The sequence below is a fragment of the Paenibacillus sp. SRL342 genome, assembly GCF_984798905.1.
In genome coordinates this window covers 4,900,390-4,958,060 of record NZ_OZ481790.1, presented here as the reverse complement: position 1 = coordinate 4,958,060, position 57,671 = coordinate 4,900,390, and the positions used below count along the sequence as shown (strand labels likewise).

Here is a 57,671-nt window from a genome sequence, read left to right as displayed (position 1 = left end):
AAAGTGGCTCTGATTCCCGAGGGACTTGACCCGGATGATTTTATCCGGAAGCATGGTGGTGAACGGTTCCGAAACCAGATTGTGGACGGTGCCGTGACAACTACAAAATTTAAACTTATAAACTTAAAAAAAAGCCATATACTGCTAGAGGGTGGCGGACAAATCGCCTATTCGAAAGAAGCAGTAAAATTGATTGCACCCTTACCTTCTCCAACAGAGAGGGAAGTGTATCTCCGTGAACTGGCTGCAGAAGTGGACGTATCCTTCGAAACATTGAAGCAGGAGTGTAATGAAGAACGGGAGGCAATGAAAAATAACCTCCAGTACGGGGATAATAACCCGAAAAGGTGGAATAATGGTAGGCAACAAAATAGGCAGGTGCCTACACCGAATCTGTTGCCGGCTTATCACGCTGCCGAACGCAAACTGATTGCCTGGATGTTGCAGGATGATGAGGCTGCCCAGTACGTGAATGAGCATCTTGGTGAAGCTTTTAACTTGGAGGATCATGCAGCTATTGCTGCTTATCTATATGCCTACTATGCGCAAGGCAAACCGTCGGATACAAGCCGTTTTATGTCTTCACTGCATGACGATCGCCTGGAAAAAACGGTCAGTTCAATCTCGATGATGGATGGTCCAGGTGAATGGAGTATTCAAATGCTCGATGATTGCATCAGGGAAGTGCTGAAGCATCCGCGTAAGAAAGAGTACGATTTGAAAAAAGAAGAAATGATTGCTGCAGAGCGGGCAGGTGATTCTGTACGCGCGGCACAGATTGCAATTGAAATGATTGCCCTAGAGAGACAGTGAACGTCTGATGATTAGATGTTTCTAGGGAGGAGGGAGTCGAGTTATGGCGAATGATCAGCATACTGAACTAGAAACAGAATTGACACTGGATCAGGTTAAAGATCAATTGATTGAATCAGGTAAAAAAAGAGCTTCGCTGAATTACAAGGAAATTATAGAGAAACTCTCTCCTTTTGAGCAGGATGCAGAGCAAATGGATGAGTTCTATGAGCAACTGAGCGATCTGGGTATCGATGTAGTGAATGAAAATAATGAAGAGGTTACACTTCGTCCTAGTGAAGATTCCGAGAACAACACCAGAGAGGGAGAGGACGAATTCCACTTTGATGATGATCTGAGCTTGCCGCCAGGTATCAAAATCAATGACCCTGTCCGTATGTACCTCAAGGAAATTGGTCGTGTGCCACTGTTGTCGGCAGATGATGAAGTGCAACTGGCTAAACGGATTGAGAACGGGGATGAAGAAGCCAAGCGTCGTTTGGCTGAAGCGAACCTTCGACTTGTAGTCAGTATCGCCAAGCGTTACGTTGGACGTGGAATGTTGTTCCTTGATTTGATTCAGGAAGGTAATATGGGTCTGATCAAAGCGGTTGAGAAGTTCGACCACAAAAAAGGATACAAGTTCAGTACGTATGCTACATGGTGGATTCGCCAAGCGATCACTCGTGCTATTGCTGACCAGGCGCGTACCATTCGTATCCCTGTGCACATGGTGGAGACGATTAATAAGCTGATCCGGGTATCCCGTCAGCTGTTGCAGGAACTTGGGCGTGAACCGACACCAGAAGAAATCGCTGCTGAGATGGATCTGAGTGTAGAGAAAGTTCGTGAAATTACGAAGATTGCACAGGAACCGGTTTCTCTGGAAACCCCGATTGGTGAGGAAGATGATTCCCATCTGGGTGACTTCATTGAGGATCAGGAAGCACTTGCTCCGGCGGATGCTGCTGCGTATGAGTTGCTGAAAGAACAGCTCGAAGATGTATTGGATACACTGACTGAACGTGAAGAGAACGTGCTTCGTCTACGTTTTGGTCTGGACGATGGACGGACGAGAACACTGGAGGAAGTCGGCAAGGTATTTGGTGTTACGCGTGAGCGTATTCGTCAGATCGAAGCCAAGGCTCTTCGTAAATTGCGTCACCCGAGTCGTAGTAAACGACTCAAGGATTTCCTCGAATAATCGAACTATGGGAGACTTTCCGCAAGACGCTTTAGCGGCGGCGGGGTCTCCTTTATTTTTAATTTAAACGTCTTGATTTCTTGGTTTTGGAAATTCATCCTTGAAATGTTTTATTGGATTTTATTTTATCGCTTTTCCTTGTTCAATGCAAATCAATAAATTAAATGAATGGTGTAGGTGCTTCATGAAACTTTCGAATCGATTACAGCGAATACATGATCAAATTCCCGATGGCAGCCGCATGGCTGATATCGGTTCAGACCACGCGTTGCTGCCAGTAGCCGCAATCCGCAGTGGGAAAGCTGCAAGTGCAGTAGCCGGGGAGGTCAATCCTGGACCTTATGATGCTGCATGCAAACAAGTCAGTGATGCTGGCCTAAAAGAAAAAATAACGGTACGCCGTGGAGACGGATTGGATGTAATCTCTGCAGGAGAAGTGGATGTCATCACCATTGCAGGCATGGGTGGTGCCCTGATTGCCTCTATTCTGGACCGAGGTTTATCCAAACTGGAAGGAGTCCAGTTACTTATTTTGCAACCAAATGTGGGAGAGGATATCCTCAGACGCTGGTTGTTGGAGCATCACTGGGTGGTTGTAGCAGAACAGTTGCTCGAAGAAGATGGCAAGATCTATGAGATTATAACGGCGATGCCACAATCCGTAAGCCCGATTGCCAATGTAGAGGTGTATCGTGCACGTCCGCTTCAAGGCGGGGCAGAATTAACGGAAGATTTGCTGCTGCGGATGGGGCCATATTTGGTGGATCGTCCAACGGATGTATTTTTTGCCAAATGGGAAAGTGAGATCATCAAACTGCAAGGGGTTGTAAACTCGATCTCCAAATCCGATCAGGATTCTTCCCGGGACAAGGCGGCTGAGGTAGAGCGTCTTATCGCAAACTTGAAGGAGGTTTTGGCATGTTTGCCAAAGGTCAAACTGTAATTCAACTGATGGAGCAACTCGCTCCCAAACATCTGGCTGTACCGGATGACCGCATTGGTCTGCAGCTCGGCAGTTTGCAAAAAGAAATCAGTCACGTGTTAGTAGCTTTGGATGTGACGGATGAAGTGGTGGACGAAGCGATTCGTATTGGTGCCAACCTGATTATCGCTCATCACGCGATCATTTTCCGCCCGGTTAAGTCACTGAGTACAGATACACCTATGGGTAAATTGTATGAAAAGCTGATTAAGCATGATATTGCTGTCTATATTAGTCATACAAACCTGGATGTGGCCGAGGGTGGTATGAATGACTGGATGGCCGAGGCACTTGGCATCGAGAGTAAAGAATCGTTGGAAGATGTACACACAGATCATCTGTACAAGCTGGCTGTCTTTGTGCCTCGTACCCATCATGAACAGGTTCTTCAGGCCATTCTGGAAGCCGGAGCGGGGAGTATCGGTCAATACAACAAGTGCAGCTTTAACACGCAAGGTACAGGAACATTTGTACCTGGTGAAGGGACTCAACCGTTTATCGGTACCCAAGGGCAGATGGAACGTGTGGAAGAAATGCGGATTGAGACCATCGTACCCCAAAGTCTGCGCAGTAAGGTCGTTCAGGCGATGCTAAAGGCTCATCCGTATGAGGAAGTCGCCTATGACCTCTATGCAATGGATTTAAAGGGCCGTACGCTTGGTTTGGGACGCTTGGGACCCCTTAGGGAACCTAAGACATTAGGTGAGCTGGTGGAGGTCGTGAAGACCCAATTCAATGTGCCTCATGTGCGTGTAGTTGGAGATCTGAACAAGCAGATCAAAAAAGCAGCGGTTCTTGGCGGCTCTGGCAGCCGTTATGCGCTCGCTGCCCGCTTCAAAGGTGCGGATGTTATTGTGACTGGAGATATCGATTACCACACGGCTCATGATGCGTTAATGGCAGGTATGTGTATCATTGACCCGGGACATAATTCCGAGAAGATTATGAAACCAAAAACAGCGGCCTGGCTTCGTTCCCGTTTGGAAGAGAAACGATATGATACGCAAGTTACGGCTTCTGAGGTAAATACGGAAGTATTCCAGTTTATCTAAAAAGACCGTTGCTATGTGGTTTCCAGTAATATTAAGCTTGTCTGGGAACCTAAATGCCTGTATACTATGTAATGTTGTTCGGAAAGTTTGACAGACAATCGCTGGTGGCCTTTGTTGCCACGAGAGGAAAGTCCGGGCTCCACAGGGCAGGATGCTGGATAACGTCCAGTCAGCGCGAGTTGAAGGATAGTGCCACAGAAATGGACCGCCGATGGCCGGATTTTCCGGCACAGGCAAGGATGGAACCGAGGTGTAAGAGACCCCGAGGAACGCTGGTGACTTCGTTCCTGGTAAACCCCATCTGGAGCAAGACCTAATGGGACACAGCCGCCTTTTCGGAGGAGGCAACCTTAGCCCGAGGTGTGTCTAGGTTGGTCGCTTGAGCTGTGCAGCAATGTATGGCCTAGATAGATGATTGTCGCTTCTGGTGGGAGGGTAGTTCCCGTATGAACCACGAAGAGCACAGAACCCGGCTTACGGTAAGCTTTCCTAACTGCAACAACAACATTATAGCAACACAATGTAGTCCACCTATCAGTCGAGGACAACTCGTATGAATCATCCGATGGCCTGACTGATCAGAAGGACCCATGAACATCTGAACAAACATAACTCCTGTTGATAACAGGTTCTATAAAATAAGGCGGCATACCCGAGATTCTCGGGCATGCCGCCTTATTTTTGTTTCTCATATCAAGTCATTAACCTTCATACGCTAGTGGACAGCAAAACGTTTATGACAGTTCATTACAGTGTAACAACACTGTCCGATGTCAAGGAAGCATGCCAGCGTTGGATGGCGCGATCCATTCTTTCCACCGCTTCCGGAAGAAGCTCAGGGTCCGTATGAGTAAAGTTGATTCGCATGCGGTTTAACTCTGGTGTACCTGCATAGAAGGAATCACCCGGGACAATGCACACTTTCTCCTGGATACCATATGTGAACAGATTGCTTGCCAGCATGCCTTCAGGCAGTTGCAGCCACAAGAACATGCCACCTTGTGGTGAATTCCACGAGATGCCTTCCCAGGCTTTGGCTGCCATGAGAGTCGTCAGTGTTTTCATGCGTTGTTCGTAATCCTCTGAAATATGGCGGATATGCGCATCCAGATCGAAAGATTCAAGCAGTGCATGAAGCGCTCTTTGGTCAATGCTGCTGGAGTGCAAGTCGGCACCTTGTTTGGCTCGTGCTGCCATTTTGACAATATCGGGAGCAGCCAGTATCCAGCCCGTACGAAGGCCAGGTGCTACCGTTTTGGAGAATGTACTGGTGTATATAACGTTGGAAGGGCCGTCATAGGATACTGCATCCAGTTCTGCGAGAGCAGGGACATCCAATTGCTCCGGATTGAACCGAATTTCACCATAGGGATCATCTTCCAGAATGAGTACACCATACTTGCGGCACAGATCCACAGCCTGCTGTCTTCTTTCTCGTGACCACACTTTTCCCGTAGGATTGGAGAACGTGGGATTAATGTAGACAAGTTTTGGACGATGCGACTGGAGCTGTTCCTCCAGAGATTCAGGCAACATGCCGTGATCATCACAGGCTACGCCGTGAGATTCAGCCTGATAGGAATGAATGACTTGCAGAGCAGCGAGGTAGGTTGGTGATTCAACCAATACGCGGTCACCTGGGTCAAGAAGGATGCGGCAAACCAAGTCAATGGATTGCTGTGAACCCGTAGTGAGAAGCATGTGATCGGGTGAAGCGGGAATGCCCTTGGATTCAAGACGTTCCGCAATTTTGGCGCGAAGAGGACGGTAACCTTCAGTCTCCGCATATTGAAGAGCGGCTGCTCCGCTCATAAATACTTTTTCATATGCAACGCGGATGGCTTCCAGCGGGAATGAAGTCTGGGCTGGTAATCCACCGGCTAGTGAGATCATTCCAGGTGCCTGAGCGGCCTGGAGCATGTCGCGAACGACAGAGGACGGGGTGTTTTGTGCCATTTTGGACCAAGGGATACTCATGTTATTCTCATCTCCTGTTATTCACTGTTATACTGATATTATAAACTATAATAGACGGACTACACTATAACAGTAAAATGAAGATCATAACAGTTGGGGGAGCACACATGCATATTGAATTAAAGCGGGGAAGCAGTACCAAATTGTACGTGCAGATTGCGCTAACGATTGCCGATCGCATCAGATCAGGACTCATTGAACCCGGAACCCGGCTTCCTTCTGTTCGTAAAATGACCGCGGATTTGGGTGTCAGCCTGGTTACTGTATCCAAAGCGTATGCTGAACTTGAAGCGATTCAATTGATCACCTGCTCCCAGGGGAAAGGTTGTTATGTGAGAGGTACATTGAACGTGGATCAGATGGAGGATGTGGACCGAGCGCAGCGAAACCATGCCAACAGTGAATCTAGTACGTCATGGAATTGGCAGATGGCACTGGTGGATTATTTACCGCGAGCCCAGCTCTGGAGACATTTTGATACGTCACCACAAGTACGGTATGAACTACATATGTCAGCGATTCAGCCTGAACTGTTGCCTACACGCGAGATTATCGACAGCGCCTACCGACTCTCCTCTGATCATACAGAGCGTATGGCAGCTTACGGATCTTTTCAGGGGGATCGGGAACTTAGACAGATCTTTGCCGAACATTTTGCCGAGCGTGGACTACAGGCTGCACCTGAACGCATGTTAATTACAAGTGGTGCTCAGCAGGGGATCGATCTTGTGGCACGAACTTTTGTCGGACCTGGGGATGTTGTGTACATGGAGGCACCAAGCTATACCGGAGCTATTGATGTATTTACGAGTAGAGGCGCGAAGATCATTACGGTCCCGATGGATGACGAAGGCATGCGTATTGATCTGTTGACCCGATTATGTGATACCTATCCGCCCAAACTGATCTATACGATCCCGACCTATCACAATCCAACAGGGATCACGATGAGTGCAAGAAGACGGGCACAGCTTCTTAATCTCGCGCAAAGCTACCACTGCCTTATTCTGGAGGATGACCCTTTTGCCGATCTTTATTTTCGTGAGCCTCCTCCGGCGTCGATTAAATCGATGGATGGGACAGGTCATGTCGTATATATCAAAAGCTTCAGCAAGGTGTTGTCTCCCGGTTGCCGTATAGCCTGCGCCATCGCAGACGGAAGTGTATTGACCCGGCTTGTGGCCGCGAAATCTACGGCGGATCTGGGGAGTCCGCTGCTTACACAAAAGGCGCTGCAATCTTTCATTCAGAATCAGTATGGTGCCTATGTATCCCGATTGAGGGATGAATTGTATTCTCGCTTGTGCGCAGCATCCGAAGTGCTGGAACAGCATGCTACTCCGGGTATGCAATGGCGCTTGCCAGAGGGAGGACTCAATCTGTGGCTCCAACTTCCGAGTAACCTGGATATGCGTGAGTTGCATCATCAGTCACTTGCTGCAGGGGTCTCTTTCCTCCCAGGTTCCGCCTGTTATGTAGGGGAGATGGATACACCAAGTCTGCGTATCTGTTTCACTGTAACAAACGTTGAGCTTTTGTGTGAAGGACTCCGTGTACTGTGCCAAGTCATTGACAGAGTAACACCTGGGCAGGGTGGGACAGTGGCTGACAGGCTACCGCTCATATAATTTTTCGGACTATGGACATACATCCAATCCACTTTCGATCTGCTGCAATAGGTTATAGTATCACCAGAAAGGGAGTTGGTTTTGAAATGAACCATTACTGTCCACCGCTTTGCCCGATTGTCTGTGACCCGATCCAGGTTGTTGAGGATTATTACATCCCACAAATCGTGCCTGTAATCCACCCGATTGAAGTGATCAAAAAACATCACTGTGTTCCGATTCATCACCACATGTATCCTGTTGTTGTCAAAGAAGAAGACCCTTGTTATGTATCCAGCCATAATCCGAAGAAAAAATCCGTAAAAAAATCAAGTAAAGCCCGCACATCTTCTCGCAAGCGCTAAGCGCAGCGGGTGCCCCGGGGAATTGGATATAAACCAAAAGAGCAGCGTACGCCCCGGGGCGCAGCTGCTTTTGTATTTTTACTGAGTAGAGTTATTGCGATTAGGGAGTATACTTTTTCATCGTATTATCCATTTGTTGTCTGACATGTTGCGGCCAGAACTGCAAAGGAGCGCTGTTGCCTGATGCGGCTTGCAGTGCCTTATAGACATCGATTTGGCCATAGCCGAAATACTTGTCGTGACCCGGATCACCGAGGTCAATAACACTTTGGCGCATCAAATCCATCACTTCCGTGTTGGTCAAGTCCGGGTTCAACGAACGGATCAAACCTGCAAGTGCGGCTACATGAGGGCTAGCCATGGACGTTCCAGACAAGGCCGCATACTGATTATTTGGATAGGTACTGGCGATACTGGACCCTGGAGCCATCACATCTACATAATCCCCATAGTTGGAATAGGAAGCTTTGCTCATATCCGGGTCCGTAGCAGATACGGCAAATACTTCCGGATAAGCAGCAGGGTATCCTGGACGCTCGGTATTATCGTTCCCTGTGGCTGCAATCAGGACGATATCCCGGTCAAAAGCGTATTTAATGGCATCATGAAGAAATTGTGCATCAGCATAATTGCCCAGACTCATATTGATAACTTTGGCTCCATGATCGGCTGCCCAGATGATGCCTTCGGCAACGGCATACGTGGTACCAGAACCCGAGTTGTCGAGTACTTTAACCGGTAGTACCTTGTTATACCAGCTCATGCCTGCCACGCCTTCATTATTGTTGACAGTAGCGCCGATAATGCCTGCGACATGTGTTCCATGTCCCACATCATCCATCGGTTGGCTTCCCGGCTCGACCACATTATAACCCTCAAGGAGCTTGCCCTTCAGGTCAGGATGATTCATATCAACCCCCGTGTCGACCACCGCAACGATGACATCTTTGTTTCCTTTGGTAATATTCCAACCTCTGTTTGTCTCAATCGCAGGCAGGTTCCACTGATAATCGGAGAACAAAATGTCATTGGGTATCGTTACATCTGTTTGTTCAGTTACAGTATCATTGGTTAAATACATATAGTGGGGCTCCATATAGAGTGGATTCCATTTGCTATCGAAATAACTATGCAATTGTTTGTAACTCATGTGTTCTGACCGAAAAACATACGTGTATCCCAGCTTGCGCGCAGATTGCGCTCTCAGATCAGATTTAATGATACGCATGTCCCGTTCACCGGGATCCTGGCGAAAACGGATGACGATTTCATTTTCATAAAAATGACTGGCATTGGCATTATCATGTCCGGTCTTCACTGTGATTTCGTTAAGCGTATCCGGGTGAACAGATTCAATTTTGAATTTACCCTCACGGGGATAAGGGATCATGCGCAGATTTTTGCGCTGATGTTGTTCAACAGCATTTAATACGTTCTGGCTGAACAAGGCAATGACAGCTCTTTTGCCATCTTTGGAGGGTTGCCCCATAACAAAATATTTTTCTTTTCCCAAAGGAAAAGAAGAGGATTCAAAACTTTGACGTTTGTTTACCGCTTTTTTGGCAAGATTGAGCGCATGTTGAAGTTTTTGTTGTTCCAACTTGCTTCCTTGTGTGGAGGCTTGATCAAAGGGTTTGTTAAAAGAGCCATTGGTATTCATGAGATGAATGGATCTGATATGTTCATGTGAACTTTGGAGATCATTCACATATCGGCTAACCTGCGCAGCATTCATTGTGGCGGTTTTCTCCAGCATGATACTGAGATGTTGCTTGGCATCCATACGGGTCAGAAGATCGGTTGCTTTGACATCCTGCACTTTCAGACGCTGCTTACTCGTGTGCTCTTCATGAGCAGAATCTGACAGGGCACGTGGCTTGGGTTCTTGACGATTTGATGTTGGAAGCAGAAGCGTCAGGGCGAGTGCTCCTGCACCAGCTGCAAGGGCCCAGTTAATCCATTTCGGTCTGGACATGGTGGATGGAACCTCCTTCGTTCATTTTGGACAATCATTAACAGTGCTTCATCGTTGTCACTGGTTATATCTATCGTTAGAAAAAGCGGATATTTTTATGCAGGCGAGTTCGAGTCTGACTGCGTATAATAGGCATGTTTAACGGCAGAAGCGGAAAGCATGATTAAGGGATACCGCTCGTCATCTTTTTATGGTAGGATTATAGCTGAGAATTCAAAGGTCAGGGGAAAACCACCGTTGGCCGACCTATATGTAAGGACTTATTTAAGGGGGAGCTACCTTTATGTCAGCAGCCAATGTACAGAAAACATGTGAGTCAACTAGGGAAAAGTTAAAACCGGCTATCGATCGGATTGAAAATTTTTTGAATGAGAATGCTTTGCCTGAACTGGATCAGAATCAGACGGAAGAATCAACAGCCTTCTACAAAGGATTTCTTTCAGATCTCCGTCATTTGCTCGTTTTTTCTGAAGTTTCTTACGAAAAACTTGGCGTTGTGCTGCGTCGTGCCAACTTTGATGTCGATTTTGCCGAAAAGGCTCTTTATAATACGTATCACCAATGCGTAAACAGCTTTTTCTATCCCAAAAATGAATGTTATTCTGAAGACGGAAGATACGCTTACACAGGACAAGATGCCATTCGTTTCCGTGACAAGCCAATCCGTGCAGTACGGGATGTCATTCTTGAGGTTTCCAAAACGTACGAAGAATTGCGCGATGATCTGGCATATTACGAAAGTGATTACCTGACTCAGCGCCGTATGCAAAATCAACGGAATCACGCCTAATGAACGTTTAAACCTGAATATGAAATTGGACGAAACCGCCCTTGTGGCGGTTTTTTTGTGTTTTCAGTAAGGATCAGACGAGGTTGATCATGTCATCATCTGGCATTTTGACGGGGGAATATCAGGTTTGTGGCGGGGAGACAATAGTAGTCGAGGTGATAAAAAAATGAGCCAAGACAAACCTATAGTCAAATGCAGCGTCTCCAACTGCAACTTTTGGGGAGAAAACAACTTCTGCCAAGCTGATGCCATCATGATTGACATTGACCAACATGCCACCCGTCGTCTGCATGAGGAATTTGCTGGTGAGACATTTGACTCCGATCACCATGATCATGCACGCACATCCTCTGCAACATGCTGTCACACGTTCAAACCCAAGTGAGCAGTCATCCCTATTTCATAACGGAGGTGCTTCCAAATGGAAAATGACGATAATAAGTTTAATTTTAAAGATCGCCCTGAAACCAATGTTGACGGTGAAAAACAGCGTATGCGCGTCGATTATCCCAGAAAAACACATCGGGAAGAATACGGGGCAGAGGTTGCTCCTCCGACTGTCGTAAGAACTGGAGGTACCGAACGCTCAGAACCTGTACCTGAGAAACATGAGGCAGACCGTGTCATGGAGTCAACAGGCAAGGTCGCAGGTTATATGGGGCTGGCCTTCGGCATCGCGTCCTTGTTCATGTGGTCAATCGTACTTGGACCAGCGGCAGCCGTTCTGGGTTACTATGCTTATGTGAATGGTCGTAAGACAGCGGGAGCTTGGTCCATCGGACTCGGTATTGTAGCCACGCTGAGTTATTTTTTCATGATTCCATTTGCTCGCTAGATTGTAAAATGTTCATTCAACAGCCTTCTGTTTTCACCCAAATGCGGTGAATTACAGAAGGTTTTTTTCGTATATGTGCAGGTTAGGTGGGAAGATTCATATATTTTTTTGAAAACAATGGAACCTTGCTGTAAAACCATGTAGAATAAGGTCATAATACGCTTAATTATACGGGAGTGGGTATAACTCATGCAGATTGATCCAAGCGGATCGCGGCAGTTATTGGAACTGCAATTGTCCAATGTGAATAACCAAACTAGTGGATCACAACCAAATGCTGGTTCAACTGTGGATTTCGCCAATGTTATGGACGGGCTGATAGGTACGGGTACCAATTCGATGAGTAATACGGATTCCACCGCTACGGTCTCCAAAAGATCCAGTGATGGTTTGTTGTGGCTGCAACTCGGAAGCACGTACAATCCGGATATAAATACGGCAGGATCGTCCTCTGTCTCCAATAACATCGTTGGGTCTTTATTATCTTCATCCAATACAGGAATCGTGGATTCCGGTGCATCTGTACCTACGGATTATGAATCTTTGATTGCCGAGGCAAGTGCCAAATACGGTGTTCCTGAATCATTGATCAAGGCCGTCATTGACACAGAGTCCAATTTTAACCCAAATGTCGTGTCCTCCGCGGGTGCCAAAGGGCTTATGCAATTAATGGATGGTACGGCTGCAGGGCTGGGTGTGAGTAATTCATTTGATCCTGCCCAGAACATTGATGCGGGTACGAAGTATCTTTCCCTTCAGCTCCAGCGTTTCGGTGGAGAAGTGAAGATGGCACTTGCTGCATATAATGCAGGACCGGGCCGTGTTTCACGTCTGGGCGTGTCTAGTGATAGCGAACTGATGAGTGTACTTAACCGTTTGCCTTCCGAAACACAGAATTATATCTCCAAGGTGGAGAAGGCACAGTCGAAATATGTGATCTAAACTCACAGATAGACATTTGTGAAAACACATGATAGGCAGGATGAGATCAAATGTGGGAGCAGTAGCGCTTGAAACGCCTGTTCCCGGTTGGTCTCTTTGTGTTGTATGGGTATCATGTTACAATGCTCACTGTAGGTTATGAACGAAGAGATAAAGGGAGGTCTAACCTCATTTGAAATATTTTGATTATGCTGCAACCACACCTCCCCATCCCGATGTGATTCGTACGATGGCCGAAATTATGGAGACACAATTTGGTAACCCGTCCTCCATCCATGGGTATGGAGAGCGTGCTCATCAGTTGCTGCGTCGTGCACGATCTGGCTGTGCTGCGGCAATCGGCGTTAAGCCTGAGGAGATTGTATTTACTTCCGGTGCGACCGAGAGTAATAATCTTGCGATAAAAGGTGCGGCATTACGTTATCAGTCACGAGGCAGACACATCATCACTACGGCTACCGAGCATGCCTCGGTGTATGAAAGTTTTATGCAATTGCAGCAGTGGGGATGGGAAGTGACATTAGTTCCTGTGAATTCCGATGGAGTGGTCAACGCTCAGCAGGTTGTAGACGCGATCAGGCCCGACACGGTGCTTGTAAGTCTGATGCATGTAAATAATGAAACTGGACTCATCCATCCGATTGCAGAAATCGGCAAACAGCTCAAAAAGAAAGCACCACGGGTGCTTTTCCATGTGGATGGTGTTCAAGGCTTTGGAAAAATGAAGGCAACACCTGCCGCTTGGGGTGCAGATCTGTACAGTCTGTCTGCTCACAAGATTCGTGGACCGAAGGGAGCAGGTCTCCTGTATGTGCGAAGTGGAGTGGAGCTTACGCCACTATTGTCAGGAGGATCACAGGAACAAGGCCTAAGAGCAGGCACTGAAAACGTGGCCTTGCTGGTAGGCATGGCAAAGGCCATGCGAATGGCAGCAGAAGATCAGGTTGATTTTGCCCGGCGTACAACGGTGCTCCGTGATCGGTTGATGGACACGATACGTGACATTCCTGAATTTGAATTGAACAGTCGCACAGAGGGTGCACCTCATATTGTGCACTTCTCTTATCCCGGGATGAAGGCAGAAGTGGCGCTGCACACCTTGGAGCAACTTGGCGTAACCATATCGACTCAATCTGCCTGTTCTTCGCGTTCGGCTGAACCGAGTCGGGCTCTACTTGCGATGGGCAGAGATGCAGCTTGTGCTGGTGGCGGATTGCGTATTAGTCTTGGAGATGAACATACAGAAGAAGATGTAGCCTTGCTTGAGCGGGCTTTACATCAGATGGTGGCGCAGTTGCGGCCCCTCGAAAGGCGGATGTAATGGATATGAAATATGATATGCTGCTTCTCCGTTTCGGAGAGTTTATGTTAAAAGGGAAAAATCGTGCCCGATTTGAAAAAACGATCATTACACAGGTGAAAGCTTTGCTTAAACCTTATCCAGGAGCGAGCCTTCGCAAAGAATATGGCCGTGTGTATGTAGATCTTGGCGGTGAATCACATACTGAACTGATTAAGGTGCTGAAGCGGGTATTCGGTGTGATGTCGATTAGTCCGGTTAAAGTTACTCCATCCGAGCTTGATGAGATTGTGAAAACAGCAGTTGCATTTATGGACGAAAGGGAAGACGAATTCAAGGAAGGTACCACATTTAAGGTGAATGTAAGGCGGGTATGGAAGGAGTTCCCGAATTCTTCCCATGAAATGAACCATCTGGTTGGTTCCCCGATTCTTCGGAAGTTTCAGCGATTAAGTGTTGATGTTCGTCAACCTGATATCGAACTGCGAGTGGAAATTCGGGATCAGGGCACCTATATTTTCAACGAAACCATTCCGGCAGTAGGTGGCTTTCCACTGGGTACGAATGGAAAAGCGATGGTACTGTTATCAGGTGGAATAGACAGCCCGGTTGCAGCCTGGTCTTCCATGCGCCGTGGACTTGAAGTGGAATGTGTACATTTTTACAGTTACCCGTTCACAAGCCAGCGTGCCAAAGAAAAGGTCATTGATTTGGCGCGTGCCCTTGCTGATCATGCAGGAACAATCAAGCTGCATCTGGTTCCATTTACAGAGATTCAAACGGCATTTACCCAGCTGGGTCAGGACAATCTTATTATTACGTTGATGCGACGTTCAATGCTGCGAATTGCATCCAAACTTGCCGAGCGTGAGCGGGCATTAGCACTGATCACCGGGGATAGCCTGGGCCAAGTAGCGAGTCAGACTCTTCCGAGTATGAATGTCATTGGTCGTGCGACGGATCTGCCACTGTTGCGACCACTGGTTATGATGGATAAACAGGAGATCATTACCCTGTCCAAACAGATCGGAACGTATGACATATCTATTTTGCCATATGAGGATTGCTGTACTCTCTTTGTGCCAAAGTCACCTTCAACCAATCCAAATCTTCGAATTGTGGATAAAATAGAATCAACAATGAGCCATCTGTCAGAATGGGTGGATCAGGCGGTGGAACAAACTGAAACGATCACCCTGCATGCCGGTGAAACTTCTGTGGTAACGAATCCGACAGGCGACAATGGCATGAAGGATGATTGGTTCTAAACTCAATAAAAATTAGCATGGCTGACATAATAAGGGCTATGTTAACTGCAAAAAGGACTGTCCGATGAAATATCGTTCAGTCCTTTGCTGTATTCAGGATGAAATTTTTAGTTTAAATTAGCCTACGAATAGGAGCGCTGCTGTTCCCCGTCAGATCCCTTGTGGCTGGAACTGCTGGAGCGTTTGCGATAACCTGCAAAGACTACACCTGCAATAACCACAACGATAAAGAGAATGCGCAATGCCGGATGTTCAGTAAAGTAAGGCAAGAGTCGCTGTTCCTCCGTGATCATATTAGAAGCCGTATACCCGAGAACAATGGCTCCGACATAGATAATCCAAGGAAAATGATTAATTAGTTTGATAAACAGGGTACTGCCCCAGACGATAATTGGGACACTAATCAGGAGTCCAAGGATGACAAGCACGAGATGCTGCTGGGCTGCTCCAGCAACTGCGATCACGTTATCTAATCCCATGGCTGCATCCGCGATTACGATGGTACGAATTGCGGTCCACAAGGAAGTTCCCGCCTGGACATCATTGTGTTCATCACCCTGATCCGCCAATAATTTATAGGCAATCCAGATCAGAAGTATGCCTCCCACAAGCAAGAGCCACGGAACTTTAAGCAACCATAAAACAACAACTGTTGCTAAAATTCGAATCAAAAGTGCGCCGCCAGTTCCATATAGAATCGCCTTTTTCTGCACAGAAGGGTGCAAATTTCGAGCTGCGAGACCAATGACGATGGCATTATCTCCAGCCAGAATTAGATCAATAAAGACAACGTTCAGCAAAGCCAGCCAGAATGTGGGACTAAATAGCTCCATGAGATATGTCACTCCTTATATACGGTTCAATCATTAAGAATAGCATGGACAACTCCGACATACAAGTTAATGTGGGGGGATGAGGACATGGATACACTATGGCTTTTAACTGAAATTTTAATGATCAATCTGGTATTGAGTGGAGATAATGCGGTTGTTATTGCGCTTGCCAGCAAGGATCTGCCACCAATACAACGCAAAAAAGCGGTATGGTGGGGAGCTTTTGGTGCGGTGCTGCTGCGTTGTGTATTAACCTTTGTAGCGATATTGTTGCTGGGAATTCCCTTTATCCAAGCGGCAGGTGGGCTGTTGCTACTCTGGATTGCAGTAAAGCTACTGCTTCAAAATGATGATGAAGTACATATTCGAGAAGCATCTACGACTTGGAAAGCCATTCAAACCATTCTGATTGCCGATTTTGTAATGAGCTTGGATAATGTTTTGGCCATAGCGGCTTTGGCTGATGGGGATTTGGCTTTGATCGTCATTGGTATTGCAATCAGTATCCCCATCGTCGTATGGGGGAGCGGGTTAATTGTTGGTTTGTTGAAGCGATTTCCGATTCTTGTATTCGTCGGATCAGGCATTCTGGCCTTCACAGCAGGTGAGATGGTGATGAAAGACCCCAAGTTAGGAGAATGGCTGGGAGGTATGGCATCAGAGGTGCATACGCTGCTTCCCGTAGCAATGGCTTGTCTTGTGGTTGCGATTGGAGGCGCACATAAATTTGTGCGTAAGAACGCATAGTTTAATTTTGGATAAAAGTTTGAATTAAGACCGTCTGAACCGTCCGGTTTAGGCGGTTTTGTGTTGAGAGAATACACTTGTGAATACAACAACTAATGGGCTGTCATAAGTTGCACATTTTAGGGTAATACAGGTAAAGGGCGCACGCAAAGTGCGACATAAAGTATAGTTTTTTGCCGAAACATCGGATACACTAGTAGCAGGATTACAGGTTTGGAAATCAACAGTCAGCATGGAATGCGTATCGCTTAAGGAGAAATAAAGTACATAGCCATAGTATAAGAGGTGATTGATGATGAGGATGAGAAATGAAAAAGCGATTGGACTATTTATTGTAGCTGCGGGAATTGTTATTCTGCTTGGCAAGTTTGGCGTGTTTGGATTTATTGGTCGCAATTTCTGGCCTTTGCTGATCCTGCTGCCAGGCATCGCCCTTCATGCGTTATATTATGCGCGTATTTCACCATCATGGTCACTCGTTCCTGCCGGCATACTAACGGTGTATGGTGTTTTATTCAGTATAACGAATACATGGGGCGCTGGACTTATGAGCAGGCTGTGGCCAGCATTCTTGCTTGGGATCGCCATAGGGTTACTCGAATATGGAATGGCTGAGCGGCGAAGACCGGAATATGTGTTACCTGCAGCTTTGATCCTTGGTGCGGTGTCCATCATATTATTCGGATTTACCTTGCTGCAAACGGGAATAATCTATGTACTTGCTGTCCTTTTGATCTTGGGCGGAGTCTGGTTATTACTTGGACGAGGACGTCAAGGGAGAGGCTGGTAACATTCCCAGTGGTCTTCTCGTGCGAAATATCTTGATTTTTACCTATAATAAACTATAATATAAGGGATATAGACATGCGTCGGGATATCACCGACGCTTATTTTGTGAGTAACCTGCGAAATTGCGGGAAGTTTAAGTAGATATGATTTGAAATTGGAAAGGATATGGATACAAAACATGCATTCAAGAGAACACATTCGCAATATTGCGATTATTGCCCACGTCGACCACGGAAAAACAACACTCGTTGACAAGTTGCTCCAGCAATCCGGTACTTACCGAGATCACGAAACGGTACAGGAGCGCGTAATGGACTCCAACGATTTGGAGCGTGAACGCGGTATTACGATTTTGGCCAAAAACACGGCTATAACTTATAAAGATTACCTGATTAATATTGTGGATACACCAGGACACGCCGACTTCGGTGGTGAAGTTGAACGTATCATGAAAATGGTTGACGGTGTATTGCTCGTTGTTGATGCTTATGAAGGCTGTATGCCACAAACGAAGTTTGTACTTCGTAAAGCACTTGAGCATAACCTGACACCAATCGTTGTTGTAAACAAAATTGACCGTCCAGCGGCTCGTCCGACTGAGGTTATTGATGAAGTATTGGACCTGTTCATTGAACTGGGTGCCAACGATCAACAACTCGAATTCCCTGTTGTATATGCTTCCGCATTGAACGGAACATCCAGCATGGATAATGATCCTGCCAAACAAGATGACAACATGATGGCGATCTACAATACCATCGTTAGTCATATCCCACATCCTACCGAAAATGTTGAAGAACCGCTTCAATTCCTCGTTACTTTGATGGACTACAATGAATACCTTGGCCGTATTGCCATTGGTCGTGTTAACCGCGGTGTGATCCGTCAAGGACAATCGGTAACGGTTATTATGCGTGATGGTAAGAGTAAAACTGCACGTATCGAGAAACTGTTCGGTTTCCAGGGTCTCAAACGTATTGAGACGGAAGAAGCAGGAGCAGGCGACATCGTTGCCATTGCAGGGATCAAGGACATCAACATTGGTGAAACCATTGCCGACCCTAACAACCCGGAAGCTTTGCCAGTTCTGAAAATTGATGAGCCAACACTGCAAATGACGTTCCTCGTGAACAACAGTCCATTCGCAGGTCGTGAAGGTAAATGGGTAACTTCCCGTAAACTTCGTGAGCGTTTGTTCAAAGAGTTAGAAACAGATGTTTCCCTTCGTGTTGACGAAACGGATAGCCCTGATGCATTTATCGTTTCCGGACGTGGTGAGCTTCACTTGGGTATCCTGATTGAAAATATGCGTCGTGAAGGATATGAGCTTCAAGTATCCAAACCAGAAGTTATCGTAAGAGAAGTTGACGGTAAGAAAATGGAACCTGTTGAGCGCTTGTTGATTGATATCCCTGAAGAGAGCATGGGTTCCGTAATGGAGAGCCTGGGCGCACGTAAAGCAGAGATGGTTAACATGGTTAACACAGGTAGTGGTCAAGTTCGTCTGGAGTTCCTGATTCCAGCACGTGGTTTGATCGGATATAGCACAAACTTCCTGACATTGACTCGTGGTTACGGTGTAATGAACCATGCATTTGACAGCTACGCTCCAGTAGTATCCGGTCAAGTGGGTGGACGTCACCAAGGCGTGTTGATCTCAACTGAAACGGGTACATCCACGTTCTATGGCATGATGGGCGTTGAGGATCGCGGTACGCTCTTCTTGGAGCCGGGAACTGAAATCTACGAAGGTATGATTGTTGGTGAACATACACGTGACAATGATATCGTTGTTAACATCTGCAAAGAAAAACAACTGACTAACGTTCGTTCTTCCGGTAAAGATGATACGGTTAAAATTAAAACTCCGATTATCTTCTCATTGGAACAGGCGCTTGAATATCTGAATGAAGATGAATATTGTGAGATTACACCAAAATCTATTCGTCTTCGTAAAAAGATCCTGAACAAATCCGAGCGTGAGCGTGCAGAAAAACAACGCAAAATGGCTTCTAAAGCCTAATAACAACAAAAAAATATATATAAGTTAGCATTTGATGGAATACAGAAGTTAACGATGTTGTGCACAGTGGAAGTAGTGAAGGGATCGGAATCGATTCTGTAGAAGCGAAGCGTTCGCCTTTATCCCCGGATTTTACCATTGAAAAATGGATCAAAAAAATCTGGGGATAACAGCGACCAAAAGAACGATCCGAATCCGGAACGGTCACATGCAGAGCTTTGTAATTAATGTTGTTGTTGGTGCTCCATCAACCAGTTAACTTATATCCTAGCATGAACACGAAAGGAGCTGGCTGTGCATGCAAGCATGGTTCGCATCACACCCGATCGTAGCCTACATCGTCATCTTTGTATTGATTACTTACGTATATAACAAGGTGTTTCGGGTACGTCAGAAATTGCCACTGGGTAAGGAAATTGTTCTCTATATTTTGATGGCGATGGGCACATTCATGCTTCTTATTTTTCAGATCGACAAGCTGCCCATCATTCAATGTTTGTTGGTCGCGGTTGGTTTGATGTTGTTAGTGAGAGTGCGTTATTTTATTGAAGGTCGTCAAAAGAAAAAAGCGGAAGCTGCCGCTCGAAACTCATAAATCCTGTCTTGTACAGACCATCCGTTTTCCTTAGGGAAAGCGGTTGTCTTTTATTTAGACAAAAACAGATGTGATAAAGGTGTTGAAGATATGAACTCAAATTCGAACGGACTGCCTCCACGGAGACAGGCACCAACGCAATCCGGTGCTTCTGGATCGAAGAATGGCAAGGGTAAGCAGCCTAAGAAGAAAAAGAGAATGAATGCTTTTGGCAGAATCCTTTTAAGTCTATTGGTTATTGCCATTGTGGTAGGCGGTGGATATGCGTACTGGGTATATAATCAAGTCGTGGATACAGGCATCGATAAACCGGTACCTCCCGGGATGTCAGCCACAACCAAACCGATCACGATGCTGTTATTAGGTACAGATAACCGTCCTGAAACTGGCACATATCTCTCGGATGTTGTTATGGTGGCTTCGTTAAATCCGGAGACCAAGACGGCAACCATTGTATCTTTGCCTCGAGACACGCGTATTCAATTGGATGGGTACAAATCCAACAAGCTGAATTCCTATTATCCAAGATTCAAAGCACAGGAAAAAACCACTGGCAAAAATGCAGAGGATCAGATGAAAGAAATGATGGGCAAGTATTTGGATATAAATATTAATTATACAACCGTCCTGAATTTCCAGGCATTCCGTGATGCTGTCAATGCCGTGGGTGGCGTGGACGTGACTGTGGATAAAAATATGTGTTATAGAGATACAGCCGATGGTACAGATATCAATCTGGTCGCAGGCGCACAACATCTCGATGGTAAAGCGGCACTGGATTTTGTTCGTTACCGCAAATCCAATTGTAATCCAAAGACGGATGAATCCAATGACTTTGATCGTAACAAACGTCAAAACCAAGTGCTGAACTCCATGCTGGATCAGATGAAATCTCTTGGGGGCATTACAAAGATCAGCAAAGTGATTGGTGCAGTTGACAAGAATATGACGACAGATGTGGAATCGGAACAAATGAAAAACTTTATCTCGACGTATTGGAACATTTCCACTTCGGATGTGCACTATACTCCGGTTACCGGAGAGTGGAGAAGTCCATATGTGTATATTAATGAGACGGAACTCGCCAATGCAAAGCAGGCTTTACAAGATACACTTTCAGGTAAAGTAACGGCTTCACCTTCAGGCGAATAACCTTCATTCTTTTGGGATTGGAAGCACGTTAAACGGTATGCTATAATAACATAAACCAAGTACAAGAATTGCATAAAGAAGGTTAGGGGCTGGTTGAATGTCCGAAGCCGTCACACAATTAACTGAATCTCTTTTACAGCAATTCAAGAATGAGACCTTTGTGCTTCTTAGCACAGTGGATGTAGAATCCGGAGGTCCGACTTCAACAGCCATCTCCTGGATTTATGCGGAGAATGCTTCTACTTTTCGTTTAGCGATCGATCATCGTTCACGTTTAGTGAATAACATGATTACTAATCCGCTCATTACAGTGACTGTCTTTGGAGAAGAGACGGTGTACGCAGTGAACGGACGTGCTGCGGTACGACAAGATCCGCTGCAGGACGTTCCATTTAATATGTGTTGTTTCGACATTACAATTGAAGCGGTGAGGAATGCTCTGTTTTACGGCGCTCAATTGTCCTCTGTGCCTCAATATGTCAAAATATATGATCAGCGTGCTGCTGAGAAATTAGATGAGCAGGTTTTTGCTGCCATGAAAAAAGCCTAGTGAGAGATCACTGGGCTTTTTGTTGTCTTTTGTCCGTTGAATGCTGCTGCATTTGTTGTTCTTGATCCTCGTGTTCATCCGGATTTTGACGGACTTTGACGTCTTTCGGGAGTTGAGGGATAATTCGTCCCACCATGTCAGCAAGTTCTGAAGCAAAACCGGAGATTGGATGCCCTTGACGAATATGTTCACCGATTTCTTTAATTCGTTCAGTGACATCTGCATCTGCAGTAACGATGGAATCTACACCTTCGGGGTCTTTGCGAAGTGCTTCGGCAACAGCGTACTTAATGGTACCCACCCGAGCACGTTCCAGTTCACCATCAACATCGATGCCAACTACGGCTGTATTACCGAGTATGACGCAGTTCGCATCTTCAACACCTTCCACTTGCTTGGCAAGGGCTTTAAGGTGATTGATTCGTTTTTCATTGGGCATCCGGCCATTCTTTGCATCATCCGCAATGTTGGTATCATGGACTTCACCTGTATCCTCATTGAGGCGGTCCAAACGTGAAGGATTCATCCGATCTTCCTGTGCATTAAGCATGTGAGATCCTTTCCTTTGATCTTGCTGAGTTGTTATATTTCCTCCGTAACTTCTTGGATGCGAGGTATGTGGCTCCTGTGAAGCACTGCGTGTGGAACTGTTGCAACCTGTAAGTATAAAGATCAGAAGCAGCGTGCAAACCCATTTTTTCATAAATGTTCATCCTTTCTTGGAGTTTTTCAGAATGGTTGACAATTATTTTGCCCTAGTCGAATACATTTATGTATGGGATCATGATTGTCCATGCCGCTGCTGAAAGATCACACTATCCATGCCTTTAACGACGCCGCTTTGGAGGGGATTGAATGAAAAAGATTTTTGTATTGGATACCAACGTGCTTCTGCATGACCCCAATGCCATATTTGCCTTTGATGAACATGAGGTAATCATTCCCGCGGTTGTACTGGAGGAGATTGACTCCAAAAAAAGAAATGCCGATGAAATTGGGCGTAATGCCCGTAATGTGTCCAGACTGTTGGATGGATTACGTGAGCTGGGTCACCTGCACAGTGGGGTACCTTTGGCTAATGGAGGTAACCTGAAAGTAGAGCTGAATCATCGGAGTTTCGTGAAAGTTCAGGAAATGTTCGGTGAAGTGTCCAACGATAATCGCATTTTGGCTGTCGCACTGAATTATCAGATTGAGGAGAACGAAAAGGAAGTAGTCGAACGTCAGGTCGTGCTTGTCAGTAAAGATGTACTTGTGCGTATCAAAGCGGATGTACTTGGTCTGTTTACACAGGATTACTTATCAGATCGGACGGCAGGACTCAGTGAGTTATATCCAGGTTATACGGCCCTAAAAGTTCATCCGTCAGTGATTGATGAGTTTTACACATATCGTTTTTTACCAATCAAACCGTTGCAGTTGTCTTATTCGTTGTATCCGAATGAATTTGTCATTCTCAAGGATGAGATGGGAACCAATAAATCGGCTTTGCTTAAAGTGAACACAGAGGGAACAAAGCTGGAGCCGCTTTTCCTCAGTAATGATAATGTCTGGGGTATTAGTGCACGTAACGCACAACAACGCATGGCATTGGAACTGCTTTTGAATGATGACATCCCGCTTGTTACCATCACCGGTAAAGCCGGAACAGGGAAAACCTTGCTGGCACTTGCAGCAGGTCTGCTTAAGGTAGAGGATGATCATAAATACAAAAAACTGTTGATCGCTCGTCCTGTCGTTCCGATGGGGAAAGATATCGGTTACTTGCCTGGTGAGAAGGAAGAAAAACTACGTCCTTGGATGCAGCCGATATATGATAATCTGGAGTTTTTGTTTGATACCAAAAAAGCCGGAGATATCGATAAAATTCTAATGGGGCTTGGCAGTATTCAGGTGGAAGCTTTAACGTATATTCGTGGAAGATCGATACCTGGACAGTTTATCATTATTGATGAAGCCCAGAATCTGTCGCGCCACGAAGTGAAGACCATTGTATCAAGGGTCGGTGAAGGCAGTAAGATTATTTTGATGGGAGACCCCGAACAGATAGACCATCCGTATCTTGATTCTGCCAGTAACGGTCTGACCTATATCGTGGAACGGTTCAAACAAGAGGGAATCAGCGGACACATCATGCTCGAAAAAGGAGAACGGTCCAAGCTGGCACAACTTGCAGCTGATTTATTGTAATATTTAGGGGATTTATTTCCCGGAAAATGTTGTTATCGAAGCCGGCTCCTGGAGCCGGCTTTTTGCTGAAAAAATAAGTAAGCGTTATTACACAGAACACGATATGCTCGTATTATGCAAAAATCCGAAAAAGTGTTTTTCGGCAGGGTAGGACAAGAGTACTACTTATTTGTTACAATAATTGCTGCAGGAAAAAACTAGGTGAGCGGGGAGGGAAGTTAATGAAGCGTAGACATCAGGTTGTTTTGTTCGCGGTATTGCTGCTTTCGTTAACGATCTTGTCACCGAGTTTTGACTTTAGAGGTTCACAGCTTAATCAGGAACGCGATCAGGAGAAGGATGCTTTTCCTGGGTCTTCGTCCCGTAATGAAGATGCTCAAGCTCTGCTGGAGATTGTAGTGGCCATGTCGGATGAGGAGTTTCAAGCTTTTCAAAAAATAGCCAAAGAAGTTGCTGCTTCCCAGCTGGTAGAGATTAATCTTCGGAATGAGAAGCCGGATACATATAAACAAGTTTTGGATCTTGAATTTTCACTGGGAGAGAACGGTGATGTTGTTCTGCTTGATAGTGAGGAAGTGCAATACTATGCCCAAAAAGGGTACTTGTATCCGTTAAATGGAACAACATTATCAAAGTCACTAGGAGATACGATAGTGGGGTTACGGGGAATGACAGAGTGGAATGGTTATCAGTGGGGAATGCCTTTTGATTTTGATCCGTACATTCTGGCTGCACAATCTTCATTTCTGAAGAGAGCTGGTCTGGAGTCATTACCTCGCAATAAAGATCAGTGGGTCAAACTTACTCAACAAGCCATTGCGGAAAGCATCCCTTTAATTACAATGAACATCAATGATATGTACGGAACGAATGCGTGGCTGAATCATTTGGAACCGAGGATGGCACCAGATCAAGTTAAACGAACGAAAATAGATTCGCAAACGGGGGATCTTCAGCAGGGGATTCAGTTGATGAATCAGATTCAGCCCCTTATTAGGCTTGATTCTACCAATTCGGGGTTCTCTCCGACTGCTGACCCGAACGACACACCGATGGTTGTATCATTGTTATCTCAATTATTAAATGCGGATCAAGCGAGTACAGTTGATAAAGATTCTTTGGAGCGGATTTCTTTCGAAACCTTGGATACTGTAAAATCTAGAAGCCTTGTCATTACTGCGGGTTCCGTTGAGGCAGAGGAGGCCAGTAGATGGATTGAAGGAATGACGTCCGCTACGACACAGTTGAAATGGTACCAACAGGTTAACCGGTTGCCCGCAAAGCAGCAGGAACTGGATCTGGAGTCTGAGAAACTCGTTGGACGTTATGACATGACAAAGGGACAATCCTGGTTCTCAACCACCCAAGATGTCCCCGCTGCAACGATCAAAAGTCATGCTCTAATAACTCGTTTTCATCAAAAAGTACAACAATTCTTAAAGGGAGAAATTACAGCGAATCAATACGTAGACAGTATTAAAACGACGAATTAACTTTAAGTTCGTGTTCAACCTCTTTAAAATGATATAGCTAGTTTTACTTCCAGTACGCCTTCATTTGTTGAAACATCGGTTGCTTTGACAAACGACAGGATTTTCTGCGGATAGAACCCAAGGTCAAATTCTCTTTCCAGCATTCCACGAGTCGTATCTGGTAATTCAAGCTGGTTGAATACAAGTTTGTCCACATGAAAACGAATGGAGTTTTGAGGTTCATTTTCTACCGTATAATGTCCTTCAATGCTTAATTGCAACTGATCCCGCTGACCGGAAGCTATAATCTTATCCTGGTTAAACTGAAAGGCAAAGTCTTCAAAGATTGAATTTTGGGAACGCAGAAATGCATTAAGCTCATCCTGCCCAATTCGAATCGTATAGGTTGTTCCAGTCGTGGATATGCCTCCGTTTTGTTTTTGGATAAAATCGGGCAGGTTCTGCATGGCAGATGCCAAAGCTTTGAAATATCGTTTCACCTCATAGATGCCGATATTCTCCCAATAAAGGGTAAGTTCATCCATCAGTTTCTGAATCGCTGCCGCATCTCCGCTGGTGGCTATTTGGGCATCCATTTCTTTTTGCAAGGTGACTACACGTTCCCGCTGGTTTTGAAGATTAGTCTTCATTTCGGTTAATTCTGTTGTAGTCTGACGAATCTGAGTGGAAGTCTGTTGCAGGTTGCGATAACGGTCCTGATACTTGTCCAGCACAGCCTGATCCCGTCCGATAATAATCTGGTAATAATCATACAGTACAAACAGGTCTTTGAATGACCTGGCTCCCAGGACCGTCATGAGGAGGCTGTCTCGTTCTCCTGTGTAGTAGGATCTTACTACAGCTCCGGCCCGATCTTGCTGAATATGTATCTGTTCTTCCTGTTCCTGAAGCTGGACGGATAATGTCTCGTATTGTTGAGCCAGCTGCTTCTGCCTTTCGGCGATGCGTTCGATTTCGTGATCGATTTCAACAATAGATAGACTTTTTTGCAATATCTCACGTGTATCCTCAGGTGAAGACTCTCCATAGGCATGGGCTAAAGGTAGCTGGAGGAATAAAATGATGCATAATATAAAGGCGGCAATGCCGTATTGACGTTTCACCGATCCATTCTCCTTTCCACTTCTTAAATGACTATCGTACAGGCTGGTTGCCTTCCAGACAATATATGAAACAAATACGTGAAATATCCTTAGTGGTTACATAACACCACGAACATTCATTTAATCTGAACACAACAAAAAAGCAACCCGACAGATATCGGATCACTTTGATGCTGCAGGTGGATTAGAGCGGCAACCCCATTTCGAATACGGTCCAGTAGCTGAACCCCGTGAATGTTACGATCATATAACCCCAGAAGAGCAATATGTACGTTCGCTCGGTAAATTTCAAGTATCCCAAAATGACAAAAAACGCAGTCTGCAGGAAAAAAAGCAAAGCCATTTCGACCAGATCTCCCGCAAAAGCCATCAGGCCAATTGCAAGCGTGAAGAACCCGAGTACCCGAAACATGCGTGCCACGGTAAATCCTCCTCTCCTAAGTACGTTCATAGATTGTCTACACAACATTATACCGGGAAAGGAAAAACGTGTAAACAAATTTGGATATGAAAGCGAATTCTTTTTTTGCTAAAAGTAAGTATAGAGGGATATGTTTTGCATATGTCACGTATGAGCAAGCCTGAATGTGGAAATACATTTTAGTATGAAATCAATTCTATGAACTCTATGAGAGGCATAAGAATGAATGAAGCAGCTTTTATACCTAATTCACATACCGGGCTTCCGGTAATGCGGACGGTTATTTTAGGATGTTGTTAGGAGGGTATTATAGCATGACTGCAGTGAGACAGGATGCTTGGAGTACAGAGGACGATTTGATATTGGCTGAGGTTACTTTGCGTCATATTCGGGAAGGCAGTACACAATTGGCCGCTTTTGAAGAGGTGGGCGAAAAAATAGGCAGAACATCTGCCGCATGCGGTTTTCGCTGGAACAGTTGTGTACGTAAAAAGTATGATTCGGCCATCAGTAACGCCAAGGCACAACGACAAAAACGAAGTTATCTCAGAAAGCAGCCAGCTATGCTCGGACCACAGGTTGCAGCATTGTCTACACTGGACACTGAAGAACATCTGTACAAATCAGATGGGATCTCAGACGATTCATTATCGATGGATGCAGTAATCCGCTTCCTGCGACAATGGAAGGGAACAGTGCAGGAGAGTAATCGTCAACTCAAGATGCTGGAGAAGGAGCTTCGGGAGAAAGAAGATGAATTGCTTGAACTACGTCTTGAGAATGACCGTCTCTCCAAGGAAGTGAATGAAGTACAGACGGATTACCGTGTGGTGAATGACGACTACAAAGCTTTGATTCAGATTATGGATCGGGCTCGCAGACTCGCATTTTTGTCCGAAGAAGAAGAGGAACTTAAGACACGTTTCAAGATGGATGCCAACGGGAATCTGGAACGAATTGAATAACAAGTTCAGACGTTTGATTTGTGAAAGTCAGGTATGAACCCGCCACACCTCCGTTACACAACGGCAGGTATGACGGGTTTTTAGTTTGGTGTTTTTGTTCTATTATAGATATTAGAAGGCAACTACTGAAGCGGAGAGGAGTGCATCATATGATCATTGACATCGTAGGAGCGGGGGCACTTGGTCTTTTGTATGGCGGGAAACTGCTGGCATCAGGTAACCAGGTCAGATTTTGGACCAGAACAACAGCTCAGGCAGACCTCCTCAGTCATAATGGAGTAACCATTGTGGAACAAGACGAGGAGATACATATTCTACCGGATCAAATACAGGCGAAACCAGTAAGTGAGCTGACTGACACTTGGAAGAACACACCAGGAGAATGGTTACTGCTCATGGTTAAGCAGACAAGCATTGATGATTTCATTCATGAGATTAGTCCATTACAAGATCATGTGGTGAATATCGCTTGTTTTCAGAATGGGATGGGCCACCTGGCAAAACTTCACGCAGCTTTGCCAAAGTCGCTTCTGTGTAGTGCGGTTACAACAGAAGGTGCGAAGCGTACACAAAGTCAGGTGATTCGTGCAGGTACAGGTGAAACCAGGCTGGGGAGGTACAACACACATATAGTAGCTTCTACCTCTATAGAGGAGAAGAGAACATTTACTCTGTCGGGATCGTTGCAGCAGGCAGGATTTGACTGTACAGTGTCGAATGAAATCGATAAGCTGATATACAGGAAACTATTGATTAATGCAGTCATTAACCCGCTTACAGCACTATGGCGAATCCCTAATGGAGAATTGATCGTCAAGGAAGAACGAAAGAGGTTAATGCGCCAGTTATATGATGAAGTATTGTTAATCTATTCTGCAAGTGGAATATGTTTGGATCAGGATATGTGGGATCAACTACTATCGGTCTGTCGTTCTACTGCCACGAATACTTCCTCCATGCTTGCAGATGTTCTCGCTGGACGTGGTACAGAAGTGAGGTCAATTAACGGTCATATTGTAAGAATGGCACAGAAGTTGGACCTTGTTGCACCTACACATGAAATACTGCTTCATCTGATTGAAGGAATGCAACCGGAAGGAGTGAATGAATGGGACTTTTTATTGTGTTGAGCATATTGCCCTTTTTTCCGTTCTTTCTTGTTTATTGGGGAATGTATGTGTGGAAAAAAGACAAACGCAAAGCATTGCGAATGGCAATGGATGTAACCACTTTTTTTCTTGTATTTTCAGTTTCAGCGTTATTCAACTTAACATTTGATTCGAATTTTGGTTTTTATCTGACATTAATACTCATACTAGTAGCACTTGGATTCATCGGGGGTGCGCAAAATCGACTAAAAGGGAAGGTTGATAGGGGTAGAATGTTCCGGGCCGTATGGCGCATGTCTTTCGTCATCATGAGTTTCGGGTATGTTTTGTTTACTTTATTTGGATTATTTAGATACTTCATGCAACAGATGTAAGGATACATAACGCAAAAAGGCTAAAAAATGTGTCGATTTTGTCGAAAACTGAAAAAAACATTACTTTCTGAAAAAGTAATGTAGATTTTTTTGACCGGTGGTTGTATAATCTATAAACATATAAACCATATCAATTTAGGGGGAACGTGTTAGATGAAAAGGAAAAGTCTATTAGTCCTTTTGACGCTGATTTTGGCGTTCGGTACCGTACTTGCAGCGTGCGGATCGAAAAACGAAGGCACAGGTAACACCGATACTGGTTCTGCAAGCGAAGGAAATGGTCTTGCTAAAGATCAAATTCTGAAAATTAACCTGTCAGCTGAACCTCCTACGTTGGACCCGGCTCAAGCAAAAGACAGCCAAACCAACACAGTTCTGAAATTCTTGTATGAAGGTCTTGTACGCATCGATGCTGATGGCAAAGAACAAGCTGGCGTAGCTAAAGACTGGACAATCTCCGAAGATGGTTTGAAATATGTTTTCAACCTGAACCCGGATGCTAAATGGAGTAACGGTGATGCAATCACTGCCGAAGACTTTGTTCGTTCTTGGGAACGTGCTTTGAAACCGGAAACAGCTTCTCCATATGCATACCAATTGTACTATATTAAAGGCGCTGAAGGTTACAACCTCAGCAAAGATGAAACATACAAAGGTACTAAAGTCACAGATTTCTCACAAGTAGGCGTTAAAGCTACTGATGAGCACACATTGGAAGTAACATTGGAAAACCCAACACCTTACTTCTTGGGTCTGACAGCATTCTACACGTACTACCCAGTACATGCATCTGCTGACACCAATGACAAATTCTTCACAGACTACAAAAACATGATCGTTAACGGACCATTTGTAATGGATCAATACTCTAAAGGTCAAAAAATTGTTGTGAAGAAAAACGATGGTTACCATGCAGCTGCCGATATTAAATTGGCTCAAATCGATATGTCTCTGACAAACAGCAGTGCTTCCGAACTGCAAGCTTACAAATCAGGACAATTGGACTACACTGGTGCACCTAACGGTGAAATTCCATCCGACCAAATTCCTTCTGTAAAAGCGGAATTGCCGGACGAGTTCAAAGCTACTGGTATTGCAAGTACGTACTACTATCAGTTCAACGTAAACGAAGCACCATTTAACAACGTTAAAATCCGTAAAGCATTTGCAATGGCAATTCAGCGTCAGCTGATTGTTGACAAAGTTACACAAGGTGGACAAATTCCAGCATTCGGCTTCGTACCTCCAGGTATCCGTGGTGAAAACGGCGAATTCCGTGATGAGCACAAAGACGATTACTTCACAGAAAATGTGGAAGAAGCTAAAGCATTGCTTGCTGAAGGTATGAAAGAAGAAGGTTACACAACATTGCCAGCTGTTACGTTGATCTACAACACTAGTGATGGTCACGCGAAAATCGCTTTGGCGGTTGCTGACATGTGGAAACAAAATCTTGGTGTTGATGTGAAAACAGAAAACCAAGAGTGGGGCGTATTCCTTGAGAACCGTCAAAACCAAAACTTCCAAGTAGCTCGTGCAGGTTGGTCTGCTGACTACAACGATCCATACAACTTCTTGGAAATGTGGACTACTGGAAACACAAACAATGATTCCAAATTCAGCAACGAACAGTATGACAAAGATGTTAAAGAAACTGTAAAATCTGCTGATCCAGCTGCTCGTATGGCTGCATTTGCTGACGCTGAGAAAATCCTGATTCAAGATGAAATGGGCGTTATGCCAATCTATTATTACACTAACGTATCTTTGACTAAGCCTTACCTGAAAGGCGTACAACTTGATTTCAGTGGAGCTATTGACTACACTCGTGCATATCTGGAAGAGAAATAAGTTGTTCTGAAGTCTAATATGAATACTTCGGGATATATATGTGGAATTCCATATATATCCCGATTTTTTGTATGTGCACCGATTTTCCTTATAATTCTTGAAATTTCCGATAAATGGATTGGACTTTATTTCTGTCTAATTCTACAATCGATTTGTATACAAAATATTGTTTGTGGAGGTGTGCAAGGGTTGGTTAAGTATGTGTTGAAAAAACTATTATTTATGCTGCTATCGCTTTTCATACTCGCATCTGCAACCTTCTTCCTGATGAAGGCTATTCCGGGTGACCCTTTTACATCCGAGAAAAAAGTATCGCCTGAAATTCGGGTCTTGCTGGAACAGAAGTATGGATTGGACAAACCGATGTATGAACAATACCTGAAGTATATGGGTGGAATCCTTAAGGGAGATTTCGGAGTCTCAATGAAATATCTCAATCGAGATGTAGCCGGAATGATCGGCGAAACATTCACCGCTTCGTTGAAGCTTGGCGTGTTTGCAATTGTTATCTCCATTATCGTGGGTGTTCTGCTGGGGCTTATTGCTGCAGTTTACCATCGTAAACTCATTGATGATATCACGATGATCCTGGCTGTCATAGGTATAGCTGTTCCGAGCTTCTTGCTGGCGTCACTATTGCAGTATCTCTTTGCTACTAAATTAGGCTGGTTTAACGTTATGGGCTTTGATGGTCCATTGGATTACGTTCTTCCGGTTGCAGCGTTATCTGCATCTCCGATTGCATTTATCGCTCGTTTGACGCGTTCGAGCATGCTTGAAGTCTTACATGCTGATTATATCAAAACAGCTAAAGCCAAAGGTCTGAAATGGCCTGCAATTATGTTTAAACACGTTGTAAGAAACGGTATTCTACCAGTAGTAACTTATGTTGGTCCAATGACAGCGAATATCATCACAGGTTCCGTTGTAATTGAACAGATCTTTAACATCGGGGGAATTGGTAAAGTATTCGTAGAGAGTATCACAAACCGTGATTACACTATGATCATGGGGATTACAATTTTCTATGGTATCCTCCTGATGTTGGCTCGTTTCTTTACGGATATCGCTTACGTGCTGATTGATCCTAGAATTAAGCTGGAAAGCCGGAAGGGGGCATAACGTTGTCTGGCACGAATAATAAAAAGAATGAAACGGCGAACACGAACCTGACTAGTCAGGCAGCGGTTAAACCGCAAGAAAGTGTATCCCTTTTTAAAGATGCCATGTACAGACTTGCAACCAATAAGGCTGCAATGATCAGTCTGAGCGTGTTGGTTCTTGTCGTGATTTTCTCTTTGATTGGTCCAACTTCTTTGTTTACAAGTTATAATTATTATTCCAATGATTTGTTGAATGCCAATGCAGCACCGAGTGCGGAGCACTGGTTCGGTACGGACGAGCTTGGTCGCGACGTGTGGGTAAGAACTTGGGTAGGAGCACGTGTATCCCTTACTGTAGGTTTGGCCGCAGCCTTGATTGACCTTGTTATCGGGGTTATTTATGGAGCGATCATGGGTTTCTACGGTGGACGTGTAGATGGAATTATGAACAAGTTTTCTGAAATCCTCTACTCCTTGCCGTACATGCTTGTTGTAATTTTGTTACTGGTTGTACTGGAACCAAGTCTAACAACGATTATCATTGCCCTCACCATCACAGGCTGGATCAGCATGTCATGGATTGTGCGTGGTGAAATTATGCAACTCAAAAACAGAGACTTTATTCTTGCTGCAAGGTCCATGGGAGCAAGCACAGGGCGTCAATTGTTCCGTCATTTGTTGCCCAATGCAATAGGACCGATTCTTGTAACATTGACGTTGTCCATTCCAAATGCAATCTTTGCCGAAGCGTTCCTGAGCTTCCTTGGATTGGGTGTATCAGCACCAAGATCTTCACTAGGTTCTATGATCAATGATGCACTTACAGGCTGGACGCTATTCCCGTGGCGGATGTGGTTCCCAGCAGGTCTGATGGTTCTTACAATGCTTGCATTTAACTTGCTCGGAGACGGTCTGCGTGACGCACTCGATCCGAAATTACGTAAATAGAAACAGGAGGTGGGATTATGGAGCCGATTTTAACTGTCAAAGACCTGAGTGTGTCGTTCTCAACACGTTCTGGTGAATTTGATGCCGTTAAACATGTGAGTTTTGAACTTGGCAAAGGAGAGACGCTGGGGATCGTAGGTGAATCGGGTAGTGGTAAGAGTGTTACCGCCCAAACCATCATGAAATTGATTCCCTCCCCGCCTTCGAAGGTCAAAAGCGGAGAAATTACTTTTCACGGGCAAGACCTGCTGAATAAGACAGACAAACAAATGGAAGCGATTCGTGGTAAAGATATCGGTATGATCTTCCAAGATCCAATGACTTCATTGAATCCTACTATTAAAATTGGTAAACAAATTACCGAAGTATTGCGCAAGCACCAGAACATGTCCAAACAAGCGGCGAATAAAGCGGCTTTGGAGATGCTTGAACTTGTAGGTATTAAAAATGCGGCTATTCGCATGAATCATTATCCACACCAATTCTCTGGTGGTATGCGTCAGCGTGCCATGATTGCGATCGCACTTGCATGTCGTCCATCCCTTCTGATTGCGGATGAACCGACAACTGCACTTGACGTTACAATTCAGGCTCAAATTCTGGATGTCATGAAAGACATGCAGCAAAAGCTGGGAACATCGATCATGCTGATTACGCATGACCTTGGTGTCGTAGCGGGTATGTGTGACCGTGTTGTTGTTATGAAGGAAGGCGAAGTTGTTGAAACAGGAACAACTGCTGAAATCTTTAGTAACCCTCAACATCCATACACCATTAAATTGCTGAATGCTTTGCCTCGTCTGGACGAGCCCAAAAAGGAAAAACCAGCTCCGGCTGGTATTATCAAAGGCAGCAATAAGCCTCTGGTACAAGTGAAAAACTTGAAACAGTACTTTAATTTGGGTAAAGGTAACATTCTCAAAGCGGTCAATGACGTAAGCTTTGATATCTTTGAAGGTGAAACACTTGGCGTTGTAGGCGAGTCTGGCTGTGGTAAATCCACAACAGGTCGTACCATTCTGCGTCTTTATGAGCCAACTGGCGGAAATGTTAACTTCAACGGAACGGATATCTACAAGTTGTCCCCGCGCAAAATGAAAGAAATGCGTAAAGATATGCAGATGATCTTCCAAGATCCATATGCATCTCTTAACCCGCGTTTCAATGTTATGGATATTATCGGGGAGTCCCTCGATATTCATGGTCTGGCTTCCAGCTCTAAAGAGCGCAAGAGACGAGTGGAGGAACTGCTTGATCTGGTAGGTTTGAATCCAAGTCATGCTCTTCGTTATCCACATGAATTCTCCGGTGGTCAAAGACAACGGATCGGGATTGCGCGTGCACTTGCTGTAGACCCTAAATTCATCATCTGTGATGAGCCATTGTCTGCACTGGATGTATCCATTCAGGCGCAGGTCGTGAAATTGCTTGAAGAACTTCAGCAACGTCTCGGCTTGACTTACCTGTTTATCGCGCATGACTTGTCGATGGTTAAACATATCAGTGACCGTGTCGCTGTAATGTACATGGGTAAAGTGGTTGAGCTCGCAGAAAGTGAAGAACTGTATGCGAACCCTATCCACCCTTATACCAAAACATTGCTCTCAGCAATCCCTGTACCTGATCCGGAAGTGGAAGCGAACAAACGTCGCATCTTGCTGCCGGAAGAGCATATGAGCCCGATTCAGAATGGATCTGGTGGTCCTGCAAATGACCCGTACAACCTGGAAAATGCTCAATTGATTGAGGTTTCCAAAGGTCACTGGGTTGCAGAACCTTACGTATAATAGGAATATTAAAGCGATATGCTATTATTGATGTATTAAATGCCGCCGACTTGTTCGGCGGTTTTTTTCGTATTTTAATCACTTTCTTTTGACGAAGCGGCCTTGAATTCGGTACAATCAAGAAAGGCTCTTTGAAGCAGAATAGGAGGCAGACCTCATGAACGGTATTACCGAGGCACTCCGCAGCGGATCAAGACTTGCAGAAGAATATATCTGTTCAAGAGATGCTGCGCGTGGCCTTTACGAGTATGACATTCGCTGGGAATCAGGACTTCAGGCGCGTGCCGAGTGGCTGGACCAATCGGAAAACACACGTATTGATCGTCGTGATCTGGCAGAGTATTTACGTATATATAATAAGCGGGTGAACGACCATGGAGAGGTTCATGCGTCTATCACACGTCTTGCAGAACAAGATGCACTCGTAGTTACAGGAGGACAGCAGAGCGGTCTGCTCACCGGACCCCTGTTCGTCATATACAAAGCCGCCAGCGTAGTGGCAGCTGCGCGTGAAGCGGAAGAAAGACTTCAACGCCCGGTAGTCCCAGTATTTTGGATTGCCGGTGAAGACCATGACTGGGATGAGGTTAACCACACATATCTACCTGATCATCAGGGAGACATGAAGAAGGTTAAGTTACAAGGACGATTCGCAGGAAGGGATTCTGTGAGTAATGTTCATGTGGATAAACAGCAGTGGATGAATGTACTCGAACAGGTGGAACATCTTTTACCTGATACGATACATAAACCAGGACTGATGAAATGTATCACAGAGATCCATCAATCCAGTTCAAATCTGAGTGATGCATTTGCCCGCATGATATCTGCCTTGTTTGCCAGCAGTGGACTTGTTCTAATGGATGCATCGGATCCAGATTTACGCAGGTTGGAACAGCCCGTGTTTGAGCGGTTGATACGAAAAAATGCAGTGCTGCGCAACGCATACACACAAGGTGCTTCGCAGGTACAACAAGCTGGTTATGCTATGCCTGCCGAAGTAGCAGAGGATGGAGCCAATCTGTTCTACATTCATGAAGGTGCGCGTCTACTCTTGTTGTTGAAGGACGGGTTATATAGTGATCGCAAAGGTTTGGTTTCTTTTACAGAGGAACGTTTGCTTCAGGAACTGGGAGAACATCCGGAGCGCTTCAGTAACAATGTACTGACACGACCATTAATGCAAGATTCCGTGCTGCCTGTAGCCGCTGTTATTTTGGGGCAAGGTGAAATTGCATATTGGGGTTTGACTCGGGAGGCATTCCGTCAGTTCGGCCTGCAAATGCCCATTTTGTTGCCGCGGTTGTCTTTCACCATTATGGAAGATATTCATCACAAACATATGAAACAATATGGGCTTTCTTTTCAAGATGTTCAATATCATATAGAAGAAAAGAAGGAGCAGTGGCTCGCACAGCAGGAGACGTTCCAGGTAGATGAACAGTTTGACAAGGTTCAGGAGGCGTTTCTTGATCTGTATGGACCGTTGCTAGATGAGATCGCAGAGATTCATCCGGGGCTGGAACGAATTGGCGATACCAATTTGAGTAAAATCAACGAGCAAATGCAGTATCTGAAACAGCAGACTCACAAAGCTATCGAAGATAAACACAATGTGAGTCTAAGGCACTGGAACGGCATTCAGAACTCCTTATTCCCAACGGGCAAACCACAGGAACGAGTACATAATGCACTCTTTTACCTGAATCGTTATGGCACCGAGTGGATCGATGAACTGATTAAGGACTCAAGTGAATTCCTTGGAGAGCATAAGGTTATTGCACTGTAGAGCCCTTTATAATAGAAGAAACACATAAATGAGGAGGATATGAAATGACTACACCTGCATTGCAAAACAGTATTGTTAAAGATATGGGACTCGCTTCAGAGGGTCACCTGAAAATTGATTGGGTAGAAGCGCATATGCCGGTACTGAACCGCATTCGTCGCCAGTTCGAACAGGATCTGCCCTTCAAAGGTTTGAAGGTTGCCATTTGTCTTCATCTGGAAGCGAAAACAGCTTACTTGGCAAAAGTGATCCAAGCGGGTGGGGCGGAAGTAACGATTACGCACAGCAACCCATTGTCTACACAAGATGATGTTTGCGCAGCATTGGTGGAAGACGGCGTTACGGTGTATGCGAAGTACAATCCGGAGCCTGCGGAATTCAAAACATTGCAACTGCGTGCGCTTGAGGTGAAGCCTGATCTCATTATTGATGATGGTGGAGACTTTGCAACCATCATTGCATCCGAGCGCCCTGACCTCGCAGCAACCATTCGCGGAGGAGCAGAAGAAACGACAACGGGTATTATTCGTTTGAAAGCATTGGCGAAAGAAGGCCAATTGAAGTTTCCGATGGTTGCGGTTAATGACGCATACTGCAAGTATCTGTTTGACAATCGCTACGGTACGGGACAATCTGCATTCGACGGGATTATTCGTACAACCAACCTAGTTATCGCTGGTAAAAACGTAGTGGTAGCAGGTTATGGCTGGTGTGGTAAAGGTGTAGCGATGCGCGCCAAAGGTCTTGGTGCAAATGTGATCGTAACCGAGATCGATCCAATCAAAGCGGTAGAAGCACACATGGACGGATTCCGGGTCATGACGATGGTAGAAGCCGCCAAATTGGGCGATTTCTTTATTGCAGTTACAGGCAATAAGGATGTTATCACAGGTGAGCATTACGATGTGATGAAGGACGGAGCGATCCTGAGTAATGCAGGTCACTTTGATGTTGAAGTGAATAAACCTGAACTGGCTAAACGTTCGGAATCGATTCGCACAGTTCGTCGCAACATTGAGGAATATCGCTTCAAAGATGGTCGTAAAATGTACCTTCTTGCAGAAGGTCGTCTTGTGAACCTGGGTGCAGCAGATGGTCACCCTGCCGAAATCATGGATACGACGTTTGCCCTGCAGGCACTTGGTCTGCGTTATGTAAGTGAAAATTATGAAAACTTGGGTAATAACGTTGTTAATGTACCTTATGATATTGACCAGCAGGTTGCCAGCTATAAACTTGAAAGCCTGAATATTGGCATCGACTCCTTGTCAGCTGAGCAAGAGAAATACCTGGATAGCTGGAAATTTTAAGCTTTATCCAATAATTACAAGCTGATGAAATGATTCAATAGGTATAGAATGGTTTATTGATGATATGGCTCATGTGCGGGTAGACATACGATTGCCCGTTTACGGGAAGCGTCTTTGATCCTGAGTGACAGGATCAAGGACGTTTTTTTATGCTGAAAATTTAAAAAATCAAGTCATGCAAGAAGGGTTTTGATTTTTTTGTGCGAATCTATTATGCTTAGGTGGTGGAAAGTGGGGCAAAGTGGGAGAAACGGGTGAGGAGTGAGTGGGCCAATGTTTATGGGGGAGTTCCAACATAGCATTGATGATAAGGGTCGGGTTATCATTCCGGCTAAATTCCGCGAATCTCTGGGACCGTCTTTCGTTGTCACACGGGGTTTGGACCAGTGCCTTTTCGTGTACCCCATGGAGGAGTGGGGGGTCATGGAACAGAAGCTCAAAGCACTGCCATTGATGAAATCTGATGCACGTGCGTTTACCCGGTTTTTTTTCTCGGGTGCAACCGAATGTGAACTGGACAAACAGGGCAGGGTAAATCTGCCGGGCAATTTAAGAGAGTATGCCAAGCTGGACAAGGATTGTGTTGTTCTTGGCGTGTCAAACCGGGTGGAGATTTGGAGCAAAGGCATATGGGAGAGTTATTTCAATCAATCCGAAGAAGCATTCAACGACATTGCCGAAAAGCTGGTCGATTTTAATTTTGATTTATAAAGTCAGGAGGGGTGCAGGTTGTTTCACCACATAACCGTACTCAAAGAAGAGGCAACAGAGGGATTAAACATCAAGCAGGACGGTATATACGTGGACTGCACTTTAGGCGGTGGCGGACATAGCTCCGTGATTGCTTCCAAGCTCGGTCCAGGGGGACGTCTGATCGCACTTGATCAGGATGATTGGGCTTTGGATAATGCTCGCGAGAAGCTCGCTGCTTATGGAGAACATGTAACATTGGTGAAAACCAATTTTCGAGATCTGGAACAGGTACTCAAGGATCTGGATGTACCAATGAAGGATGGTGCACCACAGGTCGATGGTATTTTGTACGACTTGGGTGTGTCATCTCCGCAATTTGATGAAGGAGAACGTGGGTTCAGCTACAATCACGATGCTCCGCTCGATATGCGAATGGATCAGGATGCAATGCTGACGGCTAAAGAGATTGTGAATGAGTGGCCAGAAGAAGAGATTGCTCGAATTTTGTATCGCTATGGTGAAGAGAAGTTTTCGAGAAGAATTGCCCGTGTTATCGTCGGAAAACGAGCGCAGTCTACCATTGAGACGACAGGAGAACTCGTGGAACTGATCAAGGAAGGCATCCCGGCGGCAGCTCGCCGTACCGGTGGACATCCTGCCAAACGCAGCTTCCAGGCATTACGCATTGCCGTCAACGATGAGTTAGGTGCCTTTGAAGAAGGCTTGCATCAGGCTGTTCGTTGTCTGGCACCAGGAGGACGTGTATCTGTTATTACCTTCCACTCCCTTGAGGATCGGATATGTAAACAGATTTTCAGCAGTTATCTGGAAAAATGTACATGTCCACCCGATTTTCCGTTGTGTGTATGCGGCGGCAAAGGGACCCTGCGTTTAGTTAACAGAAAACCGTTGATTCCAACGGAAACGGAATTGACCGAAAATTCACGTGCTCGTTCAGCCAAGCTGCGCGTAGCCGAGAAATTGTAGATCAAGAGTGGAGGAGAGAATCGGAGTATGGCATATACACGTGGTAATCTCGCTGTAAAAGAAAAAGCGTCCCAGGAACGTGTGACCCAGCAACGATACAAAGAAACCACCAAAGTGGTGACCCGTCGTACGGGTCTTCCGGCACGCGAGAAGATTCTGTATCTGATTACCTTAGTTGCAGTTATCCTGGTTGGAGGAACCTTGATGTCTCGTTATGCTCATATCTATGATCTGAACAAGCAGGCTCAGTCCACTATTTCGGATATCAAAGGGTATGAAAAGACGATTGCAGACCTGCAGGTGGAAAAAGAAACATTGAACAACCAGGTCATCGAAAATGCAAAACAACTTGGTTACGTTGAAGCATCCGGTAAGGATGTCATTTATGTACCTCGCTCAACAAGTACGAATTCAACTGGTACTGAGTCGTCCTCGAATACAGCAAGCAGTAAGTAAAGAGGTGTTCCGATGATAAAAAGAATAAAGATGCGCACGTTGCTTATAGGGGGATGTATTACCCTCTTTTTTCTTGTACTCGTAACCCGAATCTTTTTCATTCAAGTTGTGAATGGCGGTGTATGGCAGGAACGGGCAGCCGGTTTGGTAGAGCGGGAACAGACGATTAAGGCTGCACGTGGAACGATTACGGATCGAAACGGTAACATTTTGGCTACTGACGCGCCTGCATATACGGTTTCCGTTAATCCGTTATTAATTAATGAACTCGGAATCCAGGATGTTGTTACGGAGAAGCTCTCTGCCCTTCTTGGGAAAAATGAGAGTGAGATGCGTGCTTTGGTCACAGCCAAAAATGCAAAGGGCAAGTTTTTTCAACAGCGTGAAGTGCGCAGTGAAGGTTATAAGATAAGTCCTGAGATTGCGGCACAAGTCAACGAGTTGCGTGAAGAACTGCAAGATGAATATAAGGCGCGTAATGCAATAGTGATGGCTCAGGAGTCGAAGCGTTTTTACCCTGAAGAAACACTTGCTTCTCACCTCTTGGGATATATGAGCCGTGATGGAAAAGCTGTCAATGGACTTGAAGTCTCATATGATGAAACACTGACAGGTACAGACGGATATCTGAATTATCAGAAAGATGCCAAAGGCATCAAACTTCCGGATTCACAGGATAACTATCTGCCACCTCAGAACGGTAAGAACCTTACGCTGACCATCGATGATACGATCCAGTTCTACATTGAGGATGCAATGAAAGAAGCCGTCGCCAAGTATAATCCATTGAGCATGACGGTCATTGCTGCGGACCCAAATACGATGGAGATTCTAGGGATGGCTAACTGGCCAACTTTTAATCCGAATACGTATGGGAGTACACCTGATCAAAGGAATTTTATCAACCATGCTACGCAATCCATCTATGAGCCAGGGAGTACATTCAAAATAGTGACGCTAGCAGGGGCTGTTGAAGAAAAACTTTTCGATCCCAATGCAAGTTTTGAATCCAAACGCATGTATATCGGTGGTTTCCCAATTAGTGACAATGGTCATTCCTATGGTTGGATCTCGTATCTCGAAGGTGTCAAACGGTCAAGTAACATTGCTTTTGTTAACTTGGGTTACAACATGCTTGGCGGTGAACGTCTGCGTCATTACATAGACGAATTCGGTTTCGGCAAAAAGACGGGTATTGATCTGCCGAACGAGGCAGCGTCCCCGATCAAGCCACTGGTTTACAAATCCGAGATTGCTACTGCTGCTTACGGACACGGTCTGGTACAGGTAACACCAATTCAACAGGTCGCAGCAATCTCTGCGATTGCCAACGGTGGCAAATTGCTGGAGCCACATCTGGTGAAGGAGATCAAGAACCCGAATGATGGGACAACGGAAGTCATCAAACCCAAAGTTGTTCGTCAGGTGATTTCCAAGGAATCTTCCAAACTGGTGAGTGGTTATCTGGAACAAGTCGTTGCAGACCAAACGATTGGTACCGGTCGTAACGCCTATATTGAAGGTTACCGTGTAGCTGGTAAGACAGGTACGGCAAGAAAAGTTGTTAACGGAGCATACAGCAAGTCGAAAGACGTTGTATCGTTTATTGGATTTGCGCCCGTGAATAATCCGAAGATTGCTATACTTGTTGTCATTGACCAACCGGATGGAACCAACATTGGGGGAGGAACCGCAGCTGCCCCGGTGTTCAAAAAGATTGTCAGCCAGACTCTTCAATACATGGGAATACCCAAAGATACAGCCAAAACTCCTGACAAAAAGTCAAAAGAAGTCTCGGTCGTGCAAGCCAAGGCGCCTGACTTGAGTGGCAAGACAGCCAAACAAGCCAGAAGCCAGCTTCTAAGCGCAGGAATTGCTTATGTGACTCTTGGTCAAGGTGATAATGTAATTCGGCAGTATCCGGTTGCTGGCGCCTCTATGAATCCAGGCCAACGAATCTATCTGCTAACGGAAGAAAGCAGCAAGATGAAGATTCCCGATCTAACAGGTGAATCTCTCCGTGATGCCCTTGAAGTACTTTCTCTCATGAAGGTGGGGGTTACGGTCAAGGGTGAGGGCTATGTGGTGAAGCAAACGGAGCAGGTCGCAGGTGAGCAGAGAACTGTACAGTTGAACTTGCAAACTGCCAAAGCTGCAGTGACAGGTATAGCCGATGAGGCTCCAATCTCTTCTGATCCGTCGTCAGAAGCTGAAGTGAAGGAACAAGAGGCTTCGGCCGGAGAAGTTAAAACCGACGAAACAGACGGAACAGAAGAAACAGATAACAACAAAGCTCCTGCCAATGAATCCGAATCCTCTGATGATCCAGCAACAAACGGAGCTTCGCTTCCTTAGGGAGCTCTGACAGCTTGTTCTAACCCCCGGTTGTCCTGAATATTCATGAATGGAACGAATGTCATGATTTTGGGACGAGTGGGGGGATCTTTTCGTGAAGGGATCAAGCGTAAATCTGCGACGCAGGTTGCTATGGAGTTTAATGATTTTAGTTTTGTTATTTTCGGCCCTGATGATCAGGCTTGCTTATGTACAGCTCGGGGAAGGCCCTGAATTGTCAGCAAAAGCAGAAGAATCCTGGCGGCGTAATATTCCTTACTCAGCCAAGCGGGGGGAGATCCTGGATCGAAATGGAACCTCTCTGGCCTATAATGTGACAACACCAACCATTATGGCCATTCCGGCTCAGGTTAAAGAAGCTGAATCGACAGCTAAAGCGCTGGCCCCATTGCTTGGGATGACGGAAGAAAAAGTGCTGGCAACCATCAAGAAACGAGAACTCATTGTACGACTACAACCCGGCGGCCGCAAAATTACGATGGAGAAAGCTCAGCGCATCCGTGATTTGAAGCTTCCGGGTATCGTTGTTGCTGAGGACAATAAACGTTTTTATCCTTATGACGATTTGGCTGCCCATATTCTTGGTTTTACGGGCATTGACAATCAGGGCTTAACGGGTGTCGAGAAGAAATATGATGATAAGCTGAATGGTTTGAATGGCAGTGTGTCCTACTTGTCCGATGCGGCCGGAAGGCTAATGCCGGGCTCATCCGAGAAGTATGTGGAACCGAAGGACGGCCTTAACCTCAAGCTGACCATTGATAAATCCATTCAGTCCATCATGGAGAGAGAGCTGGATCAGGCCATGGTGAAGTTCCAGGCGAACTCAGCATTGGCCATAGCGATGAATCCCAAAACAGGTGAAATCTTGGGGATGTCCAGCAGGCCGGGATACGAACCTGCCGATTATCAGCAATATCCAGCGGAGATATACAATCGGAATTTGCCGATCTGGATGACCTACGAACCGGGCTCCACATTTAAGATCATTACCTTGGCGGCGGCGCTTGAAGAGAAAAAGGTCAATCTGCAACAGGATCAATTTTTTGATCCCGGATATGTTGAGGTGGGTGGAGCCCGCCTGCGCTGCTGGAAAAAGGGCGGCCACGGAAGTCAAACTTTCCTGCAGGTGGTTGAGAACTCGTGTAACCCGGGCTTTGTGGCTTTGGGGCAGAGGCTGGGCAAAGAATCGTTGTTCTCCTACATTAAAGACTTCGGCTTTGGTACCAAGACAGGGATTGACCTCAGCGGAGAAGCCAGTGGAATTCTGTTCAAACTGTCCAGAGTGGGACCTGTCGAGCTTGCAACAACGGCTTTTGGTCAAGGCGTATCCGTAACGCCCATTCAGCAAGTAGCTGCTGTGTCAGCAGCCATCAATGGGGGTAAACTTTACAAGCCTTATGTTACAAAAGCGTGGGTCCATCCGGTCACGGGAGAAGTCATGGAAGAAGCCAAGCCAGAACTGGTTCGTCAGGTGATCTCGGAGAATACATCCAAACAAGTACGTGAAGCACTCGAGAGTGTTGTCGCAAAAGGTACCGGGCGTCCAGCATTCATTGATGGATACCGGGTCGGTGGCAAAACAGGTACAGCCCAGAAGGTTATCAACGGACGTTATTCCTCGACTGAGCATATTGTATCCTTTATTGGATTTGCACCGGCAGATGACCCACAGATTGTCGTCTATACGGCAGTTGATAATCCCAAAGGAATTCAGTTCGGAGGTGTGGTTGCCGCCCCGATTGTGCAGAACATCCTTGAAGATGCTTTGCATTATATGAATGTCCCTGCTCGGAAGGATCAGGTCGCCAAAGAATACAAGTATGGTGAAACCAAAATCGTGACAGTCCCAGACCTGACAGGAGCTACTGTTGAAGATCTGTACGAAGACCTGAACATGAATTTTATGCTGGCGAAGTCTGGCAGTGGTAAATACGTTATTAATCAGGCACCTAAGCCTGGGGCGAGGGTAGATCAGGGATCAACCATCCGCATATATATGGGGGATGTACTGAACGATGCACATGATCACACAAAGGATGAATAACAAGGCTTAGGGGTAGTTTGAGGCTTCTAGCGCAACAAAATTCATCCAGGTGCGTTTCATTATTGGGTTGTATTGACGATATTAATAAATACAGACATATGTTAAAACAGAAGTATAATTGGAAAAGTGAGGTTATTCATGTGCTTTTAAAACAATTTGCATCGATGCTGACCACCGCCCGCCTCGTGGGCGAATCAAATACAGAATGCCAAAACCTTCAGACAGATTCCCGGCAGGTAAAACCGGGTGATCTGTTTATCTGTCTTCCGGGACATACGGTAGATGGTCATGATTATGCAGAAAAAGCTGTAAATGCGGGTGCAGTCGCATTGGTGGTTGAACGGCTGCTGGATCTGCCTGTACCACAATTGCTGGTGAAGGACAGCCGGTTTGCGATGGCTGTTCTGGCAGATTTCTTTTTTGACTCGCCAAGCCAAAAAATGAATATGATTGGTGTAACGGGAACGAACGGAAAAACAACGACCACCTATTTGATTGAAAAAATCATGAGTGATTACGGACGCAAGACGGGATTGATCGGTACTATTCAAATGCGGTATGACGGTCGCACCTACCCGATGTCAGGAACAACACCAGAGGCGCTTGATCTGCAGCGTAGTCTGCATGATATGGTTCAGAAGGGTACGGACTGCTGTGTTATGGAAGTTTCTTCTCACGCATTGGAACAAGGGCGAGTAAAGGGAACAAATTTCCGTACTGCGGTATTCACTAACCTGACGCAGGATCATCTGGACTACCACCATTCCATGGAGGAATATCGCGGGGCCAAAGGATTGTTCTTTGCACGTCTGGGTAACGGTTATACAGAAGATGTTTCACAGCGCAAATTCGCTGTCATCAATGCAGATGATCCGGCTGCGGCTTATTTCATCTCTGTGACTGCGGCTGAAGTGATTACATATGGCATGGGTGAAAAGGCGGATGTACGCGCATCCCAAATCTCAATTACATCTCAGGGAACTTCTTTCCATGTGGATACATTTGCAGGCAACGCGGATATTCGATTGCGCATGGTAGGTAAATTCAATGTGTACAATGCAATGGCAGCCATCTCTGCAGCGCTGGTGGAAGGTATTCCGCTGGAAGAGATCAAGCGCAGTCTGGAGACGGTTCCGGGCGTGGATGGACGTGTTGAAGGAGTGGACGAAGGACAGCCATTTGCTGTTATTGTCGATTATGCCCATACACCGGATGGACTGGAGAATGTGCTGCGGACGGTGAAGGAATTTGCCGAAGGACGTGTGATCTGTGTGTTTGGCTGTGGTGGTGACAGGGACCGTACCAAACGCCCTCTCATGGGGAAAATTGCTGCGAATTATAGTGATTTTGTACTGGTTACTTCCGATAATCCACGGACAGAAGATCCGGATCTGATTCTCAAAGACATTGAACAGGGCCTGATTGAAGAATCCGTTCCTGCTGAACGTTATACGATGATTGTGGATCGGCGCCAGGCGATTCATGAAGCTATTGAAATGGCAAGCCCAGCCGATGTAGTATTGATTGCGGGCAAGGGTCACGAGACCTATCAGATTATCGGCACAACCAAAACCGATTTTGATGACCGAATCATAGCCAAAGAAGCGATAAGGGGCAAATCCAATTGATAAAAAGAACATTGGCACAATTGGCCGAGATGTGTGGAGGAACATTAAGTGACGTTGCCGCTCATGGCAATGTAATGGTTGAAGGAGTGTTTACCGATTCGCGTAAACCTCTGGAAGGCAGTTTGTTTATCCCGTTAGTGGGTGAAAGGTTTGACGGACACGAATTTGTGCAGGCCTGTCTGGAGAAGGGGGCTGCAGGCGCGATCTGGCAAAAGGATCATGGTATTCCGCCGCAAGGAGCTGTCATTGTTGTTGACGACACACTTGTCGCACTGCAAGCACTCGCATCTGCTTATCTAACGGAGAATAAAGCGGCTGTAGTCGGCATTACAGGCAGCAACGGCAAGACAACAACAAAGGACATCGTTGATGCCATTCTCTCAACGACGTTCAAAGTGCATAAGACGCAAGGCAACTTCAATAATCACATTGGTTTACCACTGACTGTACTAAGCATGGACCCGGATACCGAGATTATCATTTTGGAGATGGGTATGAGTGGTCGCGGGGAAATTAACGATTTGTCAGTTATTGCGCAGCCTGATGTAGCAATTATAACCAATATTGGTGAATCTCATCTGCTTCAGCTAGGGTCCAGATTGGAGATTGCCAGAGCCAAAGCCGAGATTGCCGCGGGATTGAAGCCTGGCGGGTTACTGATCTACAACGGAGACGAGCCTTTAATTGCACAAGTCCTTGAAGAGCCCGCAACGAAACAACCTGATGGATTGCAGCGGTTTACATTTGGTCTGCAAACCGATAATGATGACTATCCTACCGGACTTATGAATGCACAGAACGGCGTAGTTTTCACCACCAAACAGTCTGGAGAACATGCATTTACGCTACCTCTGCTAGGAACGCATAATGTCGTTAACTGTCTGGCTGCTTTTGCTGTAGCCCGTCATTTCAAAGTGACAACGGAGCAGATTGCCGGGGGATTATCTCGCTTGAAACTGACAGGCATGCGTATTGAGGTTACTCAAGGCGTTAGTGGTCTAACCTTGCTGAATGATGCATACAATGCAAGTCCAACCTCCATGAAGGCCGCAATCGATGTACTAGAAGGTCTGAAAGGATACCGCATGAAAGTGGCTGTGCTTGGTGATATGCTTGAACTTGGTCCTCAGGAGCAGAATCTGCATCTTGGAATTGGTGAGTATATTACCTCTGCCAAAATGGACATGGTGCTCGTATATGGCCCGCTATCAGCACATATTGCTGAAGGAGCAAGAAAGCATATGCCGGCAGAGGCTGTGCATGCTTTTATAGATAAAGAAGAAATGACCCGTTATCTACTGGAGAAACTACATCCCAGAGACGTTGTCTTGTTCAAAGCCTCAAGAGGCATGAAGCTGGAGGACGTGGTCGAAGCACTACAAATAGCACCATTACAGAATCGAGTAGACTAGAGGGGTGAACCCATGGATTTTCAGGTATTACTGTTAACAATCGGTGTTTCATTTATTCTGGCGGTGATTGCCGCACCGCTCCTGATTCCGCTGTTACGTCGAATGAAATTCGGACAGCAAGTTAGGGAAGATGGGCCTCAGAGCCATTTGAAAAAAAGCGGGACACCTACAATGGGTGGAGTCGTCATTTTAGTTGCGTTCACATTGGCCTTTTTGAAATTTTCGGCAGTCAAGAATACAGACTTTTATGTCTTACTCGTGGCTACGCTGGGATTTGGGCTGATTGGCTTCCTGGATGATTACATCAAAATTGTGTTCAAACGTTCGCTGGGACTGACGGCCAGACAAAAAATGCTGGGCCAATTGTTCTTCAGTGCAGTAATGTGTTTCTTGCTGATCCAGAATGGACACAGCACAGCCATCTCTATTCCGGGTACATCATTCTCGTTCGACTGGACAGGATGGTTCTATTATCCGTTTGTCGTATTCATGATGCTTGCCATTACCAATGCGGTTAACTTTACCGACGGTCTGGATGGTTTGCTGTCAGGGGTAAGTGCAATTGCCTTTGGCGCGTTTGCCATTGTGGCGATGCAAGCCACGTCGATGCCAGCAGCAGTCTGTGCAGCAGCGATGATCGGAGCCGTACTCGGTTTTCTGGTATACAATGCACATCCGGCCAAAGTGTTTATGGGAGACACCGGTTCTCTGGGTATTGGCGGTGCGATTGGTGCGGTAGCGATTGTAACCAAAACAGAGCTGCTATTTGTCATCATTGGCGGTATTTTTGTTATCGAGATCCTGTCTGTCATCATTCAAGTGGTATCTTTCAAGACTCGTGGCAAGCGTGTATTCAAAATGAGCCCCATTCACCATCACTTTGAATTAAGTGGTTGGTCAGAATGGCGGGTTGTTATTACCTTTTGGGCGGTAGGCGCAATTTTGGCCGCTCTTGGACTTTATCTCAACAAGGGGTTGTAGATCATGAACCATCCTGAATCATATCGCGGTCAACAAGTAGTCGTGCTCGGATTGGCCAAAAGCGGCGTACAGGTCGCCAAAGTGCTGGATCGCGCCGGAGCGAAGGTTACAGTAAATGACAAAAAAGAGAGAGATCAATGTCCCGAAGCTTCCGAATTGGAGGCTTTGGGAATTTCTGTTGTATGCGGAGGACATCCGGATGATCTGATTCACAGTGGTGTGAAGCTGGTCGTCAAAAACCCGGGTATCCCATACCATGCAGCTCCTGTGCAGCAAGCTATGGCATTGGGCATTGAAGTGGTGACCGAAGTAGAGGTTGCTTATCATCTATGTGCTGCACCCATGATCGGGATTACGGGCTCCAACGGTAAAACAACAACCACCACGTGGGTGGGTAAAATGTTGGAGCATGCCGGCCTCAAACCGATTGTTGCCGGTAATATCGGAACACCTCTCTGTGAAGCGGCAGAGCAAGCTTCTCCAGATAACTGGATGGTTGTTGAGCTTAGCAGTTTCCAACTTAAAGGAACGGTTGATTTCCGTCCTCAGATTGCCAGCTTGCTTAACGTTGCTGAGACGCATCTGGACTATCACGGGAACATGGATGATTATGTGGCTTCCAAAGCCAAACTGTTCGCTAATCAGCAGCCTGACGACGTAGCCATTCTAAATTGGGATGATGCGGTATGTCGTGGTCTGGTTCCTTACATCAAAGGCAGAGTGATCCCCTTCTCGGTGACAGAGAAATTGGATACAGGTGTGTATGCAGATCCTCCTTATGTGGATGGAGAAGAGGACGATGTGAAGCGTCAGGTAATCTACGCGGATGGAAACGGAGATCACCACATCATTATCGACGTTGAGGATATTGGCCTTCCTGGGCGATTTAATGTGGAAAATGCACTGGCTGCTGTGGCCATTGCTGTAGCGGCAGGAGCTGATCCTGCGGTGCTGGCTGCTCCGCTTGCAGACTTCAAGGGAGTTGAACACCGACTTGAATATGTCCTGGAGCATAACGGTTCAGCATACTACAACAACTCCAAAGCGACCAATTCGAAAGCTACGGTTATGGCCCTGAATTCGTTCAAGGAACCGGTCGTATTAATTGCTGGAGGGTTGGATCGCGGGTCAGACATGATGGAGTTGTTACCCTTGTTCCAGGAACGGATAAAAGCTGTCGTTGCAATTGGTGAGACACGGACAAAAATTGCCAAGGTCGCGGAACTTGCCGGATTAAAGCAAATTAAGGTCGTCGATAATGAGGAGGACGCTGCCCGGACGTTAACCGTTGCTGTGCAGGAAGCATCGAAGCTTGCCAGTGCCGGTGATGTCGTTTTGTTATCCCCGGCATGTGCAAGTTGGGACATGTTTGCTTCCTATGAAGAGCGGGGACGCATTTTTAAAGAGGCGGCGCATAACTTGTAAGTAGGGGGGTGGAAAAGCCCCTACTTCCATGCAAGGGGTGGCCACCTGATGAAACAGACGCGACCGGCACCAGATATTTGGTTGCTGATTTGTATTTTGGCATTGCTTGCCATCGGCATTATTATGGTATATAGTGCGGGCTCGGTGCTTGCCTTTCATGACTATGGCGATTCATTTTATTTTGTAAAAAGACAGGCCCTGTTTGCGGTGCTTGGGCTTGTGGCCATGTTCGTAACTGCTAATGTAGACTACCGGGTGTGGAGGAAATATGCCAAGCCTATACTGATTGCCTGTTTTATTATGCTCATTGCGGTGCTCATTCCTGGAATTGGTGTGGTTCGCGGTGGCGCACGAAGTTGGCTGGGCATTGGTTCGTTCGGTATTCAGCCCTCAGAATTCATGAAGCTGGGCATGATTCTGTTTCTCGCTCACTGGCTGAGCAAGGAACCGGGTAAAATCAAAACCTTCACATCGGGGCTTCTGCCACCGCTGGGATTGATCGGGTTGGCTTTTGGGATTATTATGCTGCAACCTGATTTGGGGACTGGCACCGTGATGATGGGCGCATCGATGCTTATTATTTTCACAGCCGGAGCGCGAATGAAACATCTGAGCTTGCTTGCTCTTGGTGGCGTAGCGGGGTTTGCAGCTTTGATTGCAGCAGCACCCTATCGGTTGCAGCGTATCACAGCGTTTTTGGACCCGTGGTCCGATCCACTGGGTGCCGGATATCAGATCATTCAATCCTTATACGCGATTGGTCCTGGTGGACTGGCGGGATTGGGACTGGGTATGAGCCGGCAGAAGTACAGTTATGTACCTGAACCGCAAACGGACTTTATTTTTAGTATTTTGGCCGAAGAACTCGGCTTTATAGGTGGAATGATTGTATTATTGTTGTTTCTGGTGCTGGTGTGGAGAGGAATGCGTGTAGCCATGACCGTTCCGGATGCCTTCGGCAGTCTGCTTGGTGTTGGTATCGTAGGTATGGTCGCCGTACAGGTCATTATTAACATTGGTGTTGTCATTGGCATGATGCCTGTTACGGGCATTACATTGCCTCTGATCAGTTACGGTGGATCATCATTGACCCTCATGCTCACAGCACTGGGCATTTTAGTGAATTTATCCCGTTATGCGAGGTGACTATGCGATGCGAGTCGTTCTTAGCGGTGGCGGTACGGGTGGACATATCTATCCGGCCGTTGCCATAGCAAGACAATGCGAGGCGGAGAACCCGGACTCGACATTTCTATACATCGGAGGAACCAGAGGGCTGGAAAGCAAGCTGGTTCCCCAAGAAAATATTCCTTTTAAATCCATTGATATTACGGGATTTCGGCGGAAATTGTCCATCGACAACCTGAAAACGGTCATGCGTTTCATTCAAGGTGTACGCAAGTCCAAAAAAATGCTGAAGGAATTCAAACCGGATGTTGTGATTGGTACAGGTGGATATGTGTGTGGACCTGTGGTATATGCAGCAACAAAACTGGGAATTCCGAGTATAATTCATGAACAGAACGCCATCCCTGGTCTGACGAACAAATTTTTGATGCGTTATGTGGACACGGTTGCCGTTAGCTTTGAAGGTTCTGAAAAATCTTTTTCCGGCGCAAAAAAGGTGATCTACACCGGTAATCCGCGAGCGACTACGGTAGCCCAGGCTAGCCGTGATCGTGGTTTTGCCACGTTAGGTGTACCGATGAACAGCCGTGTTGTTCTTGTGGTTGGTGGCAGTCGCGGGGCAAAAGCAATCAATCAGGCCATGGTGGACATGGCTCCAATGCTGGATCAACTGGACGATGTACATGTCGTTTACGTGACAGGGGATACCTATTTTGATGAAACGCGTGAAGCCATTCGCAGCTCATTGGGTACGATGCCAAACCACCTGCATGTCCTGCCTTACGTGCATAATATGCCTGAGGTGCTTGCCTGCACATCCTTGATTGTAAACCGCGCAGGTGCATCATTCCTTGCGGAGATTACATCATTGGGGATTCCTTCGATCCTGATTCCGTCACCTAACGTGACTAATAATCATCAGGAAGCCAATGCACGCACGCTTGAAGGTGGAGGCGCATCACTCACGATGCTGGAGAAGGAGCTTACAGGCAAAGTCCTGTATGAAGCCATTGCCAAGATTATGAATGATGAATCGGGACGCAAACGAATGGCTGAAGCCTCCCGGAAACTGGGGAAACCCGATGCAGCTGAGGTGCTTGTTCATGAAATTCAGCGTCTTGCTGCACGCCGATAAAGTGCGTTTGTGGGCGATTGTCACACACAAGACGGGGCTGACATAAGATACCGTATAAATCGTGACCATCGTTCCATGGCGCCAGAGCACGGTCTGTAACAACAGAATATACCGTGTTCATCGGTTTTGAAGCAAAGGAGGAAGCAAACATGCATCAGTGGATATCGTTACTATCCCAGAATAATGTTGGCAGAGTTCTTGAAAACGAATCGCTAGCCAAATACACCACATGGAAGATCGGCGGTCCTGCGGATGCACTGGTCATTCCTGAGAATAAAGAGCAGATGATGAATCTCGTTCAATTGCTTCACACGTATCAGATTCCGTGGATGCAACTTGGACGGGGCTCAAACATGCTGGTGTCAGACAAAGGAATACGCGGTGTTGTGGTGAAACCAGGCGAGGGCTTTGATTATGCCGAATTTCACGAAGGCGGTGTAACCGCCGGAGCGGCGCATTCTTTTGTTAAACTCAGTGTGGTTGCTGCCAAAAAGGAATGGACCGGTCTGGAATTCGGCAGCGGTATCCCCGGAACTGTTGGTGGAGCTGTGTACATGAATGCAGGCGCGCATGGATCGGATGTGTCACGGATATTCAAATTCGCTGAGATTGTACTGGAGACAGGGGAATTGGTACGTTACAGCAAGGAGGACATGGATTTTGCCTATCGCCACTCTGTTCTGCATGATCGGAGAGGCATCGTGCTGGAAGCAACATTTGAACTCCAGCATGGAGAGCGCAACGTCATTTCGGAAACGATGGCGGCTTACAAAGATCGCCGGCGCCGCACACAGCCACTGCAGATGGCATGTGCAGGTAGTGTATTCCGAAATCCACCGGGTGATCATGCGGCCCGCCTGATTGAAGCAGCAGGGCTGAAAGGAATGACCCAGGGAGGCGCACAGGTATCCACCATGCATGCCAATTTCATTGTTAATACAGGCCAAGCAACAGCAGAGGACGTTATCACCCTAATGCAGCAGATACAGAGCACTATATCATCTCAAAACGGTATTAACCTGGTACCGGAAGTCTTCGTAGTGGGTGAGCGGTAAACCCCGGAGGTGATACATTGGACAAATTGGTGATTGAAGGCGGGAAACCCCTCTCAGGATCCATACGCATCCATGGAGCAAAAAATGCCGCTTTACCGATTATGGCCGCAAGTTTGTTGGCAGATGGAGAAGTTACACTGCATAACGTTCCACACTTGCTGGACATTGAAGTGATGCTGTATATCCTGGAACGGCTTGGATGCACGTGTCGGCATGAACAGGGAACAGTGACGATTAATACCTCGTCTATCCGGTCATATGATGTGCCAGAAGATCTAATGAAGCAGATGCGCTCTTCCATTTTTTTGATGGGACCATTGCTGGCTAAGTTTGGGCAAGTGTCAGTGTATCAGCCAGGAGGCTGTGCCATTGGAGAACGCAAAATTGATCTTCACCTCCGGGGCCTGGAAGCGCTCGGAGCTTTGATTGAAGAGCAGGACCAACAGATTATCTGTCATGGACACAATCTGGTGGGTACAGATATTCATTTGGATTTCCCGAGTGTGGGAGCAACCGAGAATATCATGATGGCAGCCGTTCTGGCTAAAGGCACGACAACCATTTGCAACGCGGCAAGAGAACCTGAAATCCAGGACCTGCAACACTTTTTGAATGCTATGGGTGCAAGCATTATTGGTGCAGGAACGGATACAATTACAATCAATGGCGTTGAGAAACTGAAGCCTTGTTCCTATGAGATTATACCGGATCGAATCGTTGCCGGAACCGTAATGATTGCAGCAGCAGCAACACGAGGCAATGTTACGCTTACACACTGCAATCCTGCTCATCTTACTTCACTTATACATGTATTGAAGCGCACTGGTGTTCAAATCACAGTCTGCAATGATATAATGACGGTGAGCTGTATGAGCCGTCCCAAATCAGTAGACCGTATTGTGACTTCTCCGTATCCTTCGTTTCCGACAGATTTGCAATCGCAAATCATGGTGCTGCTCAGTCTGGCAGACGGATTCAGTGTGATGAAGGAAACGGTATTCGAGGGCCGGTTCAAACATGTGGATGAACTGAATGTGATGGGGGCTGATATTTCAGTCGATCTGAACGCAGCATTTATCCGTGGTGTTCCCCGTCTTTACGGGGCTACAGTAGAAGCAACCGATCTTCGTGCAGGTGCAGCCCTGGTCATTGCTGGTCTGGCTGCTCAAGGCAAAACGGTTGTGGAGCAAGTGCATCATATTGACCGGGGCTACGATCAGATCGAGAAGTTATTCCAAAGTCTTGGAGCATCGGTTGAGCGACAGTCGCCCGTTTCGAAACAGTTGGATTTTGCCAATTAACGTCCTTGGCGTCCCCTTCTTGAAGGGAGGGGACCTGAGGCTTTGTGGAGCGCTACTTATGCCTAAAAGTCAAATTCCGGTTCTGAAGAAGAATCGGCCAAAAGGAAACACAAGCCGCAAAATTGTAATTATTCTCTTATTATTATTTATTGTATTGCTCGCTGTACTATTCTTTCGTTCTTCCATGAGTCGGATTTCGGCAATTGAAATTACGGGTAATGTATATACAGCAACTTCAGAACTGCTGGAGAAAAGCGGGCTGAAAGAAGGCGAACAATTTTTTGGGACAAGTACTGCCGAGGTTATTGAGCGTCTCAAGACCATCAAGGCGATTTCCACCGTTACCGTGGACAAGCAATTTCCGGGTATTATCCATATCAAGGTTCAGGAATATGCCACGGTTGCATACGAGCTTGGTTCTGACGGTACGCTAAAAGCGATATTGGCCAGTGGGACAAGCTTGACGGTTCCGGCAACAATTGGTGTTGCTGTGGAGAAGCCCATATTGACCCAATGGAAGGCTGATGATCCACTCAAAGCCAAACTGAGCCAGACACTGGCTAAAATTCCGAATGAATTGACGACGGATATTTCGGAAATTATTCCGAACCCAACGCCTTCATTTCCGGATCAGATTCGGATGTATACCAAATCGCAGTTTGAAGTGATTACAACCGTCTCTCTTTTATCGGATAAAGTGGAGTATCTGAATCAGGTGATTGAGACCGAACGGCCTGGGAAAATCACCATGCTTGAGGCAGATACCTATGTCCCTTTCATCCCGGATGACCCGGAAGATGATGCTGAACCAGGAGCAAGCCCCTGATCTTTGCCATGATGAGGCTGGACTGAATATGAAAGCCTAGGCAGGTCGGGGGTTGACCCCGTCAGAGCAATGAAACTTGTTCTTTCTGAGATGAAGAAAAAATGATACACTTGAACTTATGGCACATGAGTTGCCTCCTTCTTTTTTCTTCAATGTTTTATGTCTGGCAACCAGATTTTGACACCCAAAAACATTGTAGAAAAAAGAGGGAAAGCCTGAAGTGTGTTGAATATGTTTTAAGAGTGTTTAAATTCGAACGTAATTTACTATTGGAGTCAGGAGGTGCCACAGACTTGAGCAACAATGACATCATTGTTAGTTTGGACATCGGTACATCCAAAATTCGCGCTATTATTGGGGAAATGAATAATGGAACCTTTAATATTATAGGAGTTGGATCTGCCGACTCGGAGGGAATTCGCAAAGGTGTAATCGTAGATATCGATCAGACGGTGCAGTCGATTCGCAACGCAGTGGATCATGCAGAACGTATGGTAGGTATTCAAATATCCGAAGTGTATGTTGGAATCTCGGGAAATCATATCGGACTGATGAGCAGTCACGGCGTCGTGGCTGTGTCTAACGAGGATCGTGAAATCGGAGAAGAAGACATGGAACGGGTGTTGAAAGCAGCCGAAGTCATTGCAGTTCCGCCGGAACGGGAAATTATTGATGTTGTCGCCAAGCAATATGTTGTAGATGGCTTGGAGGGCATACAGGACCCCCGTGGTATGATTGGTGTTCGTCTGGAAGTTGAAGCAACGATCATTACGGGTGCAAAAACCGCGATACATAATCTTTTGCGCTGCGTGGAAAAAGCGGGTCTGAAAGTAAGCGATCTGGTTCTCATGTCGCTTGGAGCGGGTCAACTGGCTTTGTCCAAAGATGAAAAAACGATGGGTTCAGTGCTTGTTGATATTGGAGCAGGTGCAACAACCATCGCCATTTTTGAAGAAGACAGTCTTGTTGCAACATCAACGTTGCCTATAGGTGGGGAATTCGTAACAAATGATATCGCCTATGGCTTACGCACGTTAACGGATCAGGCAGAGAAGGTGAAACTGAAATATGGCTGCGCCTGGTTGGATGATGCTGCTGCGGATGTGATGTTCAAAGTCACCCGAATTGGCAGTAATGTAGACAAGGAGTTTTCACAGGAGGATCTGGCAGCAATTATTGAACCTAGGGTTCAAGAAATATTCCAGATGATATCCCAAGAAGTGAAACGTCTTGGTTACAACGAGCTTCCTGGAGGTTATATACTAACGGGAGGTACGGTCTCTATGCCGGGGGTTCTGCAGGTCGCTCAGCATGAGCTTGCTGCTTCGGTACGAGTTGCAGTTCCGGATTATATTGGTGTGCGTGACCCTGGGTTTACAAGCGGAGTCGGCATATTGCACAGTGTAATTCGTAGTTTGCGCATTCGTCCCTCGATCAATAACGGCGGTGGAAATAACAACAACAACAATAATAACAACAAGAAACCGACCAACCGTCCGAAGCCAAATGCGGCACAGGAATCGGAGCAAAAACCCGGTCTGTTCGAGCGGCTGAAGAATATGTTCAGCGAATTTATATAACAGGTTGGATCCATTTCATACATTCTTGAAGCCGTCTGAATGCGCCGGTACTAAAATAAACGCTTTCGTTCGTCGATATATGAAATTGATTCGGTTCAAATCAAAAATTGGACGGGCCATCCATGCACATTGAGGGGGAGATGGAATAATATGTTGGAATTTGATTTCGAGATGGAGAGCTTGGCTCAAATTAAAGTCATCGGTGTAGGCGGCGGCGGAAGCAATGCAGTCAACCGTATGATTGAAAATGGTGTACAAGGTGTTGAATTTATTACGGTGAATACGGATGCTCAGGCGTTACACCTGGCGAAATCCGAGCATAAATTGCAAATCGGTGATAAATTGACTCGTGGTCTTGGTGCTGGCGCCAACCCGGATGTAGGTAAAAAAGCAGCGGAAGAGTCCCGCGATCTGATCATGAACACGTTGAAAGGTGCAGAC

Annotated in this window: 51 protein-coding genes and 1 other RNA gene (2 of these 52 only partly in view); 46 read left to right on the top strand and 6 right to left on the bottom strand. The window is 46.0% G+C overall.

Features of this window, described 5'->3' with window-relative positions; all coding sequences use genetic code 11:
- The 5 genes from dnaG to rnpB all read left to right on the top strand — a co-directional run.
- A protein-coding gene (gene dnaG, locus AC4E8D_RS21865; protein ID WP_221821991.1) for a DNA primase crosses the window boundary here: on the top strand, positions 1 to 813 show its final stretch. It extends 1,008 nt beyond the left edge of the window; the window shows 813 of its 1,821 coding nt (coding positions 1,009-1,821); the start codon falls outside the window, past its left edge; it ends in the stop codon at positions 811 to 813.
- A gap of 43 nt (positions 814 to 856) precedes the next feature.
- The gene (rpoD, locus tag AC4E8D_RS21860) at positions 857 to 1,996 is read left to right on the top strand and encodes an RNA polymerase sigma factor RpoD (RefSeq protein ID WP_017687256.1); all 1,140 of its coding nucleotides are present in this window, start codon (positions 857 to 859) and stop codon (positions 1,994 to 1,996) included.
- Between the two features lie 184 nt (positions 1,997 to 2,180).
- On the top strand, positions 2,181 to 2,939 hold the full coding sequence (locus AC4E8D_RS21855) for a tRNA (adenine(22)-N(1))-methyltransferase (protein WP_133385556.1): 759 nt from the start codon (positions 2,181 to 2,183) through the stop codon (positions 2,937 to 2,939).
- Complete coding sequence (locus tag AC4E8D_RS21850; protein WP_221821993.1) at positions 2,915 to 4,030, top strand: Nif3-like dinuclear metal center hexameric protein; 1,116 nt, start codon at positions 2,915 to 2,917, stop codon at positions 4,028 to 4,030. The genes AC4E8D_RS21855 and AC4E8D_RS21850 overlap by 25 nt, the downstream gene beginning before the upstream one ends.
- Positions 4,031 to 4,112: 82 nt before the next feature.
- Positions 4,113 to 4,522, top strand: an RNA gene (gene rnpB, locus AC4E8D_RS21845) — RNase P RNA component class A.
- A 255-nt stretch (positions 4,523 to 4,777) separates the two neighbouring features.
- On the opposite strand, the gene AC4E8D_RS21840 is transcribed toward rnpB, so the two are convergent.
- Positions 4,778 to 6,007 carry an aminotransferase-like domain-containing protein gene (locus tag AC4E8D_RS21840; protein ID WP_221821996.1) on the bottom strand — a complete coding sequence of 410 codons (1,230 nt, stop codon included), beginning with the start codon at positions 6,005 to 6,007 and terminating at the stop codon, positions 4,778 to 4,780.
- Between the two features lie 107 nt (positions 6,008 to 6,114).
- Between AC4E8D_RS21840 and pdxR the strand changes: the two genes are divergently transcribed.
- Together pdxR and AC4E8D_RS21830 are read left to right on the top strand one after the other, a co-directional pair.
- Positions 6,115 to 7,635 carry a MocR-like pyridoxine biosynthesis transcription factor PdxR gene (gene pdxR / locus AC4E8D_RS21835; RefSeq protein WP_221821997.1) on the top strand — a complete coding sequence of 507 codons (1,521 nt, stop codon included), beginning with the start codon at positions 6,115 to 6,117 and terminating at the stop codon, positions 7,633 to 7,635.
- A gap of 86 nt (positions 7,636 to 7,721) precedes the next feature.
- Entirely contained in the window at positions 7,722 to 7,979 is a 258-nt protein-coding gene (locus AC4E8D_RS21830) for a hypothetical protein (protein ID WP_076211601.1), read from the top strand.
- A gap of 100 nt (positions 7,980 to 8,079) precedes the next feature.
- Here the strand turns inward: AC4E8D_RS21830 and AC4E8D_RS21825 are convergent, their stop codons facing one another.
- The gene (locus AC4E8D_RS21825) at positions 8,080 to 9,954 is read right to left on the bottom strand and encodes a S8 family peptidase (RefSeq protein ID WP_221821999.1); all 1,875 of its coding nucleotides are present in this window, start codon (positions 9,952 to 9,954) and stop codon (positions 8,080 to 8,082) included.
- Between the two features lie 283 nt (positions 9,955 to 10,237).
- On the opposite strand from AC4E8D_RS21825, the gene AC4E8D_RS21820 reads away from it, so the two are divergent.
- From AC4E8D_RS21820 to thiI, 6 genes are all read left to right on the top strand, one after another.
- The gene (locus AC4E8D_RS21820; RefSeq protein WP_017687263.1) at positions 10,238 to 10,744 is read left to right on the top strand and encodes a YpuI family protein; all 507 of its coding nucleotides are present in this window, start codon (positions 10,238 to 10,240) and stop codon (positions 10,742 to 10,744) included.
- Between the two features lie 166 nt (positions 10,745 to 10,910).
- Positions 10,911 to 11,129, top strand: coding sequence for a DUF1540 domain-containing protein (locus AC4E8D_RS21815; RefSeq protein WP_076211597.1), 219 nt, complete (start codon positions 10,911 to 10,913; stop codon positions 11,127 to 11,129).
- A 36-nt stretch (positions 11,130 to 11,165) separates the two neighbouring features.
- The gene (locus tag AC4E8D_RS21810; RefSeq protein ID WP_221822001.1) at positions 11,166 to 11,579 is read left to right on the top strand and encodes a hypothetical protein; all 414 of its coding nucleotides are present in this window, start codon (positions 11,166 to 11,168) and stop codon (positions 11,577 to 11,579) included.
- Positions 11,580 to 11,768: 189 nt separating this feature from the next.
- Positions 11,769 to 12,521, top strand: a complete 753-nt coding sequence (locus AC4E8D_RS21805) for a lytic transglycosylase domain-containing protein (RefSeq protein WP_221822003.1) — start codon at positions 11,769 to 11,771, stop codon at positions 12,519 to 12,521.
- Between the two features lie 172 nt (positions 12,522 to 12,693).
- Positions 12,694 to 13,842, top strand: a complete 1,149-nt coding sequence (locus AC4E8D_RS21800) for a cysteine desulfurase family protein (RefSeq protein WP_449004887.1) — start codon at positions 12,694 to 12,696, stop codon at positions 13,840 to 13,842.
- 5 nt (positions 13,843 to 13,847) lie between these two features.
- Entirely contained in the window at positions 13,848 to 15,089 is a 1,242-nt protein-coding gene (gene thiI, locus AC4E8D_RS21795) for a tRNA uracil 4-sulfurtransferase ThiI (RefSeq protein WP_490206501.1), read from the top strand.
- 122 nt (positions 15,090 to 15,211) lie between these two features.
- On the opposite strand, the gene AC4E8D_RS21790 is transcribed toward thiI, so the two are convergent.
- A complete protein-coding gene (locus tag AC4E8D_RS21790) occupies positions 15,212 to 15,922 on the bottom strand; it encodes a TerC family protein (RefSeq protein ID WP_221822006.1) in 711 nt (236 codons plus the stop codon).
- A gap of 87 nt (positions 15,923 to 16,009) precedes the next feature.
- Here AC4E8D_RS21790 and AC4E8D_RS21785 point away from each other — a divergent pair, with 87 nt between their 5' ends.
- From AC4E8D_RS21785 to AC4E8D_RS21760, 6 genes are all read left to right on the top strand, one after another.
- Positions 16,010 to 16,669, top strand: a complete 660-nt coding sequence (locus tag AC4E8D_RS21785) for a TerC family protein (protein ID WP_490205209.1) — start codon at positions 16,010 to 16,012, stop codon at positions 16,667 to 16,669.
- 295 nt (positions 16,670 to 16,964) lie between these two features.
- On the top strand, positions 16,965 to 17,459 hold the full coding sequence (locus AC4E8D_RS21780; RefSeq protein ID WP_221822008.1) for a hypothetical protein: 495 nt from the start codon (positions 16,965 to 16,967) through the stop codon (positions 17,457 to 17,459).
- 177 nt (positions 17,460 to 17,636) lie between these two features.
- The gene (gene typA, locus AC4E8D_RS21775) at positions 17,637 to 19,481 is read left to right on the top strand and encodes a translational GTPase TypA (RefSeq protein WP_036674819.1); all 1,845 of its coding nucleotides are present in this window, start codon (positions 17,637 to 17,639) and stop codon (positions 19,479 to 19,481) included.
- Between the two features lie 298 nt (positions 19,482 to 19,779).
- The gene (locus AC4E8D_RS21770) at positions 19,780 to 20,076 is read left to right on the top strand and encodes a YlaH-like family protein (RefSeq protein WP_036614990.1); all 297 of its coding nucleotides are present in this window, start codon (positions 19,780 to 19,782) and stop codon (positions 20,074 to 20,076) included.
- A gap of 90 nt (positions 20,077 to 20,166) precedes the next feature.
- Positions 20,167 to 21,228: an LCP family protein gene (locus AC4E8D_RS21765; RefSeq protein ID WP_490205208.1), complete on the top strand. Its 1,062-nt coding sequence runs from the start codon at positions 20,167 to 20,169 to the stop codon at positions 21,226 to 21,228.
- Between the two features lie 97 nt (positions 21,229 to 21,325).
- Complete coding sequence (locus tag AC4E8D_RS21760) at positions 21,326 to 21,778, top strand: pyridoxamine 5'-phosphate oxidase family protein (protein ID WP_076211583.1); 453 nt, start codon at positions 21,326 to 21,328, stop codon at positions 21,776 to 21,778.
- Positions 21,779 to 21,785: 7 nt separating this feature from the next.
- Here the strand turns inward: AC4E8D_RS21760 and AC4E8D_RS21755 are convergent, their stop codons facing one another.
- The gene (locus AC4E8D_RS21755; protein ID WP_490205207.1) at positions 21,786 to 22,481 is read right to left on the bottom strand and encodes a YhcN/YlaJ family sporulation lipoprotein; all 696 of its coding nucleotides are present in this window, start codon (positions 22,479 to 22,481) and stop codon (positions 21,786 to 21,788) included.
- 152 nt (positions 22,482 to 22,633) lie between these two features.
- Here AC4E8D_RS21755 and AC4E8D_RS21750 point away from each other — a divergent pair, with 152 nt between their 5' ends.
- Complete coding sequence (locus tag AC4E8D_RS21750) at positions 22,634 to 23,968, top strand: PhoH family protein (RefSeq protein WP_449004882.1); 1,335 nt, start codon at positions 22,634 to 22,636, stop codon at positions 23,966 to 23,968.
- Positions 23,969 to 24,189: 221 nt separating this feature from the next.
- On the top strand, positions 24,190 to 25,461 hold the full coding sequence (locus tag AC4E8D_RS21745; RefSeq protein ID WP_339305048.1) for an extracellular solute-binding protein: 1,272 nt from the start codon (positions 24,190 to 24,192) through the stop codon (positions 25,459 to 25,461).
- 23 nt (positions 25,462 to 25,484) lie between these two features.
- Here AC4E8D_RS21745 and AC4E8D_RS21740 read toward each other — a convergent pair whose 3' ends face one another.
- Positions 25,485 to 26,564 (bottom strand): coiled-coil domain-containing protein, encoded by a 1,080-nt coding sequence (locus tag AC4E8D_RS21740; protein WP_339305046.1) that lies wholly within the window; start codon positions 26,562 to 26,564, stop codon positions 25,485 to 25,487.
- Between the two features lie 184 nt (positions 26,565 to 26,748).
- A complete protein-coding gene (locus tag AC4E8D_RS21735; RefSeq protein ID WP_017687281.1) occupies positions 26,749 to 26,985 on the bottom strand; it encodes a DUF2626 domain-containing protein in 237 nt (78 codons plus the stop codon).
- A gap of 314 nt (positions 26,986 to 27,299) precedes the next feature.
- Between AC4E8D_RS21735 and AC4E8D_RS21730 the strand changes: the two genes are divergently transcribed.
- From AC4E8D_RS21730 to ftsZ, 25 genes are all read left to right on the top strand, one after another.
- A complete protein-coding gene (locus tag AC4E8D_RS21730) occupies positions 27,300 to 27,950 on the top strand; it encodes an RsfA family transcriptional regulator (protein WP_076211575.1) in 651 nt (216 codons plus the stop codon).
- 149 nt (positions 27,951 to 28,099) lie between these two features.
- Positions 28,100 to 29,080: a ketopantoate reductase family protein gene (locus AC4E8D_RS21725; RefSeq protein ID WP_339305043.1), complete on the top strand. Its 981-nt coding sequence runs from the start codon at positions 28,100 to 28,102 to the stop codon at positions 29,078 to 29,080.
- The gene (locus tag AC4E8D_RS21720; RefSeq protein ID WP_036614898.1) at positions 29,059 to 29,433 is read left to right on the top strand and encodes a DUF3397 domain-containing protein; all 375 of its coding nucleotides are present in this window, start codon (positions 29,059 to 29,061) and stop codon (positions 29,431 to 29,433) included. The genes AC4E8D_RS21725 and AC4E8D_RS21720 overlap by 22 nt, the downstream gene beginning before the upstream one ends.
- Before the next feature lie 153 nt (positions 29,434 to 29,586).
- Positions 29,587 to 31,284 (top strand): peptide ABC transporter substrate-binding protein, encoded by a 1,698-nt coding sequence (locus AC4E8D_RS21715; RefSeq protein WP_221822019.1) that lies wholly within the window; start codon positions 29,587 to 29,589, stop codon positions 31,282 to 31,284.
- Between the two features lie 189 nt (positions 31,285 to 31,473).
- Positions 31,474 to 32,406: an ABC transporter permease gene (locus AC4E8D_RS21710; RefSeq protein ID WP_076211567.1), complete on the top strand. Its 933-nt coding sequence runs from the start codon at positions 31,474 to 31,476 to the stop codon at positions 32,404 to 32,406.
- 47 nt (positions 32,407 to 32,453) lie between these two features.
- Positions 32,454 to 33,335, top strand: coding sequence for an ABC transporter permease (locus tag AC4E8D_RS21705; protein WP_370511422.1), 882 nt, complete (start codon positions 32,454 to 32,456; stop codon positions 33,333 to 33,335).
- Between the two features lie 17 nt (positions 33,336 to 33,352).
- Positions 33,353 to 35,122 (top strand): ABC transporter ATP-binding protein, encoded by a 1,770-nt coding sequence (locus AC4E8D_RS21700; RefSeq protein ID WP_091028470.1) that lies wholly within the window; start codon positions 33,353 to 33,355, stop codon positions 35,120 to 35,122.
- Between the two features lie 157 nt (positions 35,123 to 35,279).
- Positions 35,280 to 36,911 carry a bacillithiol biosynthesis cysteine-adding enzyme BshC gene (gene bshC / locus AC4E8D_RS21695; RefSeq protein ID WP_221822021.1) on the top strand — a complete coding sequence of 544 codons (1,632 nt, stop codon included), beginning with the start codon at positions 35,280 to 35,282 and terminating at the stop codon, positions 36,909 to 36,911.
- 44 nt (positions 36,912 to 36,955) lie between these two features.
- A complete protein-coding gene (locus AC4E8D_RS21690; RefSeq protein ID WP_221822023.1) occupies positions 36,956 to 38,221 on the top strand; it encodes an adenosylhomocysteinase in 1,266 nt (421 codons plus the stop codon).
- 273 nt (positions 38,222 to 38,494) lie between these two features.
- Positions 38,495 to 38,932, top strand: coding sequence for a division/cell wall cluster transcriptional repressor MraZ (mraZ, locus tag AC4E8D_RS21685; RefSeq protein ID WP_017687291.1), 438 nt, complete (start codon positions 38,495 to 38,497; stop codon positions 38,930 to 38,932).
- A gap of 18 nt (positions 38,933 to 38,950) precedes the next feature.
- A complete protein-coding gene (gene rsmH, locus AC4E8D_RS21680; protein ID WP_221822028.1) occupies positions 38,951 to 39,901 on the top strand; it encodes a 16S rRNA (cytosine(1402)-N(4))-methyltransferase RsmH in 951 nt (316 codons plus the stop codon).
- A 27-nt stretch (positions 39,902 to 39,928) separates the two neighbouring features.
- Positions 39,929 to 40,357, top strand: coding sequence for a hypothetical protein (locus AC4E8D_RS21675; protein WP_490205206.1), 429 nt, complete (start codon positions 39,929 to 39,931; stop codon positions 40,355 to 40,357).
- Positions 40,358 to 40,369: 12 nt separating this feature from the next.
- Positions 40,370 to 42,712: a penicillin-binding transpeptidase domain-containing protein gene (locus tag AC4E8D_RS21670; RefSeq protein WP_221822032.1), complete on the top strand. Its 2,343-nt coding sequence runs from the start codon at positions 40,370 to 40,372 to the stop codon at positions 42,710 to 42,712.
- Positions 42,713 to 42,806: 94 nt separating this feature from the next.
- Complete coding sequence (locus AC4E8D_RS21665; RefSeq protein WP_221822034.1) at positions 42,807 to 44,759, top strand: stage V sporulation protein D; 1,953 nt, start codon at positions 42,807 to 42,809, stop codon at positions 44,757 to 44,759.
- 140 nt (positions 44,760 to 44,899) lie between these two features.
- Complete coding sequence (locus AC4E8D_RS21660; RefSeq protein WP_339185427.1) at positions 44,900 to 46,387, top strand: UDP-N-acetylmuramoyl-L-alanyl-D-glutamate--2,6-diaminopimelate ligase; 1,488 nt, start codon at positions 44,900 to 44,902, stop codon at positions 46,385 to 46,387.
- Positions 46,387 to 47,799, top strand: coding sequence for a UDP-N-acetylmuramoyl-tripeptide--D-alanyl-D-alanine ligase (locus AC4E8D_RS21655; RefSeq protein WP_490206500.1), 1,413 nt, complete (start codon positions 46,387 to 46,389; stop codon positions 47,797 to 47,799). Before AC4E8D_RS21660 ends, AC4E8D_RS21655 begins: the two co-directional genes overlap by 1 nt.
- Before the next feature lie 12 nt (positions 47,800 to 47,811).
- On the top strand, positions 47,812 to 48,780 hold the full coding sequence (gene mraY / locus AC4E8D_RS21650; protein ID WP_047843751.1) for a phospho-N-acetylmuramoyl-pentapeptide-transferase: 969 nt from the start codon (positions 47,812 to 47,814) through the stop codon (positions 48,778 to 48,780).
- Positions 48,781 to 48,783: 3 nt separating this feature from the next.
- Positions 48,784 to 50,205 (top strand): UDP-N-acetylmuramoyl-L-alanine--D-glutamate ligase, encoded by a 1,422-nt coding sequence (murD, locus tag AC4E8D_RS21645; RefSeq protein WP_490205205.1) that lies wholly within the window; start codon positions 48,784 to 48,786, stop codon positions 50,203 to 50,205.
- A 48-nt stretch (positions 50,206 to 50,253) separates the two neighbouring features.
- Positions 50,254 to 51,351: a stage V sporulation protein E gene (spoVE, locus tag AC4E8D_RS21640; protein ID WP_074095851.1), complete on the top strand. Its 1,098-nt coding sequence runs from the start codon at positions 50,254 to 50,256 to the stop codon at positions 51,349 to 51,351.
- 7 nt (positions 51,352 to 51,358) lie between these two features.
- On the top strand, positions 51,359 to 52,468 hold the full coding sequence (murG, locus tag AC4E8D_RS21635; protein ID WP_076211539.1) for an undecaprenyldiphospho-muramoylpentapeptide beta-N-acetylglucosaminyltransferase: 1,110 nt from the start codon (positions 51,359 to 51,361) through the stop codon (positions 52,466 to 52,468).
- A gap of 149 nt (positions 52,469 to 52,617) precedes the next feature.
- Positions 52,618 to 53,523, top strand: a complete 906-nt coding sequence (gene murB, locus AC4E8D_RS21630) for a UDP-N-acetylmuramate dehydrogenase (RefSeq protein WP_076250757.1) — start codon at positions 52,618 to 52,620, stop codon at positions 53,521 to 53,523.
- Between the two features lie 17 nt (positions 53,524 to 53,540).
- Positions 53,541 to 54,824, top strand: coding sequence for a UDP-N-acetylglucosamine 1-carboxyvinyltransferase (gene murA / locus AC4E8D_RS21625; protein WP_339310101.1), 1,284 nt, complete (start codon positions 53,541 to 53,543; stop codon positions 54,822 to 54,824).
- A 58-nt stretch (positions 54,825 to 54,882) separates the two neighbouring features.
- Positions 54,883 to 55,650, top strand: coding sequence for a cell division protein FtsQ/DivIB (locus tag AC4E8D_RS21620; RefSeq protein WP_017687304.1), 768 nt, complete (start codon positions 54,883 to 54,885; stop codon positions 55,648 to 55,650).
- Between the two features lie 293 nt (positions 55,651 to 55,943).
- Positions 55,944 to 57,230: a cell division protein FtsA gene (gene ftsA, locus AC4E8D_RS21615; protein WP_253501941.1), complete on the top strand. Its 1,287-nt coding sequence runs from the start codon at positions 55,944 to 55,946 to the stop codon at positions 57,228 to 57,230.
- Between the two features lie 150 nt (positions 57,231 to 57,380).
- A protein-coding gene (gene ftsZ / locus AC4E8D_RS21610; protein WP_017687306.1) for a cell division protein FtsZ crosses the window boundary here: on the top strand, positions 57,381 to 57,671 show its beginning. It continues 825 nt past the right edge of the window; only the first 291 of its 1,116 coding nucleotides appear in the window; its start codon is at positions 57,381 to 57,383; its stop codon lies beyond the right edge, outside the window.

Bases quoted from the DNA above. Each gene is read 5' to 3' on its own strand.
- rpoD (WP_017687256.1), top strand. From the start codon at position 857: ATGGCGAATGATCAGCATACTGAACTAGAAACAGAATTGACACTGGAT.
- AC4E8D_RS21855 (WP_133385556.1), top strand. From the start codon at position 2,181: ATGAAACTTTCGAATCGATTACAGCGAATACATGATCAAATTCCCGAT.
- AC4E8D_RS21850 (WP_221821993.1), top strand. From the start codon at position 2,915: ATGTTTGCCAAAGGTCAAACTGTAATTCAACTGATGGAGCAACTCGCT.
- AC4E8D_RS21840 (WP_221821996.1), bottom strand. From the start codon at position 6,007: ATGAGTATCCCTTGGTCCAAAATGGCACAAAACACCCCGTCCTCTGTC.
- pdxR (WP_221821997.1), top strand. From the start codon at position 6,115: ATGCATATTGAATTAAAGCGGGGAAGCAGTACCAAATTGTACGTGCAG.
- AC4E8D_RS21830 (WP_076211601.1), top strand. From the start codon at position 7,722: ATGAACCATTACTGTCCACCGCTTTGCCCGATTGTCTGTGACCCGATC.
- AC4E8D_RS21825 (WP_221821999.1), bottom strand. From the start codon at position 9,954: ATGTCCAGACCGAAATGGATTAACTGGGCCCTTGCAGCTGGTGCAGGA.
- AC4E8D_RS21820 (WP_017687263.1), top strand. From the start codon at position 10,238: ATGTCAGCAGCCAATGTACAGAAAACATGTGAGTCAACTAGGGAAAAG.
- AC4E8D_RS21815 (WP_076211597.1), top strand. From the start codon at position 10,911: ATGAGCCAAGACAAACCTATAGTCAAATGCAGCGTCTCCAACTGCAAC.
- AC4E8D_RS21810 (WP_221822001.1), top strand. From the start codon at position 11,166: ATGGAAAATGACGATAATAAGTTTAATTTTAAAGATCGCCCTGAAACC.
- AC4E8D_RS21805 (WP_221822003.1), top strand. From the start codon at position 11,769: ATGCAGATTGATCCAAGCGGATCGCGGCAGTTATTGGAACTGCAATTG.
- thiI (WP_490206501.1), top strand. From the start codon at position 13,848: ATGAAATATGATATGCTGCTTCTCCGTTTCGGAGAGTTTATGTTAAAA.
- AC4E8D_RS21790 (WP_221822006.1), bottom strand. From the start codon at position 15,922: ATGGAGCTATTTAGTCCCACATTCTGGCTGGCTTTGCTGAACGTTGTC.
- AC4E8D_RS21785 (WP_490205209.1), top strand. From the start codon at position 16,010: ATGGATACACTATGGCTTTTAACTGAAATTTTAATGATCAATCTGGTA.
- AC4E8D_RS21780 (WP_221822008.1), top strand. From the start codon at position 16,965: ATGAGGATGAGAAATGAAAAAGCGATTGGACTATTTATTGTAGCTGCG.
- typA (WP_036674819.1), top strand. From the start codon at position 17,637: ATGCATTCAAGAGAACACATTCGCAATATTGCGATTATTGCCCACGTC.
- AC4E8D_RS21770 (WP_036614990.1), top strand. From the start codon at position 19,780: ATGCAAGCATGGTTCGCATCACACCCGATCGTAGCCTACATCGTCATC.
- AC4E8D_RS21765 (WP_490205208.1), top strand. From the start codon at position 20,167: ATGAACTCAAATTCGAACGGACTGCCTCCACGGAGACAGGCACCAACG.
- AC4E8D_RS21760 (WP_076211583.1), top strand. From the start codon at position 21,326: ATGTCCGAAGCCGTCACACAATTAACTGAATCTCTTTTACAGCAATTC.
- AC4E8D_RS21755 (WP_490205207.1), bottom strand. From the start codon at position 22,481: ATGAAAAAATGGGTTTGCACGCTGCTTCTGATCTTTATACTTACAGGT.
- AC4E8D_RS21750 (WP_449004882.1), top strand. From the start codon at position 22,634: ATGAAAAAGATTTTTGTATTGGATACCAACGTGCTTCTGCATGACCCC.
- AC4E8D_RS21745 (WP_339305048.1), top strand. From the start codon at position 24,190: ATGAAGCGTAGACATCAGGTTGTTTTGTTCGCGGTATTGCTGCTTTCG.
- AC4E8D_RS21730 (WP_076211575.1), top strand. From the start codon at position 27,300: ATGACTGCAGTGAGACAGGATGCTTGGAGTACAGAGGACGATTTGATA.
- AC4E8D_RS21725 (WP_339305043.1), top strand. From the start codon at position 28,100: ATGATCATTGACATCGTAGGAGCGGGGGCACTTGGTCTTTTGTATGGC.
- AC4E8D_RS21720 (WP_036614898.1), top strand. From the start codon at position 29,059: ATGGGACTTTTTATTGTGTTGAGCATATTGCCCTTTTTTCCGTTCTTT.
- AC4E8D_RS21715 (WP_221822019.1), top strand. From the start codon at position 29,587: ATGAAAAGGAAAAGTCTATTAGTCCTTTTGACGCTGATTTTGGCGTTC.
- AC4E8D_RS21700 (WP_091028470.1), top strand. From the start codon at position 33,353: ATGGAGCCGATTTTAACTGTCAAAGACCTGAGTGTGTCGTTCTCAACA.
- bshC (WP_221822021.1), top strand. From the start codon at position 35,280: ATGAACGGTATTACCGAGGCACTCCGCAGCGGATCAAGACTTGCAGAA.
- AC4E8D_RS21690 (WP_221822023.1), top strand. From the start codon at position 36,956: ATGACTACACCTGCATTGCAAAACAGTATTGTTAAAGATATGGGACTC.
- mraZ (WP_017687291.1), top strand. From the start codon at position 38,495: ATGTTTATGGGGGAGTTCCAACATAGCATTGATGATAAGGGTCGGGTT.
- AC4E8D_RS21675 (WP_490205206.1), top strand. From the start codon at position 39,929: ATGGCATATACACGTGGTAATCTCGCTGTAAAAGAAAAAGCGTCCCAG.
- AC4E8D_RS21670 (WP_221822032.1), top strand. From the start codon at position 40,370: ATGATAAAAAGAATAAAGATGCGCACGTTGCTTATAGGGGGATGTATT.
- mraY (WP_047843751.1), top strand. From the start codon at position 47,812: ATGGATTTTCAGGTATTACTGTTAACAATCGGTGTTTCATTTATTCTG.
- murD (WP_490205205.1), top strand. From the start codon at position 48,784: ATGAACCATCCTGAATCATATCGCGGTCAACAAGTAGTCGTGCTCGGA.
- spoVE (WP_074095851.1), top strand. From the start codon at position 50,254: ATGAAACAGACGCGACCGGCACCAGATATTTGGTTGCTGATTTGTATT.
- murG (WP_076211539.1), top strand. From the start codon at position 51,359: ATGCGAGTCGTTCTTAGCGGTGGCGGTACGGGTGGACATATCTATCCG.
- murB (WP_076250757.1), top strand. From the start codon at position 52,618: ATGCATCAGTGGATATCGTTACTATCCCAGAATAATGTTGGCAGAGTT.
- AC4E8D_RS21620 (WP_017687304.1), top strand. From the start codon at position 54,883: ATGCCTAAAAGTCAAATTCCGGTTCTGAAGAAGAATCGGCCAAAAGGA.